This is a genomic window from Pseudomonas sp. MC6 (assembly GCF_054790575.1).
The window spans coordinates 400,154-457,068 of the sequence record NZ_CP186504.1 but is presented as its reverse complement, the minus strand read 5'-3'; the positions used below and the strand labels follow the sequence as shown (position 1 = coordinate 457,068).

The following is a 56,915-nucleotide window of genomic DNA, read 5'->3' as shown; positions in this document are numbered from 1 at the left end:
GCGACAATCGCCACTTGCCCGCAATCACCCGCCAGGAGGCAGCCATGCCCTACCGTCCCAACCCGCGCCGTCCTTTGCCTGTTCAGCTTAGTGCGCTGCATCTGATCGGCAGCATTGCCTTGGGCATGTGGCTGGGCTTCGTCGCCATTGCGCTGACCTGCTGGCTACTGTCGCATTTCGTGTTCAAAGAACAACTGGCACCGGTTGCTCAAGCTGTGCAGCAACTGGCCAATCCGCCGGCGGCTGTTCAAGTCCAGCCGGATATTCCACCGCAGAGCCCGTTGTTCCAGCAGTACGAAGAAAACCTGCGCAAGAACGAGCAGCAGGCACGGCTGGATCAGGCGCGTGGCAGCACGCGTAATCTGTCGAATCCAAAGTGTCAGTTCTGGCTGCAACAGGATCAGACGGCTCCGAGCGAGAAAAGCCGCGCCAACGTTTTGCAATTCTGCGATTGATCATGAACAAACACACGGTTCACCAACTGATTCTCGACAAACTGCGCATCGACCTCGACATCGCCGAACGCGCTGCGCAAACCGCTTACGAAACCGCGACCCACGAAGAAAACATCGCCGAAAACAAGTACGACACGCTGGGCCTTGAGGCGTCGTATCTGGCGGCCGGACAGGCGAAACGTGTCGAGGAAATTCGTCAGTCACTGGCGTTGTGTCAGAACCTGACGCTGCGTGCCTACGATGAAAATCGTGGAATCGAGGTCGGCGCCCTGCTCGGTCTGGAGGACGAAAAGGGTCGCGAACAATGGCTGTTTCTGGCACCGGATGCGGCAGGGCTGAAAGTCGATGTGGTCGGACAGCCGATTACCGTGATCACCCCGCGCTCGCCGCTGGGCAAAGGTCTGCTGGGCAGGTGCGAAGGCGATGAGGTGGAGATTCTGGTGGCGGGCACCCGGCAACAATTTGCTGTCACCGAGGTGCTTTAAGGTAGTTGATCAGTGAACCGGCAGTTCGACGCCGTCGAACAGTTCTTCCAGTTCCTGCTTGTTGTGGCACTGAATGGCTTTGGCCATGACTTCGCGGGTCAGGTGCGGAGCGAACTTCTCGATGAAGTCGCACATGAAACCACGCAGGAAGGTGCCGCGACGGAAACCGATCTTGGTGATGCTCGATTCGAACAGCTCGCTGGCATCCAGCACCACCAGGTCGTTGTCGAGTTTGGTGTCGACCGCCATTTTAGCGACGATGCCCACACCCAGCCCCAGGCGTACGTAGGTTTTAATCACGTCGGCGTCGGCAGCGGTGAACACCACTTTCGGTGTCAGACCGCGATGACTGAAGGCTTCGTCGAGTTTCGAGCGACCGGTAAAACCAAATACGTAAGTCACGATCGGGTATTCGGCCAGTGCTTCCAGGGTCAGCTTCGGCAGCTTGGTCAGCGGGTGGCCCTGCGGCACGACTACGCAACGGTTCCAGCGATAGCACGGCATCATCACCAGGTCGCCGAACAGCTCCAGCGCTTCGGTGGCAATGGCGAAATCGACGGTGCCGTCTGCAGCCATTTCGGCGATCTGCATCGGCGAACCCTGATGCATGTGCAGCGCCACGTCCGGGTATTGCTTGATGAAATTGCTGATCACCGGTGGCAGCGCATAACGTGCCTGGGTATGGGTGGTAGCGATCGACAGGGTGCCTTTCTTCTCGTTGGAAAATTCCTGAGCGATCTGTTTGATGCTTTCGACCTTGCGCAGAATCTCACCGGCGGTGGTGATGATGCGCTCGCCGGCCGGGGTCACGCGAGTCAGGTGCTTGCCGCTGCGGGCAAACACTTCGACGCCGAGTTCGTCTTCCAGCAGGCGGATTTGTTTACTGATGCCCGGTTGCGAGGTGTAAAGGCTTTGGGCTGTAGCGGAAACGTTGAGGTCGTGGTGCGCCACTTCCCAGATGTAGCGCAGTTGTTGAAGCTTCATATGAATCCCTCAAAGCAGGTAGACGCCACGGGCATCAGCGACGGTATATAACTATATTAATGGTTTGAAGAATAAATCTAGAACTTTTTTATCAAAGCGCCATTATTCCTGCGTCAGCGATCCTCCCGCCGCCGCTCCACCAACGGCACCAGATAAACCGGCACCTTGGCCAATTGCAGGACCCGCGCCGCCGTGCGCCCCAACGGCGTTTCCGCGCCCACGCCGTGGCTGTGACTGCCGACGATCAGCAAATCGACAGAGAGTTTCTGCACCTGGTCGAGAATCACCTGCGACGGATCGCCCTGCAGCACGCGCACCGCGCGAATGCGCTGCAGATCCTGCGCGCCTTCATCTCCCAGCTCTTCGCGAAAACTGTCGAGCACCCGCTGCTCGATACTGGCGATGACAGTTTTCAGACCCTGGCTGTGAAATTCGTTCAATGCCTGCTCGTCGAGATAGCTCTGCAACACCGATTCGGCAAACAGCCCCATCGGCTCCACCGCGTGCACCACGTACAGATCGGCATTGAACGTTCGCGCCAACGCCAGGGCATGCTGCATCACTAACGGTGCGTACAGACCGAGGTCAGTGGCATACAGCATCGAACGAATCATATGACCTCCTCGCGTGCCAACATGGCGGAGATTTGATTCAGCTTAGCAGTGCCTTGGCGACTACGACGGGCGACGCAACGTCTTGAACCAAAGGGCTTTAGACCGACGGTTCGTTGCTGATGCCGTGCGGCACGTGGCCGGTGGCAACGACTTCGCGGGCGAGTTCGCAGTGGCCCGCCTGGTCGTCGAAAAACACGTCGGCAGCAAACGCTTCGAGAAACGCCGATTTGGTCAGGCCACCGAGGAACAGTGACTCGTCGAGACGAATGTCCCACTCGCGCAAGGTGCGGATCACCCGTTCATGGGCCGGTGCCGAACGCGCGGTGACCAGCGCCGTACGGATCGGGCAATCATCGTCGGGGAACTCCCGCTGGAGCAAATTGAGCGCCGCGAGAAAACCTTTGAACGGACCACCACGCAACGGTTCGCGCGCCGACTCGCGCTCCTTGGCCTGGAACGCCTCGAGCCCGCCGGACTGATAAACGCGCTCCGACTCATCGGAAAAAATCACCGCGTCACCGTCAAAGGCGATGCGCAATTCGTCACTGGCCGCGCGACTGGCACCACCGGACAGAATCGTCGCCGCTGCAAATCCGGCATCCAGAGCCGCGCGCACGTCTTCGGCATGGGTCGAAAGAAACAGGTCGCAGCCAAAGGCTTTCAGATACGGATACGGACTGCGCCCGCCGACAAACGCCGCGCGGGAAATCGCCAGACCGTAATGGTGAATCGAGTTGAACACGCGCAGGCCGGTGTCGGCGCTGTTGCGCGAGACCAGAATCACCTCGACCCGTGCACGGCCAAGGCGACTGTTCAGGCTCAGGAGTTTCTCCACCAGCGGGAAGGCATCGCCGGGCGCAAGAATTTCGTCTTCGTGCTCGATCTGGTATTGCCGATAGGCTTCGACGCCGCTCGACAAGTAGACCTTGTGGCTCTCACTCAGGTCGAACAAGGCGCGTGACGAAATCGCCAGCACCAGTTTGTCATCGATGTTCTTCGCCATGCCTTCCCCCAAAGCGACCGGCCTGAACGTTGCGCCGGTCGATAAAACGTAAATTGCGATACAGCGCTTCGATGCGCGGCAGTTCACAGCCCGCCGCTTTCGCCACTGCCAGTGGACGAGCGTAGATCGCCTCCAGCTCCAGCGGTCGCTTATGTAAAAAGTCGTGGTGCATGCTCGGCCAGTAGTCGGGCATTTTCTCGGTCATCATAAACAGATAGTCGGCGTATCCCGGCGGCACGTCGTGGCCGCAGGCTTTGGCGCCCTGCACCACTTCGGCCATCAACGCCTGGATCAACGCACGGCTGTCGGCATCCGCCATCAGCGGCGTGGTGCTGGCGCCGAGCAACACCGAGAGTCCGTTGTAGGGAACATTCCAGATCAGTTTCTGCCAGCGCGCCTGCTGCAGATTGGGCATCGCCTGGGAATCGAGACCTGCGCTGCGGAACAGGCCGGCGCCCTCTTCGACAATGGCCATACGTGCAACGTCATCGATGGCCGGACCGCTGTGATAGCCAACATTGACTGCGCCCAAGGCTTGATGAGTGACTTGCCCTGGTCTCTCGCGGTGCACGCAGTTCAGGCACAAACCACCCAGCAGATGCAAAGAGTCGGGGAGCAGCTCACGCAGGCTGTCTTCGACGTCGAGGCCGTTTTGCAGCACCAGCACTTTCGCATCCGGTTTGGCCGCTTGAATGATAGAAGGCGCGAGGCCGGTGTTGCTGGTGGTTTTCGCCCCGACCAACAGCCAGTCGCATTTGGGCATATCCTCGGCGGCCGAATAGGCTTGCACCGGATTCAGTGTCAGCGGGCCATGCACCGCGCTGTTGATTTGCAAACCGCGTTCAGCCACCGCCGAAAACTCGCTGCGCAACAGAAAGTGCACATCGAAACCGGCACGCGCCAGCATTACGCCGTAGAAACCACCAATTGCGCCGGTGCCGATAATCCCTACGACCGGTTTATCAGAGCCCGGTTTATTCTCTGCCCCCATCATGGCAACTCCTCTGCAACTCGACCCAGTGCCTGCGCCAGCGCCGCGTTCAACGCATCGGCCGTCAGGCGCGTGTGCAATGCCCCAAAGAACTCGCCGTCGCGCACCACAAACAGCGCCGGCAAATGAAAGACCTGATAGCGCTCCACCAGCCCGCCGTTGTCGCCGGCATCGATCCAGCACAGGCGATCGATGTCCAACGTCAGATCCGGCAACACTTCGCGGGCATAGCGGCAACTGGCGCAGCCGACGCTGGTGAAAATCACCAGCGAAACGCCGCTCATCGCCAATAGCCGTTGGTCGGCGTCGAAATCGGTCAGTTCGGATTCGACCACTATACTGGGGGAAACAATGTCAAATGGCCGACACAGGGAGTCTGTGCTCATGGGACGTTTCATTCCTCATCCGGACGAGGTGCCGGTTGAATTAACCTTGCTCAAGCCTGAGTGTATTTCCAGGCAACAGCTGCACACTATCAGCCTCGGCGGCATCGCTTGCAATTACCACCGAGCCTGGCGCCATGGCACGGCCCTGCAAGTGCGCATGCCGTCACTCAATGCCGACATCTGCTATCCGGGCTATGTGGCGTGGTGTCTGCGACGCAAAAAAGGCTATCTGGTGGGCATCGCGTTTACCGATGAGCAGACGCTGTTCAGTGCGCGAATGGGTGAGCAGGTGTGTCAGATAGAGCGCTATTGCCGCATGCACGACACCCACGATGACCTGCAAGAAATTCAGGCAGTGGCCCTGCAATGGGTCGAGCAACACGCCGACGAGTTCTCCCACGACAGCGTGCGCAAGGCTTTTGCGCAGCCAGCGCTGGACTAAAGCACCTTTTGCCCATTGTCGAACAGGCGCTTTACGCGCTAAGGTTCCGCTCCCCGACGCGCTTAAATCTGCTGTGCTCCGCCGCGCGGGGATCGCTGGCGGCCGGCACCCGTGACCTGACGAGTAAACGATGGCTGATTTACCGATCAACGACCTAAACGTCGCCTCTAACGAGACCCTGATCACTCCCGATCAGCTCAAGCGTGATATCCCTCTGAGCGACGCTGCCCTGCGCACCGTCACCAAGGGCCGCGAAGTCATTCGCAACATTCTTGATGGCACTGACCACCGTCTGTTCGTAGTGATCGGCCCATGCTCGATCCACGATATCAAGGCTGCCCACGAATACGCCGATCGCCTCAAGGTGCTGGCGGAGGAAGTCTCCGACACCCTGTATCTGGTCATGCGCGTGTATTTCGAGAAGCCACGCACCACCGTCGGCTGGAAAGGCCTGATCAACGATCCGTATCTGGACGACTCGTTCAAGATTCAGGACGGTCTGCACATCGGTCGTCAGTTGCTGCTGGATCTGGCCGAAAAAGGCCTGCCGACCGCGACCGAAGCCCTCGACCCGATCTCCCCGCAATATCTGCAGGACCTGATCAGCTGGTCGGCCATCGGCGCGCGTACTACCGAATCGCAGACTCACCGCGAAATGGCTTCCGGCCTGTCCTCGGCCGTCGGCTTCAAGAACGGCACTGACGGTGGTCTGACTGTGGCAATCAACGCCTTGCAGTCGGTGTCCAGCCCGCACCGTTTCCTCGGTATCAACCAGGAAGGTGGCGTGTCGATCGTCACCACCAAAGGCAACGCCTACGGTCACGTGGTGCTGCGCGGTGGTAACGGCAAGCCGAACTACGATTCGGTCAGCGTTGCCCTGTGCGAACAGGCACTGGACAAGGCCAGGATCAAGCCGAACATCATGGTCGACTGCAGTCACGCCAACTCCAACAAGGATCCAGCGCTGCAACCGCTGGTGATGGAGAACGTCGCCAACCAGATCCTCGAAGGCAACCAGTCGATCATCGGCCTGATGGTCGAGAGTCATCTGAACTGGGGTTGCCAGGCCATTCCGAAAGACCTCGCCGACCTGCAATACGGCGTGTCGATCACCGATGCCTGCATCGACTGGTCTGCCACCGAGAACACCCTGCGCAGCATGCACGCCAAGCTCAAGGACGTTTTGCCGAAACGCCAGCGCGGCTGATCAGCGTCTTACAGGCATAAAAAAACGCCGGGCAATGCCCGGCGTTTTTGTGTGTGCGATTCAGATCTTGGCGGCGCGGCGCTGATGACGTTCCATGTAGCGCTCGACGTAGGAGCAGGACGGGATCACCGTGTAGCCCATTTCTTCGGCGTACTGCAACGCGCTTTCGGTCAGCGCTGCAGCAATGCCACGGCCACGCAGGGCATTGGGCACAAACGTGCGATAGATATCCAGGGTCTGTTTCCCCAGATCCATATACGTCAGGTAGGCACGATGACCGTCCACATTGGTCTCGAACTGATGACCAGCCTGGTCATGGTGGATGGACAACGCCTCGCTCATCACTACTCCTCGCGGGTCTCGAATTCTGACCCCTACCTTACCGATGTTTTTCCGGCGAAGGAACATCTACGCCACCCCGTGCCTGATGGACACCGAGAAGAGCCACACCGATCTCGCGCAACCTGGCACTGATAAATAGTAGGCACCATTGGCAAAAATGCTCAAGGTGCGCTCGTCATCAAGCGGGTTGACGGGGTTTGCTCCAAGGGACGCAGAGGTGATTGGGGAGAAGATCTTCCCGGGCCACTCACCTGAACATTGCCGGATGTTGAGACTTAAGACGTGCAGCCTTTTTTAAAGTCACCTCAACATGGACAAAGATAAGCGAAGCAGCACGCAAAATCGGAACAAAAGTGTGGACGAATTCATATAGACAGACTTTAGCCAAGACTGCAAAAACAGCACGTGGCTACGGGAACTTTTTCTCATTAACTCGCTCAGCTCGGGGCTTGCGGCTGGGTATTTTTTAAACAGCGCAGTTAAAAGTTGCTCGAAAAAGAATCAACGCCTACAATTTTTTTTGCTTCTTGCCTTACGTCAGTTTACTTACTACAAGTAATGGGTAGTATGTACGCCGGCTATTTCCTCAATCGTGAGGAGACAGTCACTTAATTTGAAAGTCCTTGAAGGGGAACACGATGAACAACGTTCTGAAATTCTCTGCTCTGGCTCTGGCCGCAGTTCTGGCTACCGGTTGCAGCAGCGCATCGAAAGAAACCGAAGCACGTCTGACCGCTACTGAAGACGCAGCTGCTCGCTCCCAGGCTCGTGCAGACGAAGCTTACCGTAAAGCTGATGAAGCTCTGGCTGCTGCTCAAAAAGCACAACAGACTGCTGACGAAGCTAACGAGCGTGCTCTGCGCATGCTGGACAAAGCTAGCCGCAAGTAATAATCCCTCGGGATTGTTATCGAGCCGACCCGATTTATCGGGTCGGCTTTTTTATTGCCCATCGTTTTGTTCAGGCAATAAAAAACCCGCCGACGCTTCACGCATCGACGGGTTCCGGAGTACGACTTACTGCTGCAGGTCGATCGGTGTATTGGCAACAATCGGTGCCGAAGTATTCGGTGTACCGATTTCCGTTGGCAGGCCATCTTCGGCTGCGACCACATCCCGCACCACATCCCAGTTCACGCGCAGGTTACTGGTGACATCTTCACGCTTGAGCATCGCGTTGATCACTGCGGTGTGCTTGTCGACCACCGAAGGGTTGCCCTTGTCGTCGATCGGCGTGTGCGCTTCCAGATAGACCTTGCCGCCACTGCTGCCGAACTTGTAGGCATCATTGAGGATGCGCACCGACGTGCCGACCGGGACCATGCCGGCCATTTCCAGCACGTTGTTGTTGAACATGCGGAAGCAGCCGTGGCTGGTGCGCATGCCGATACCGAATTTCTTGTTCGAACCGTGGATCAGATAACCCGGCGTGCCCAGAGTGAACTTGAACGGGCCCAGCGGATTGTCCGGACCGGCCGGCACTACGTTCGGTAGCGGGTCGCCATCAGCGGCGTGTTCCGCCTTGATCGATGCGGGAGGCGTCCAGGTCGGGTTTGGCGTTTTGGCGGTGATCGAAGTGTGCGCGATCGGCGAACCCCAACCCTCACGACCAATACCCAGCGGGAACGTGTACACCACGTTGCGGCCTTTCGGGAAATAGTAGAGGCGGTACTCGGCAAGGTTGATGACGATGCCTTCACGCGGGCCCGGCGGCAGAATGAAACGGGTCGGCAAGACGATTTCGGTGCCGGCGCCCGGCAACCAGGCATCGACGCCCGGGTTGGCCGCGACCATCTCCGAGTAACCCAGATCGTACTTCGTGCCGAGATCGGCGAAGGTGTCTTCGTACTTGGCTTTGATCACCTGCACCTGACCGATGATGTCTTCACCGGGTGGTGGCAGGGGAAACTCCAATGCAGCAACGGGACCGGCCACACACAGGGCGGCAAGTGACAGGCAGCGGGTGACGGCAGGAAAGCGCGGCAACATCCGGAAAATCCTTCGCATGATCAACAAGGGTATAAGAGCGCGATTGTACACCGCACTTTGAATATTCGGGGAGCCACGCCGATGGACCGTGCTGAATGCGAAAAGATCGCAGCCTTCGGCAGCTCCTACAGGATTACGCGAACCCATGTAGGAGCTGCCGTAGGCTGCGATCTTTTGCTCTTAAAGCTCGAAACGCAGCTCCGGCCAGATCGGCGAGGTGCCGCGTTTTTGCGACTCCAGAATAGCCCGGCACAGCGAACACAGGCGCTGATCCTGAAAAACCCGACGATCCACACTCGACCAGCGCGGCTGCGCCGGCAGCAGACTGCCGCACAGGGTGCGATCGGCCGAGCCACCGAGTTCGAGTTGCCGCGTCACCAGATGCACCCGCACTTCCTGGCAGGCGAACAGATCCAGCTGCTCGTCAGGCTCGATCAGTTGGTAGGCAAACAGGGACCAGGCAGAACGCGACATCGGGGGCTCCAAATAAGGGGGCGCCACATTAGCCGAAAGCCTGCCCTTAGAAAAGCCTCATAACAGCGGTTTTAGCGTCGGCCAGACATTTTCCAGCAACTTGCTCTGAGCCCCGACTGCCGGGTGCAGACCATCGGCCTGCATCAAGTCCGGATGACCGCCGACGCCGTCGAGGAAAAACGGTACCAGCGGGATCTTTTTGTCGTCGGCGAGTTTGCCGTAGACCTCGGCAAAAGCATCGGTGTAACGCTTGCCATAATTGGGCGGCAGTTGCATGCCGAGCAACAGCACCTTGGCCCCGCTCTGACGCGAACTGTCGATCATCGAGGCAAGATTTTGTTGCAATTGAGTTGGCGGCATTCCGCGCAAGCCATCGTTGCCGCCCAGTTCGAGGATCACCAGTTCCGGCTTATGCTCTGCAAGCAGCGCGGGCAGCCGCGCCTGGCCTCCGGCACTGGTGTCGCCGCTGATCGAGGCATTGACCACTTTATCGTCGAAACCCTCCTGTTTGAGCCGTTGCTCAAGCAACGAGACCCACCCCAAGCGGGTATCCAGTCCGAAACCAGCGCTGATACTATCGCCAACGATCAGGACAGTACCCGCCGCTGCGTTCTGGGCCATGCACATCAAGGCCAGGCCAGCACTCAAAAACCACACACGCATCGGATTCTCCATGGGCGCAAGCATTCTCACCGCGAAGAACCTCAGCAAAGTGGTTCCCAGCGCGGAAGGTGAACTGACTATCCTGCACGAACTCAGCCTGGAACTGAACAAGGGCGACAGCCTCGCCATCGTCGGCGCGTCCGGTTCGGGCAAATCCACCCTCCTCGGCCTGCTCGCCGGTCTCGACCTGCCGAGCAGTGGCGAAGTCATTCTCGCCGGCCAAGGCCTGAGCAATCTCGACGAAGACCAGCGCGCACGCATTCGTGCCGAACATGTCGGTTTCGTCTTCCAGTCCTTCCAACTGCTCGACAGTCTCAATGCGCTGGAAAACGTCATGCTGCCGCTGGAGCTCGACGGCCGCAAAGATGCGCGTGAGCGTGCGACCGAACTGCTCCAGCGCGTCGGCCTCGGCCAGCGCCTGACCCATTCGCCGCGCCAGCTCTCGGGTGGCGAACAGCAGCGCGTGGCGATTGCCCGAGCGTTTGCTGCCGAGCCTGACGTGCTGTTTGCCGATGAACCCACCGGCAACCTCGACAGCCATACCGGTGAGCGCATCAGCGATTTGCTCTTCGAATTGAACAAGGAGCGCGGCACCACCCTGGTGCTGGTCACCCACGACGAACGTCTGGCCCATCGTTGCCGGCGCCTGATCCGTCTTGAAGCCGGGCTGCTGATCGCCCCTCTGGAGCCTTGATGGCACGTTTGCCGCTGTTGCGTCTGTTCAGTCTCGCTATACGCCAGCTCCTGCGCGATGCCCGCGCCGGCGAATTGCGCGTGTTGTTCTTCGCGTTGGTCGTTGCAGTAGCGGCGAGTACCGCCATCGGCTATTTCGGCGCCCGCCTGAACGGCGCGATGATGCTGCGCGCGACTGAGTTTCTCGGCGCCGATCTGGTTCTCGAAGGCAGTTCCCCGGCCCGTGAAGAACAGATCAGGAGTGGTACCGAGCTGCGCCTGAATCACGCACAAGTGGTGGAGTTCTCCAGTGTCATCGCCACCGACAACGGCATTCAGCTGTCGAGCATCAAAGCCGTCGACCGCGCCTATCCGTTGCGCGGCGAACTGAAGAGTGCGCCAGCGCCTTTCGCCACCGAAGAAACCGGCGGCGAACCGCAACCGGGCGAAGCCTGGGTCGAGGCACGCCTGCTGACCGCACTGGATCTGAAGATCGGCGACAGCATTGATGTCGGCATGAAGACATTGAAAATGACCCGTGTGCTGACCTACGAACCGGATCGCGCCGGCAACTTCTACAGCCTGACGCCCCGGGTGCTGATCAACCTCGATGACCTCGCCGCCACCGGTGTCGTGCAACCCGGCAGCCGCGTGAGTTACCGCGAACTGTGGCGCGGTGAACCGCAGGCGCTGGAAACCTATCGGCAACTGATCAAACCCGGGCTCGCCGCCAACCAGCGGATACAGGATGCCCGCGATGGCAACCGGCAGATTGGCGGTGCGCTGGGCAAGGCCGAACGTTACCTGAACATGGCCAGTCTGGTAGCGGTGTTGTTGGCCGGCGTGGCGGTGGCCTTGTCGGCCAACCGTTTCGCCAGTCGCCGCTTCGATGCCAGCGCCTTGCTACGCTGCCTCGGCCTATCGCGCCGGGAAACCATGGTGCTGTTCAGTTTGCAATTGACCGTGCTCGGCCTGCTCGCCGCACTGAGTGGTGCATTGCTCGGCTGGCTGGCGCAACTGGGCCTGTTCGCGCTGCTGCATGATTTGCTGCCAAGTGATGTGCCACCGGGCGGTCTGTTTCCAGCCATCGCCGGGATCGGCACCGGGCTGGTCGCATTGGCCGGTTTCGCCTTGCCGCCGCTGGCCGCATTGGGTCGCGTGCCGCCGCTGCGTGTGCTGCGCCGGGACATGCTGCCGATTCCGTCGAGTACGTGGATGGTTTACGGCGCCGCACTGGGTGCGCTCGGCCTGATCATGTGGCGCCTGAGCCTTGATCTGCTGCTGACATTCGCCCTGCTCGGCGGTGGCGTAGTCGCCGCACTGGTACTGGGCGGCTTGCTGTTGTTGCTGTTGCAAAGCCTGCGGCGGATGCTCGCCCGCGCTTCGCTGCCATGGCGCCTGGGCCTGGGCCAGTTGCTGCGCCATCCGCTGGCAGCGGCCGGCCAGTCGTTGGCGTTCGGTCTGATTCTGCTGTCGATGGCCCTGATCGCGTTGCTGCGCGGTGAACTGCTCGACACCTGGCAAAACCAGCTACCGAAAAACGCGCCTAACTACTTCGCGTTGAACATTTTGCCGGCAGACAAACAAGCCTTCACCGATCACCTGATCAAGGTCTCCGCACAAGCTGCGCCACTGTATCCGGTGGTGCCGGGGCGATTGATCAGCATCAACGGAGAAGCGGTGCAGCAAATCGTCAGCAAGGATTCGGCCGGCGACCGTGCGGTTCAAAGAGATTTGAGTCTGACCTGGGCTGCTGACTTACCGGCGGGCAACAAGCTCACGGCGGGTGAATGGTGGAAGGAACAGCCAACCGACGGTGTTCCCGGTGTCTCGGTGGAAGGCAAAGTCGCCGAAAGCCTCAAGCTCAAACTCGGCGATCAGATGGTGTTCAACGTCGGCGGGGTCAATCGTGAAGCGAAGGTCACCAGCCTGCGCGAAATCAACTGGGACAACTTCCAGCCGAACTTCTTCATGATCTTCCAGCCCGGTACGTTGAAGGATCTGCCGGCGACTTACCTGACCAGCTTCTATCTGGCGCCAGGTCATGACCAGCAGATCGTCGAACTGTCACGCACGTTCCCGGCAGTGACCATTCTTCAGGTCGAAGCGCTGCTCGAACAACTGCGCAGCATCCTCGCCCAAGTCACCCTGGCGGTCGAATATGTGTTGTTGTTTGTGTTGGCGGCGGGCATGGCCGTACTGTTCTCCGGTTTGCAGTCGACGCTCGATGAACGTATCCGCCAAGGCGCGCTGTTGCGTGCCTTGGGTGCAGAGCGGCAGTTGCTGATCAAGGCACGGCGCATCGAGTTCGGTTTGCTCGGTGCGGTCAGCGGCCTGCTTGCAGCGATCGGTTCGGAAGTGGTGAGTCTGGTGTTGTATCGCTACGCGTTCGATCTGCCGTGGCACCCTCATCCGTGGTTGCTGGTGCTGCCGTTGATTGGCGCGGCGCTGATTGGTGGTGCCGGCGTGTTCGGTACGCGTCGGGCGCTCAACGCAAGTCCACTGACAGTGTTGCGTGAGGGTTGATAGACTCAGGCGGTCTTAATCACAAGAAGTTGCCATGAGCCGTTATCGCCCTCCCCGCACCGCCGGCACCGCGCTGATCACCCCTGAAGGTGAAGCGCGGATGCGTGCCGAATTTCATGAGCTGTGGCATGTGCGCCGCCCGCAGGTGACGCAATCGGTCAGCGAGGCAGCGGCTCAGGGTGATCGCTCGGAAAACGCCGAATACACCTACGGCAAGAAAATGCTGCGCGAGATCGACAGTCGCGTGCGCTTTCTGACCAAACGTCTGGAAGCGTTGAAAGTCGTCAGTGAAAAACCCAGTGATCCGAACAAGGTCTACTTCGGCGCGTGGGTGACCATCGAAGACGAAGACGGCAAGCAATCGCGCTACCGCATCGTCGGTCCGGATGAACTGGATCTGAAACTTGGCCTGATCAGCATCGACTCACCACTGGCCCGCGCCTTGATCGGCAAGGCGCTGGATGCGGAAGTCAGGGTGCAGACGCCAACCGGTGAGCAGTTCGTTTACATCGTCGCTATCGACTATCCGTAAAGCGTATTAGCGGCGAGTGATCAGGCCCTGCCGCGCAACGCGGACCAGTTGCTTGATCATCTCTGGCGCATCTTCGGCAGTCGGGGCCTGAATCACCGCAAGATCAAAACTGTCAGTGGCAAAACGTGCCAGCGACTCGCCGTCTTCGACAAACTGGATGAGGAACGCGGCAGGACCGCCGCTGCGACGTGGCCAGCCATCGAGATAACGCAACAGCGTCGGCTGATGTTTGCCGCCAAGGAGAATTTTCGGGTTGCGCTGGGTGATATGTGCCGTGATCGGCGCGGGACGTGCTGGAGGGCGTAGTGCATTCATCGTGTCGTGTCTCTGCCTCAAAAGTCTGCATGGCAGGTGAGAGGCAACACCGAACCAGCGCTTTAGCGGTATTTCGAAGCCCTGTTTCGGCTTCTGACGGCAACTGTTGAAGTCACCTGGCGCCCCGCAAGTAGCTGTTTAAATCGGCGCATGGGCAACATCCTAGAGAACGTGACCGATCAGTGTCAAGAATCAGCCGCAACAAAAAAGGCCCGCACGATGCGGGCCTATTTCCTTGAGCCAGAGCGCTCAACCGGCGATGGCGCGATCCACCGAGAGCTTGCCGGCGCCTTCGATCAGCACGGCGAGACTGCCACCGAGCAGGGCCAGAGCGAACTCGTAACCGTTGTTAGCCATAAACAGACCGTTGCTGATGTGTACGGTGAAGATCGCCACCAGCGACAGGAAGGTCAGACCCAATGCTGCCGGACGTACCAGCAGGCCGATGATCAAAGCCAGGCCAGCGAAGAACTCAGTACCGCCCGCCAGGGTCGCCATCAGGTAGCCCGGGTGCAGGCCAATGCTGTCCATGTACTGAGCCGTGCCCGCCAGACCATACCCACCGAACAGACCGAAGAGTTTTTGCGAGCCGTGAGCGGCGAAGATCACGCCGACCGCAATGCGCAGAATGGTCAGACCGTAGCCGGCGCGAGTGAACAGTACTTTGTTGATCAGAGAGCTCATGGGGCATTCCTTGTTTTTGCGAGAAGTTGTGTGTGTTGGTTGGCCGCTATATTAATCAATAAATTTCATGTTAAAAGCGCAAATATTCCGCCATAACAATCAACTTATTAGATCATTTCCGTGAGACGACTTTTTGCGCCCCGGGCTCCAACGACTCCCGCTCCCGGTCGAACGCCAAGTAATACTTGTTCACGCTATTAACATAGCTGACCGGCCCCATTCCTACCTGCTCCATGGCGATGCGCTCGACCTGAAAGAACCACTGATTAGGGTTCAGCCCGCGCCGCCGGGCCTCGGCGCGCATGCCCTGCACGCGCTCGGGGCCAATGTTGTAGGCCGCCAGCGTGAAGGCCATGCGCTCGCGCTCATTGAGTTTGGGGCTGTTGAAAAACTTGCGGCGAATCATCGCCAGGTACTTGGCTCCGGCCTGCACATTCGCATCGAGATTCTGAATATTGTTCACGCCGACGCGCTGTGCAGCGGACGGAGTGATCTGCATCAGCCCGGTCGGGCCACTGCCGCTGCGGGCGTTGGGTTGCAGGCGTGATTCCTTGAACGCCAGCGCGGCCAGATTCAGCCAGTCCATGTTCTGCGCGGCAGCGTGCTTTTGCAGAGTCGGGCGCAGTTTTTCGAGACGCTGGCGATCGGCCTTAGCCAACGGATTGTGGACTTGGTACAGCCGTCGATAGATGCGCAAAAACGCAGCATCTTCGTTCGAGGGTTTCTTGTAACCGCCGAGGAAGCGGTCAATGCTTGCACGCAACATTGCGGCGTCGCGGCGCACGAACCAGTACTCCTCGCCCGGCTCGCTGATGATCAGTTGCCGGTCAAAACGCAGCTTCGGCAGGATCTTGCCCCAACGCTCGGCTATGGGTTGCTCGACGATGGTCAGGTGAAAAATCCCGCCCTGAACCATTTCCAGCACATCTTCGACCGCCAGGGTCGGATCGACCCATTCGATCTTGATCGGCGCCAGTTTGTGCAACGCCAGTTTCTGATTGAGCTGACTGACCGCCTCCCCCGCCGCACTGCCGGTGGGCAGCGCCAGTGTTTTGCCGGAGAGCTGCTCGACCTTGGTGTAGCGCCGCTCGCCCTTGATACCGACCAACACCAGCGGCACGTTGCTGGCGACCGGTTCGCTACTGGCCACGGCATAGCCAGATTGCAAATCAAGCAATTCACCCGGTGCGACCAGATCACCTTCGCCGCGCTGCAAGGCGCCGAGCAATTGATCCTTGGCTTTGGGAATGATCTTGAGGGTGATTTCCTGGCCATCGCGAGCATGGCCATTGAGGTATTGCTCGAAGGCGCGCAGGCGATGGTATTCGACGCCGATGGCTTGGCCCTGGACTTCGCCGGAGCTGTTGCGGCTCTGGTTGACCAGCACGCGCAACACACGACTGCTGCGAATCTCCGACAAGTCCCGCACCTTGGCGGCTGGTACAGCTTGCAGTGGCCCGGGCAGGCGCGCAACCGCCGTCATCGGCAGCAGCAGCGATCCACACAACAAGAGCAAAACCGAGGGACGAACCATCCACTCTCCGGAAAGAATACGGGGCGACTTCATCGTTAAAGATCGAAATCACCGTCGAAAACAGAGCGCCATGAGCGCTGGCAACGTGCGAGAGACTGGCACAGTAATGGCACTTCTACCAAACCGGTCTGCGTCGCGGCATCAACAGACAGCCATAACTCGTTGTAGTTCTTGGCTTTTCTTATGAATCTACAGCTCTGGTATGCTTTCCGGCCTTCGGCCCGAGGTAGCAACCATGCAACTCATCGATATCGGCGTCAACCTGACCAACCCCAGTTTCGCCGACAAACATCAGGCCGTGCTTGATCGCGCCTATGCCGCCGGGGTCTGCCAATTGGTGCTGACCGGCACCAGCGTCGAGGGCAGCGAACAGGCTCTGGAGCTGTGCCAGCAACTGGATGAGAGCGGTCAACGGCTGTTCGCCACCGCCGGTATTCACCCGCATTCGGCCAGTGACTGGAACGCTGACAGCGCCCGTCGTTTGCGTAGCCTATTTCAAGAAAAAAATGTAGTCGCCGTGGGTGAATGCGGACTGGATTTCAACCGTGATTTCTCGCCGCGCCCACAGCAGGAAAAAGTCCTCGAAGAACACCTGGCCATGGCCGTCGAGCTGCAACTGCCGGTGTTCCTGCACGAGCGCGATGCCAGCCAGCGCCTGCTGGAAATCCTCAAAGGCTTCCGCGATCAACTGCCCGCCGCTGTGGTGCATTGCTTCACCGGCGAGCAAAAGGCGTTGTTCAGTTACCTCGATCTGGACTTGCACATCGGCATCACCGGCTGGATCTGTGATGAGCGCCGAGGCACGCATTTGCATCCACTGGTCAAAGAGATCAAACGCGGGCGCCTGATGCTGGAAAGCGATGCACCTTATTTGCTGCCGCGCACGCTACGTCCGAAACCGAAGAACGGCCGCAATGAGCCGGCGTATCTGACTGAAGTGCTGCGCGAAGTGGCGCTGCATCGCGGTGAAACCGAGGAAGATCTGGCGGCGCACACCACCGCGTGTGCCCGCGCGTTCTACAACCTTCCCGCATTGGCGTAAGCCGCAAAAGATCGCAGCCTTCGGCAGCTCCTACAGGGCATACGCCATCCCAATGTAGGAGCTGCCGAAGGCTGCGATCTTTTGATCTCTTGACCCACATCAATTCGAGTCCTCTGCATAGCAGCACAATGCTGGCACCTTGCCAAAACTGTTTCCGCTATCAGAGAAGACCTCCATGGGTGCCTGGCTTAGCAATATCTCGCTGAAATACAAATTCTGGGCGGTCAATGCGGTCGCCTTCGTCACCACCCTGTTGCTGGTGCTGTACGCCGTGCAGCTCGAACAACAGGCGCGCAGTCACGCGTCTCAGGCCTCGGCGCAAGCCCAGGCGCAATTGCTTAAGGCCTGGCCGGCCGGGCAGCCATTGCCCAAAGCCGATCAGGTGCTGACCTTCAAACGCGGCGAAGCGCCGCGCCTGAATGATCAACCCTTGCTGGAAATCACTGAAAGCAACGGCTGGAACGAGATCAATCAGCTGCCGCTGTTCGGCGACAATCCGTTGATGGGCGCCGAAGTGTTCAGCCGCGCCGACGGTCAACAGGTCGCGGTGATTGCCTATGGCCCGAGCCTGAGTCAGGTGTTCAGCGAGCGTTTCGCCAATTACGCGGTGGCGGTGTTCATCCTGATGTTCGCCATGCTCTGTGCCTCGCAACTGTTGATCCGCTTCCTGCTCAGCCAGCTCAACACGTTGAAAGACGTAATGCTTCACGTTGAGAAAAGCGGCGATCTCTCGGCCCGTGTGCCGCTGGCCGGGAAAGACGAAGTCGGGCAGATGGCCAACGCGTTCAACGCGATGCAGGCAGGTTACCAGCGCGTTGTGACGACCGTCGCCAACACCGCGCGGCAACTGGATGTCGGCGCGGCGCGACTGGCATCGAGCATGAACGAAGTGCGCCACGGCATGCTCGGCCAGCAGAGCGAAACCGATCAGGCGGCCACGGCGATCAATGAAATGACCGCCACCGTTTATCACATCGCCCAACACGCCGGCGCCACCCGCGACCTGTCGCAGACCGCCGATGGCCTCGCCGGCAGCGGTCAGCAAGTGGTCGCGCGGGTGCAGCACTCGATTGCCGGGCTGTCCAGCGGCGTGCAGCAGACTGCCGAGATGATTCAACGGCTGGCCGAGGACAGCCAAAAGATCAACGGCGTGGTCAGCGTGATTCACAGCATTGCCGAGCAGACCAATCTGCTCGCCCTGAACGCCGCCATCGAGGCCGCTCGCGCCGGTGAAATGGGCCGAGGGTTTGCCGTGGTCGCCGATGAGGTGCGCAATCTGGCGAAGCGGGTGCAGACCTCGACCGACGAGATAACTACGATGGTCTCGGCGTTGCAGGCTGGCACCCGCGACGCGGTGGACTTCATGCAGGAGAGTTCGTACAAGGCCGACGATTGCGTGCAGCAGGCGCAAGAGGCCGGGGCGGCGCTGGCGGAAATCACCGGCGCGGTGGCGCAGATGCGTGAGAGCAACACGCAGATTGCCGTGGCGGCGGAGCAGCAAAGCCAGGTCGCCGAAGAGATGAACCGGGCGGTGGTGAGTATTCGCGATGTGACCGAGAACACGGTGCAGCAAACGGTGGATTCGGCGACGACCAGTAATGAATTGGCGACGTTGGCCGGGGAACTGAGCAAGGCCATAGGTCAGTTGAAACTCTGAAGATCTAAAGATCGCAGCCTTCGGCAGCTCCTTGTATGTTGCCCTCACACCAGTCAATTGAGATCTAAGCTCGCTGGTGCGGACATACGAAGATGTGTTTCTGGGGGAGACCGATCGCTCCTAAAGGCAGGACTTGCTCCTGACCTTGTCTGTAGAGAGGTCCCCCCGCCTCATTGCCCACCACGAAGAGTATCGAGAAGCCGACAAGTCGGACTTCGCATTACAAGGTTGCAGTGGCATGAAGTTCGAGGTCAGGGGAACCAGGATGCATTTCTAACCCAGTTCACTCGGAGTTGAAAGCATGAGCATGCATGTCGGTTTGGATGTGGGGTCTCGCACGACCGCCATGGGCTGGCGCAACGACGGCCGTTTTGCAGGGGCCTGCAACATCGACCAAACACCCGCCGGGCGCAAAGCAGCGGTCAACAGGTTGCTCGAGCTCAAGCCTTTATCCGTAGTGATGGAGGCCACCGGCATCTATTACCTGGATTTGGCCATGGAGCTCACCGCGGCGGGTTTGCCCGTTTCGGTTATCAACCCGAAGAGCTTTCATAACTTTGCCAAGCTGATGCTGAAAAACAGCAAAACCGATGCGATCGATGCCCAGTTGCTAGCCGAATACGGCGAACGCATGAGCCCAAAATTGTGGACGCCGCCCACGACCATACAGTTGGAACTGCGGGCTATCGGAAGGCATATCAATCGTTTGACGTGTCATCGCACCCGAGCCAAGAACGAGCTGCATGCGCTGAAAGCTACTCAAACAACCGTGAAAATGCTGATTGAAGACGAAGAAGAAGCCATTGAAGCTTTTGACAAGCGAATCGAGCGTTTCAGGCTCGCAGGTCGGGCGCTGATCGACAACTGCCCGACGCTAAGCGCCCAGTTTGGGCACATGATCGCAGCGCCGGGCATGGGCGAAATTTCAGTATTTGCGGCACTGGCTGAATTGACGACCTTGCCAGTGACACTTAAGTCCGCGCAGGTCAGCCGACATGCAGGACTCGATGTGCGGCTTACGCAATCAGGTACCAGCATCGATAAACCTGGGCGGATAAGTAAGGGCGGAAACGCCTACCTACGTTCAGCGATGTACATGCCAGCGCTGACTGCCATACGTTGCGACAGCAACGTGAAAGCCTTTTACGAAGCGTTGATCGGGCGAGGGAAGAGAAAGATGCAGGCTATCGTCGCCGTCATGCGCAAATACCTGACCGGCTTGTGGGCCTGCATGCGAGCCGGCGAAGATTTCAATACGGCCAAGCTTTTTAGCGCAAAAGATCTCGCAAAAGCTTGACCGTGAACAGAGTATCTACAGGTGTACGCATTTCAATGTAGGAGCTGCCGAAGGCTGCGATCTTTTTTGTCCATCATCCCTATGATGCCAATAGCCAACCTTGATTCGCCGCCCTCCACGCCCGGGCCTATTCTTCAACCATGAGTTCAACATGGATCGAGGAGTAGAAAACATGGGCAAACGTCACCCCAACCTTCCCGCGTGGCAATGGCGCGCGTACCCGGGCAATCATCAGCACCCGACCAATCTGGTGTTGCACCTGATCGCTGTGCCGTTATTCATCGTCGCGTTTCTGCTGATTGTCTCCGGGGTGTTCAGCCTGAGCCTGGCCAGCGTCGCCATCGGCGTGATCGGAATCGTCGCGGCGCTGGGTTTGCAGCGTCACGGCCACAGCCTGGAGACGCAAGCCTCCGAGCCGTTCAGTGATCGTAAAGATGCGATGTCGCGGTTACTGGTCGAGCAGTTTCTGACTTTTCCGCGCTTCTTTCTCAGTGGCGGCTGGTGGCGCGCCTGGCGTGAGCGCCATCGCCGGCACTGAGTCAGGCGAAGATCGTTACCGTCTGACGACTCATCGCAATCAGCTCACCTTCCGCGCTCCACAGCTTGGCGGCGACATGGCCGTAGCCGTCGGCGGCGTACTCGATGTCGGCCAGGTATTGGCACCAGTCCAGCGTGCTCAAGTCGTGTAACGGCTGAACGAATTCGATGGTCCAGGTCAAGGTGCTGCCCGGTGCCGGCTTCTTCAGATACGGCAGCAGTGCGGGCGGCCATGCATCCACCAGGGCCAGCAGATGCGCCTCTTTGACCGGCTCTTCTTTGACATCGCCGCGTAACCGCACCCAGCCTCCCATCAAACGCGATTGATTACCGGTGAACGGCATGCCGCCGACGCTCCAGCGCATCGCCAGATGACGCATGAATTCCGGGGTCACGCCTTTGATGTAAGGCAGCTCCTGGCATTCGTCCCAGTGTTTCATTGCCGGCGCCGGATACGCTTCCACGGCGACTTCCGAGGGCCGTGAAGCACCGAAGCTGCCTTGAACGATTGTTACCACCTGACCATTCTGCATCGCCCGGCCCATGACCTGGCTGACGGCTTTGCCTTCGCGCAGCACCTCCACTTCGAAGCTCACCGGGACTTCAGGCTCGACCGGTCCGACAAAGGTGATCGCCAGCGAACGCACCGGGCGATCCGCCGGGACTTTCGCGCGCATGGCTTCGTATTGCAGCGCGGCAACCAGACCACCGAAACTGGCACGGCCCTGACCCCATTCGGCAGGAATCGTCAGTTCCGGTTGGCGGCGGACCGCATCGAGCAAATCGCTAAAGCGCATGGGGCAACCTCAGAAAACGAGAAAGGAATGCAGGGATCTTAACCAGACCTGCCGAGCGCCGCAGCGTCTATTCCGGTCAAATGGGCTGACAGAAAGGCCTTACACCCATATCAGCCACATTGAAGATCCCTTGTAGGAGTGAGCCTGCTCGCGATAGCGGTCTGACAGCCAACACAGTTGTTGAATGTCAGACCGCTATCGCGAGCAGGCTCACTCCTACAGGGGGTTGTGGTGATTCAGGATTATTTGAAACAGGCTGAACTGAGTTTTTCCAGCACGCGATCAGCCTTGCTTTCAGCGTTGATCATGGTGGCCTGCCAAGTGGCGACGCACGGTTGAAGGTCCGCCTCCAGCTCGGCTTTCGCCAGCCACTGCCAGCAATCGTGCCAGTCACCCAGCGCGCCCTGGGCGGACTTCAATCGCGCCAGCGCCGCTTCGGGCAAGCGATCCAGTTCGGGATAGGCTTCGATGCCGTAGCGCACGCGCTTGATCAGCAAGCGCAGGCGATGGCGGTCGTGGGCCGGATCGTGCAGCGCCTCGTCGAGTTTCTGCCATTGCTTGCCGAGGCGTTTTTCGATGCGTTTGTCCAAGCCTTTGAGCAAGCCCTGACGCTGGGAGGCGCGCAGGAATCGCGGGAACGCGTCGAGAATCATCAGCAGCGAGGCCACTTCGGCACTCGCCGCCAGCGCCGGATAAGCCTCGGCCATCTGCGCCATGCGCCGTTGCGCAGCTTCGGGTTGATCATGCGCGAGCAGATAAGCCGCCAGTACCTCGCGATCACGCCATGGCGTGGTCAATTGGCCGACTGCCGAAGCGGCGTCTTCCAGTTGCTCGACACCGGGCAAACCGCGCAATGGCCGCAACAGGCTGCGCAAGCGCCGCACCGTGGTGCGCAGATCATGCAGCGCCTCGGGGTCGGTACGTGCCGTCAATCGCGCCTGACAGGCCAGCAGCCGCACCTCCAGACTCAGGACATGAGCCACCAACCGATCAACCAACGCAGACATCACTTGCTCCTGATTCAAATGGCTCTGACGATCATTCTGCTGCCTAGCGAATGCAGCCTCCTTGCTTCACGTCAGCAGCTTAGCGGCCGGCGCGGGATTCGCGAATGTAGAAACGCGCCTTCTCGGCCTTCTTGCTGCAACCTTCAAAGCCCTCGAATTGTTGCTGGGTCTTGGCGGCGGTCAGCAGCGACAACGCTTTGGAATAACTGACGGTGCCGGCAAAACCTTCGGCCTTGGCCAGATCCAGTTCATGCCAGGTCGCGTCGAGCTGGCTGCCGCAGCTGTCGCGGTAAGCGGTTTTACCGGCGCAACCGGCCAATGCCAAAGCCATCAACGGCACACAGATCCAGGCTTTCATCACTCACACCTCAAAATAGGTCAACAGTCGTGCAGGTAAGACGGCTTGGCTGCGAAAAAGTGCCTCGCCGGCGGGTGAAACCGCGCAACTGAGAAGGATATAGCCGAAGGGTCATCCAGTATCGAAAAAACGACGTCACTGGCGCACTGAACGACTTCGGCGATTGAGCCGACCCGGCGATGGGTGCATTGTGCAACCTTGTCGGGAGGAAGTTTGATGAAAAAGCGTGTCGCACTGGTGCTGGGCTCCGGTGGCGCCCGGGGTTATGCCCATATCGGAGTCATTGAAGAGATCGAACGACGCGGTTACGACATCGCCTGCATTGCCGGGTGTTCGATGGGCGCGGTAGTCGGCGGGATCTACGCCGCCGGAAAACTCGACGTTTACAAAAACTGGATCGAAAGTCTCGACTATCTGGATGTGCTGCGGCTGGTGGACGTGAGTTTCCGCCTCGGCGCGATTCGCGGCGAGAAGGTCTTCGGGCAGATCCGCAAGATCGTCGGCGAAATCAACATCGAAGACTTGCGCATCCCCTACACCGCCGTTGCCGCCGACCTCACCAATCAGCAAGAGATCTGGTTTCAGGAAGGCTGCCTGCATCAGGCGATGCGCGCCTCGGCGGCGATTCCCAGCCTGTTCACGCCAGTGATGCAAGGCAATCGCATGCTGGTCGACGGCGGCATTCTCAACCCGTTGCCGATCGTGCCGGTGGTGTCGAGCCACTGTGATCTGATCATTGCGGTCAATCTCAACTCGACCAACCAGCGTCACTACAAACTGCCGGTGATCCAGCGCCCCGCCGCGTTCCGCTCACGCTTCGACAACCTGATCAGATCGCTGGGGTCGAAGATGCCGTTCCGCCGAACACAGGCCGAGCAATTGTTACGGCTCGAACAGGAAGCGCTGCGCGCCGAAGCGGCAGACATCAATCCTTGGCTTGAAGGCGCCGAGCCGGAAAGCCAGCAACCCGCAGCCGCGCCCGAGCGTGAAGGCGCGCCAAAATCGGCGACCGGTTCGTTCATCATCGATAACGTCGGGCCGGCGTCGTTGCTGGATTTGATCAACCAGAGTTTCGAGGTGATGCAGACCTCGCTGGCGCAGTACAAGATTGCCGGTTATCCGCCGGATATCCTGATCAACGTGCCGAAGCGGGTGTGCCGGTTTTTCGAGTTTTACAAGGCGCCAGAGCTGATCGCGTTGGGGCGGGAGATTGCGCGGGATACGCTGGATCGGTATGAGAGTGAGCAGCAGCAATAAAGATCAAAAGATCGCAGCCTTCGGCAGCTCCTACAGGGGAACGCATTCCTATGTAGGAGCTGCCGAAGGCTGCGATCTTTTAGCTATCCCGCAGATTCCAACAGCCGATACCCTACCCCTGCCTCTGTCACGATAAACCGCGGCCGCGTCGGATCATCCGCCAGCTTCTGGCGCAAATGCCCCACCACAATCCGCAGATAATGGCTGTCCTCGGTGTGGGTCGGCCCCCAGATATCCTTGAGCAATTGCTGCTGGGTAATCACTCGCCCCGGATGCCGCGCCAGTTGCGCCAGCACTGCGTATTCCTTACGAGTCAGCGCCACTTCGACGCCATCGAGCAACACGCGCCGATAGGCCAGATCGACCGTCAACGGGCCAAAGCTCAGCGCAGCTTGCTGGGCCTCCCCCGCCGGTGCCTGACGCAACAACGCACGCACCCGGGCGAGAAACTCCTGAATGCCGAACGGCTTGGTCACGTAGTCATTGGCGCCGCCGTCCAGCGCCTGGACTTTCTGCCCTTCGCTGGCGCGTACCGACAGCACCAGCACCGGCGTCGTTGCCCACTCGCGAAACTCGCGCAGCACTTGCTGGCCGTCCATGTCCGGCAAGCCGAGGTCGAGCACCAGCAAGTCCGGCTTGTTCAAGGCTGCCTGCGCCAGTCCCTCGGCACCCGTGCCAGCCTCGAGCACTTTGTAGCCTTGGGAAGCGAGGCTGATGCGCAGGAACTTGCGAATCTGCGGTTCGTCGTCGATGACCAAAATGGTCGCGGTCTGGCTCATGAATTCACATCAACACAAAAGAGTGGCAAGAGAGTAGCGCAGTCGCAATCAGGCTTCATCGTCCATCCCCGGTTGCGTCTGCAACGGCAAGTGCAAGGTAATGCAGGTGCCGCGCCCGTCGATGCCGTCGGCGACACTGATCCGCCCACCGTGCGCACCGACCATGCCCTGACAGATCGCCAGCCCGAGGCCGGTGCCTTGCCCCCCGCGATCACCCCGGGCAGCGGTGTAGAACATGTCGAAAATCTTCGCCCGTTCATCCTCGGGAATCCCCGGCCCCTCGTCGCTGACCGAGAAGAAAATCTCTTGGTCATTCGCTCCCGCGCTGAGTTGCAAACGACCGTGAACGGGTGAGAAACGAGCGGCGTTTTCCATCACATTGACCAATGCCTGTTCGATCAACGCGGCATGCACGAACAGTAGCGGCAACTCGGCCGGCACATCGGTGCTGACCTGCAGCGGCGCGAGCACTGCACGCAGGCGATTGAGCGAACTGCCGACGATGTCGGCGGGCGACACCCAGTCCCGTGCCAGTTTCAGCGCGCCATGGCCAAGCCGGGTCATGTCGAGCAGATTCTGGATGTAGCGATCGAGGCGTTCGGCTTCGTCGCGAGTGCCTTCGAGCAGTTCATGTCGATCCTCCAGCGGGATCGCTTCGCCGAGGGCCAACAGGCTGTCGATGCTGCCGCGCATGGCCGTCAGCGGCGTGCGCAAATCGTGGGACACGGAGGCCAGCAAGGCACTGCGCAGTTGTTCGGTTTCACCATGCAGGCGCGCGGCTTCCAGGTCATCAGCCAACTGCGCGCGCGCCAGCGCCTGGGCGAGCGGCTGGCTCAACGCGGTGAGCAAGCGCCGACGCTGGCCGCTCAGAGTCTGGCCTTCCTTGGCACACACGCCGAGCAACGCCAGCGGCCCGTCCTCGACCGACAGCGGCCACCACCACCAACGCCCGAACGGCAACGTGCCGGTGCCCATGCCCGCCGGTTGATCGTGTTGCCAGGCCCAATCGGCGGCGGCGCGTTCGGCCTCGGTGAATTGCAGCGGGCCGCCGGTTTCGACTTTCCAGCTGCCCTGACCGTCGCGATTAAGCAGGCACAGTTGCAGATCGCTCCAGCCATTGAGGTGTTGCGCGGCGGCGCTGACGACGGCCTGGCGGTCGGTCGCGGCAGTGAGTTTGCGCGACAGGTCGAGCAGTTCGGTGGTCTCTTCCTGGGTGTCGCGCAAGGCCTGCAACTGCCGACGCTGACGCGCCGCAAGATTGCCCGTCAGTGCCGCCATCAACAGGAAAAACAGCAACGTCAGCACGTCTTCTTCGCGCTGAATGCTGAAGGAAAAATTCGGCGGAATGAACAGAAAATCGTAGGTCAGAAACGACAGCGCCGCACAGGCCAGCGCCGGGCCGAGACTGCTGCGCACCGCCACCAGCAACACCGCCGCGAGAAACACCAGTGAGATGTTCGGCAGCGGCAATACGCTCGACACCGCCCACGCCAGCGCACTGGCCAACACCGTGGCGACCAGCGCCAGCGCATAGTCGAACCACACCAGTGTCAGCGCGTTGCGCGTGCGCGGTTGGTGCTGTTCATGGTCGCTGTCGAGGACGTTGATTTCCAGCCCGTGAGCTTGACGCAACAAACGCGCCGCGAGTCCGCCGCCGAACAAACGACGGCGCAGACGTGGCCGGGACTGCCCGACCAGCACCAGACTCGCGCGGCGTTCGGTGGCATGCTGGATCAGGGTTTTTGCCACTTCACCGGCACGTAGTAGAACCACCTCGCCGCCCAGGCGCTCGGCCAGTTGCTGAGCGCTTTGCAGGCGCAGACGCGATTGCTCGTCGCGTACGGTGCCGTTGTCGACGTGCACCAGACTCCACGGCAAATGCCGACGCTGAGCGACGCGACTGGCGTGGCGCACGAGGCGTTCGGCCTGCGCATCACCATCGACGCCGACCAGTAATCGGCCCCGTACCGCCGGGGCTGCCTGACCGAGTTGGCGATAGCCTTGGGCGAGATCATTATCGACCTGCGCGGCGGCGGTTTGCATCGCCAATTCACGCAACGCGGTGAGGTTGGTCTGGGTGAAAAACGCATCGATCGCCGCGCGCGCCTGCTCGGGTACGTAGACCTTGCCTTCGCGCAGCCGCTCAAGCAATTCGCGCGGCGGCAGGTCGATCAGCAGCAGTTCATAGGCTTCTTGCAGCACCCAGTCCGGCAGGGTTTCGCGCACTTGCACACCGGTGATGCCGCGCACTTGGTCATTCAGACTTTCGAGGTGCTGGACGTTGACTGTGGTGTAGACGTCGATGCCGGCGGCGAGCAGTTCCTGAATGTCTTGCCAGCGCTTGGCGTGACGGCTGCCGGGCGCGTTGCTGTGGGCCAGTTCATCGACCAGCACAAGCTTCGGTTTGGCTGCGAGCAAGCCGTCGAGGTCCATTTCTTCGAGCATTACGCCACGGTATTCGGAGCGCACCAGCGGTTGCTGCGGCAAGCCGCCGAGCAGTGCTTCGGTCTCAGCGCGACCGTGGGTTTCAACCACCCCGGCGAGGACTTTCACGCCTTGACGCAGTTGCGTGTGGGCGGCCTGGAGCATGGCGTAGGTTTTGCCGACACCGGGGGAGGCGCCGAGGAAAACCTTCAGGCGGCCACGGCCGTCACGGGGCAAGTCTGCTAACAGTGCGTCGGCGCGGCCGGAGTCGCTCATGCTTGATGCTCTCTCTTCATGATAGTTATGCAGTGTTCTTTCGGCCCTCTTCGCGAGCAGGCTCGCTCCCACATTTGGAACGCGTATCCCTGTGGGAGCGAGCCTGCTCGCGAATGGCCGCGCCGCCGATCTACAATTTTTCCAATGCCATGTTCAGCTCAAGCACATTCACCACCGGCGGCCCCACCAGCGGCTGTTCGATGTGCGCATCGAGCAGTTGCTGCACAGTCGATACCGGCAGATTTCGCGCCGCTGCGACACGCGCCAGTTGATAGGCAATCGCCGCCGGTGGCAAGTGTGGATCGAGGCCGCTGCCGGAGGTGGTCAGCAAGGCCAGTGGCACCGGGCCTTGCCCCGGAACCTGCAATTTGTTGGCATCGTCGATCACCCGCGTGGCGAGTGCCGGATTGCTCGGTGCCAGGTTGCTCGCGCTGCTGGAAACCGTCGCAAACGCGCCAGCGGAGGGACGTGGATGGAACCACGCATCGCCGACGAAATCCTGGGCGATCAACGACGAGCCACGGACTTTGCCGTCGGCGTCGTGCATCAGGCTGCCGTTGGCTTGAGCGGGGAATGCGACTTGCGCGACACCGGTCACCACCAGTGGATAGGCGACGCCGGTGACCAGGGTCATCAGCACCAGCAGGCTCAGGGCCGGACGTATCATTGTGGACATTTCAAAATCCTCGAATTCGTTGGGCAAACTTTGGTGGAGTGTCAGGGAGATCTTTTCCCCCTCACCCCAGCCCTCTCCCCCAAGGGGGCGAGGGGGAAAGGGAGCCGATATTTGTGCAGTTCAAACCTGAGTTCGACTCGGGATTTCAGGTCGGTACAGCTTCCGTAAACACCTCGCTCAGTCCCCTCTCCCTCTGGGAGAGTTAGGGTGAGGGGCTTTTTTCAGCCTCACACCAGATGCAGCGCCGTGAGCAGCATGTCGATCGCCTTGATCCCCACAAACGGCACCAGGATCCCGCCCAATCCATAGATCAACAGGTTGCGACGCAACAACGCCGCCGCACTCGCCGCCTGCACGCGAACCCCGCGCAGTGCCAGCGGAATCAGCACGACGATAATCAAGGCGTTGAAGACGATGGCCGAGAGAATCGCACTCTGCGGACTGGTCAACTGCATGATGTTGAGCACGCCCAGTTGCGGATAAATCGAGGCGAACAGCGCCGGCAGAATCGCGAAGTATTTGGCCACGTCGTTGGCGATGGAAAAGGTCGTCAGCGCGCCACGGGTCACCAGCAATTCCTTGCCGATCTGCACCACGTCGAGCAGCTTGGTCGGGTCGCTGTCGAGGTCGACCATGTTCGCCGCTTCGCGTGCTGCTTGCGTGCCGTCGTTCATCGCCATGCCGACGTCAGCCTGAGCCAGCGCCGGCGCGTCGTTGGCGCCATCGCCGCACATCGCGACCAGGCGACCGTCGTTTTGTTCGTGACGAATGCGTGCGAGTTTTTTCTCCGGTGTGGCTTCGGCAAGAACATCATCGACGCCCGCTTCAGCGGCGATGGCAGCGGCGGTCAGTGGGTTATCACCGGTGACCATCACGGTACGAATCCCCAGTTTGCGCAGTTCGGCGAAACGCTCGCGGATGCCTGGTTTGACCACGTCCTTGAGGTGGATCGCGCCGAGCAATTTGCCGTCGGCGCAGACCAGCAATGGCGTGCCGCCGCTCTGCGCGATCTTGTCGATTTCCCGCGACAGCGCCGGGGCCAGGTCCGAACGTTTTTGGCCGAGGAAACTCAGCAGCGAGTCCACCGCGCCTTTGCGGTAGACGCGACCCTGATAGTCGACACCGGACAAACGGGTTTCAGCGCTGAACGGCACAGCGGTCAGGGTTTCCAGCGCCGGCTCAGGTTGCGGATGCAGACCGCGCAGGTATTCAACGATGGACTTGCCTTCAGCGGTTTCATCGGCCAGCGAGGCAAACAACGCACCTTCAGCCAGCTCACGACCATTCACACCAGGCGCGGCATACACCGCGCTGCAACGACGGTTACCGAAGGTGATGGTGCCGGTCTTGTCCAGCAGCAGCACATGCACGTCGCCCGCTGCTTCCACCGCACGACCGGATTTGGCGATCACGTTCAGACGCACCAGACGATCCATCCCGGCGATACCGATCGCCGACAGCAAACCGCCAATGGTGGTCGGGATCAGCGTAACCAGCAGCGCCACGAGGAACACCAGCGGCAGGCTGCCGTTGGCGAAATGGGCGAACGGCTGCAGGGTCACGACCACGAGCAAGAAGATCAGGGTCAGGCCGATCAGCAGGATATCCAGCGCCACTTCGTTCGGGGTCTTCTGGCGTTTGGCGCCTTCGACCAGCGCGATCATGCGATCGAGAGTGGACTCACCGGGGTTGGCGGTGATCTGCACCAGCAACCAGTCAGACACCAGTCGTGTGTTGCCGGTAACGGCCGAACGATCGCCGCCGGACTCACGAATCACCGGCGCCGATTCACCGGTGATCGCCGCTTCGTTGACCGCCGCGATGCCTTCGATGACTTCGCCGTCACCGGGGATCATCTCCCCGGCTTCGACGCGCACCACATCGCCTTTGCGCAGGCTCGCCGCCGGCACCACTTGAAAGCTGCCGTTGGCCAGTTTGCGCCGGGCGCTGAGGCCTTCGCTGCCAGCCTTGAGGCTGTCGGCGCGGGCCTTGCCACGACCTTCGGCCAAGGCTTCGGCGAAGTTGGCGAACAGCACGGTGAACCACAGCCACAGGGCGATTTGCGCAGCGACGAAGGTCGGCACGTCGGCGTCGCGAATGAAGCACAGCACGGTGGTGAAAATCGCCGTCAGCTCAACCACCAGCATCACTGGCGAACGTTTCAGTTGCCGAGGGTCGAGCTTGACGAAAGCTTGCAGCAGCGCCGGCCGCCACAGGGCCGAGATCGCGGTTTTCGGTGCTTCTGCCGACTTGATCGGCTCTGCAGGTTTTGCAGGAACGTGCATATTCATGATGGATTCCTTAGAAGCCCATACTTAAATGTTCGGCAATCGGGCCAAGCGCCAGAGTCGGCAGAAAGGTCAGGCCGCCCACCAGCAAAATGGTCACGGTCAACAGGGTCACGAACAGCGGGCCGTGGGTCGGGAAGCTGTTCTGGCCGATCGGTGCGGTTTTCTTCATCGCCAGGCTGCCGGCCAGCGCCAGTACCGGGAGGATGTAACCAAAGCGGCCGATCAACATGCCCAGACCGAGCATCAGGTTGTGGAACGGCGTGTTCGCGCTCAGGCCACCGAACGCCGAGCCGTTGTTGGCACTGGCCGAGGTGTAGGCGTAAAGCAACTGGCTGAAACCGTGCGGGCCAGGGTTGCTGATGGTCGCCGCAGCACTGGGAACCGCGGCGGCAATCGCACCGAGCACCAACACACCAACCGGCATGACCAGCAAAGTCACCACCAGCAATTGCACCTCACGCGCCTGCAGTTTCTTGCCGAGGTATTCCGGCGTACGCCCGATCATCAGACCGGCGAGGAAAACCGCGATCAGCACGTTGAGCAACATGCCGTAGAGCCCCGCGCCGACGCCGCCGAAGATCACTTCGCCAACCATCATGTTGACCAGCGCGACCATGCCGCTAAGCGGGTTGAGGCTGTCGTGCATGCCATTGACCGAGCCGTTCGAGGCGGCCGTGGTGGTCACCGACCAGAGCACGGTGGCGGTAGTGCCGAAGCGTGCTTCCTTACCTTCCAGCGGCGCGGTCTGTTCAACGGCAGCGTTGTTCAGCGTCGGGTTTGGCTGATACTCAGCCCACAGCGAAGTCGCGCCGCCGATCAGGAACAGCGCCAGCATGCAGGCGATGATCGCGCGGCTCTGACGCAGGTCCTTGACGTAGTGGCCGAAAGTGAACACCAGCGCCACCGGGATCAGAATGATCGAAGCGACTTCAAACAAGTTGCTCCACGCGGTCGGGTTCTCGAACGGATGCGCCGAGTTGACGCCGAAGAAACCACCGCCGTTGGTGCCCAGTTGTTTGATCGCAATCTGACTGGCGGCCGGGCCGAGCGGGATCACTTGATCAACGCCTTGCATCGTCACCGCGTTCACATATTGCGCGAAGGTTTGTGGCACGCCCTGCCAGACCAGATACAGCGCCAGCAACAGGCACAGAGGCAACAGGCCGTAGAGGGTGGCGCGGGTCATGTCGACCCAGAAGTTGCCAAGGGTTTTCGTCGATTTGCGGCCGATGCCACGGCACAACGCAACCAGCACGGCGAGGCCAGTGGCGGCGCTGACGAAGTTCTGCACGGTGAGGCCGACCATCTGGCTCAGGTAGCTGAGCGTCGCTTCACCGCTGTAGGACTGCCAGTTGGTGTTGGTCATGAAGCTGACCGCGGTGTTGAACGCTTGGGTCCATTCCTGGCCCGGCAGGTTTTGCGGGTTCAGCGGCAAGTGATCCTGAAACAACAGGATCGCGAACAGCAGCAGAAAACCGGCGAGGTTGAACGCGAGCAGCGCCAGCGTGTATTTCTGCCAGCTCTGTTCAGCTTGCGGATCGACCCCGGCGATGCGATAGCAACCGCGCTCGACCGGGCCGAGAACCGGCGTCAGCCAAGTGCGCTGACCTTCCATCACCTTGTAGTAAAAGCGCCCGAGCAGCGGCGCCGGCAGCAAGACCAGCGCAAAAAACGCGAGGATCAGCCAATAGTCATAACTGTGCATAGCCGCTCCTAGTTCCGATCCGCGCGCAACAGCGCAACCAACAGATAAATGAACAGCCCCGCTGCCAATAGCAGTGACACCCCGTCCAGAACGCTCATGGAAGATCTCCGAGTTACGGCGTATTGCCGTGTGTGCAGGCATTGTCGGAAAGGAGGCTGTAAAGGAACGAGAGCGAGGGGTGCTGCGGGGCATAAAGAAAGCGTAAAGAGTGGGTTTATGCTGGCGTTACAGGTGGGTTTTGCGCTGTATGGGCGGGCCTCTTCGCGAGCAGGCTCGCTCCCACAATTTGAAATGCATTCCCCTGTGGGAGCGAGCCTGCTCGCGAAGACAGCATCACCGACAACATCGCACCCAACTGGCGCACAAAAAGCAGCTATCCCACTGCGAACATCCCCGATACGACAGCTTTCAACTCATTACGACTTGTTTCAGCGTACTGGCACGCCCGCTGCAAACGCCCTGCCCCGAGCTTTCCAAACCGTTCAGGGAGCAAACGCATGAACACACAACTCAAACCCACACTGGGCACCTTGCACCTGTGGGGCATCGCCGTAGGGCTAGTGATTTCCGGGGAGTATTTCGGCTGGAGTTACGGCTGGGGCGTGGCCGGAACACTGGGGTTCCTGGTGACCTCGTTCATGGTCGCGACCATGTACACCTGCTTCATTTTCAGCTTCACCGAACTCACCACCGCGATTCCCCATGCCGGCGGGCCGTTTGCCTACAGCCGTCGCGCCTTCGGTGAAAAAGGTGGATTGATTGCAGGCCTGGCGACGCTGATCGAATTCGTCTTCGCCCCACCGGCCATTGCCCTGGCAATTGGCGCCTACCTTAATGTGCAGTTTCCGGCACTCGATCCGAAACACGCGGCGGTCGGCGCCTACATCGTGTTCATGGGCCTGAACATTCTTGGCGTGAAACTGGCGGCCACGTTCGAGCTGATTGTTTGCGTGCTGGCCGTCGCCGAGTTGCTGGTGTTCATGGGGGTGGTCGCGCCCGCCTTCAGTTTCAGCAACTTCGCCCTCAATGGCTGGGCGGGGTCGGATGTGTTTGGTGCACCAGCGATTGCCGGGATGTTCGCGGCCATTCCGTTTGCCATCTGGTTCTTCCTCGCCATCGAGGGCGCGGCGATGGCTGCCGAAGAGGCCAAGGATCCGAAACGCACGATTCCCAAGGCCTACATCAGCGGTATTCTGACCCTGGTGTTGCTGGCGATGGGTGTGATGTTCTTTGCCGGCGGTGTCGGCGACTGGCGCACCCTGGCCAACATCAACGACCCGTTGCCGCAAGCGATGAAAACCGTGGTCGGCGACAACTCGGGCTGGCTGCACATGCTGGTGTGGATCGGCCTGTTCGGTCTGGTCGCCAGTTTCCACGGGATCATCCTCGGCTACTCGCGTCAGTTCTTCGCTCTGGCCCGCGCCGGTTATCTGCCTGCTTCGCTGGCGAAACTCTCGCGTTTCCAGACACCGCATCGCGCAATCATTGTCGGCGGCATCATCGGCATCGCGGCGATTTACAGCGATGGCCTGATCAACCTCGGTGGCATGACCCTCACCGCCGCGATGATCACCATGGCCGTATTCGGCGCCATCGTGATGTACATCATGAGCACGCTCAGTCTGTTCAAACTGCGTAAATCGGAACCGAATCTGGAACGCACTTTCCGCGCGCCGTGCTATCCATTGATTCCAATGATTGCATTGGTGCTGGCGGTGGTGTGTCTGGTGGCGATGGCGTGGTTCAACGCGCTGATCGGGTTGATCTTCCTCGGTTTCATGGCAGTCGGTTTCGGCTACTTCCTGCTCACCGGGCAACTGCGGGCCAACGCACCGGCCGATGCGATGCTGACGGGCAATTGAGGGATTTCGGGTGAACCGGGTGCAAGCGGCCTAGAATGGAACCACTGCGAAGTCACTTCGCTCAAATGTGGTATGCAGCGTCGCACGGCGAAATCCTCGCCCGTCGACCTGCCCTTAAGGAGAGCCGTTATGCCCTGGTATGCCTGGTTGATTCTGGTGGTTGCAATCGGCTCGATCGTCGGCGGATTAATGATGTTGCGCGACACCGCCAACAAGGTCGATCTGACCGATGAAGAACGCCGACGCGTTGCTCAGCGCAATGCTGAAGCCGACGCCAAGGACGCACAAGATCGCTGAACACAACCCCGCCTGATCGGCGGGGTTTGTGCTTTCTATAGCTTTTGGACCTATCTGCACGCTTTTAAGAAGTAGAAGTACAGTCACCATTTAATTTTCCTTGGTTAAGATGGGGACATTGTTGCGGAGAGTTCCAGATGCGTTACTCGCAGGACCATAAAGCCCAAACCCATCAGCGCATTATCAAGGAGGCTTCGGCACGCTTTCGCAAGGACGGAATCGGCGCTACGGGTCTGCAACCCCTGATGAAAGCGCTGGGTCTGACCCATGGCGGTTTCTACTCACATTTCAAGTCCAAGGACGAGTTGGTCGAGAAAGCCTTGCAAGAGGCCGGCAACCAGGTTGACGGGTTATGTGCAGAGATTTTTTCGCAGGATAATCCGCTTGATGCCTTTATCGAGACGTACCTGTCCGAATGGCATCAAACGTCGCCGCATGAAGGCTGCCCGTTACTGACGATCTCTTCCGAGCTGGGTCTGCGTGGCCAACCCAGCCCCACCAGCGACGTGGTCCTCAATGCTCGGTTGGAGCAGATCGAGAGCAGCCTCGAAGGCGAGAACAGCGCCGATCGCGCCATTGTCATCATGTCGACACTGGTCGGCGCGCTGCTACTGTCACGCAGTGTCGCGGATGCCGGGTTTGCGCAACGCATCCTCGATGTCACCCGCGACCACCTCAAGAATCGCGACTAAACCTGCCAGCGCTTGAACAGCACGCTGGCATTGACCCCGCCAAACCCGAAACCGTTGGACAGTGCATATTCGATCGCCATCGACCGCGCCTTGCCATGGACGATGTCCACCCCTGCGCTCGCCGGATCGGGGTTGTCGAAATTCAGCGTCGGCGGCACCACCTGATCACGAATTGCCAGCAGGGTGAAGATCGCTTCAAGCCCACCGGCAGCGCCGAGCAAATGCCCCGTGGCGGACTTGGTCGAGGTCACGGCGATTTTATTTTGCGTGCCGAACAACGCTTTGATCGCCGCCAGTTCACCGAGGTCGCCCACCGGGGTCGACGTCGCGTGGGCATTGAGGTGCTGCACCTGATCCGGCTCGATACCTGCCTGCGCCAGTGCCAGCGTCATCGCCCGCCGCGCTCCACTACCATCTTCAGGCCCGGCGGTCAGGTGATAGGCGTCGGCACTCGTGCCATATCCGACCAGTTCCGCCATCGGTGTCGCGCCACGAGCCAAGGCATGCTCGAGGGATTCAATCACCAACAGGCCCGCGCCCTCGCCCATCACGAAGCCGTCGCGCCCGCTGTCGAACGGCCGCGAGGCGCGCTGCGGGGTGTCGTTGTAACCGCTCGACAGTGCCCGCGCTGCCGCGAAACCGGCCAGACTGACGCGGTCGATGCAAGCTTCCGCACCGCCACAGACGGCAATATCCGCTTCGCCGGCGCGGATCAATCGCGCCGCATCGCCGATCGCCTGAACGCCCGCAGCGCACGCCGTCACGGGTGCGCCCAAAGGTCCCTTGAGGCTGTGTTGAATGGACACGTGCCCTGCCGCGAGATTGACCAGAAAGGAGGGAATGGTGAACGGTGACAAACGTCGAGGACCGCGACTGTCGGTGGTGCGCACGGCGTCGGCAATCGCACCGAAACCGCCGACACCGGAGCCGATGATCGTTGCGGTACGCTCCTGGCTTTTGCTCTCTGAGGGATGCCAGCCAGCCTGCTCCAGGGCCTGCCGCGCAGCCTCCATGGCGAACAGAATGAAACGGTCCATTTTCTTCTGTTCTTTGGGTGGCGTGGCGCGATCCGGATCGAAACCGGCTTCGGCGTCCTCTTCCAGCGTCGGCACCGCGCCGCCGACTCGCGTGGGCAAATCAGCAACCACTGCTTCAGGCAAGTTACGCAAACCAGAACGCCCGGCCAGCAAACGCTGCCATACGACTTCGAGATCGCTGCCCAAGGGTGAAACCAGGCCCATGCCCGTGACGACTATTCGACGCGAATCCATACTGTGCTGACCTCTGATCAATTCAATTGCCGGACTTGTAGCGTTGGGCTGCCGAGCTGCGGGAAAGGTTCGGCGCCATGACATGGCGAGCAGCAACAAAGGCGTGCCATTCGCTTGCGTCTGGCAGCGAAGGAATGGTGATCAACTCGCCCTGATCCAGGCCGGCCAGCGCCGCGTCGACCATCTCGCCCGCCTCCATGACCATTTCTGCCGGAATGCCACTGGCATCGATACCGGAACGCTCCCAGATTTCGGTGCGGGTCACACCCGGCAGCACGGCCTGGATCTGCACGCCGGTGCCGTCGAGCTCAGTGTTCAACGACTGGGTCAGGCTCAGTACATAAGCTTTGCTGGCGCTATAGGTAGCGTTGAAGCGTTCCGGAAACAGCGCCACCACCGAGGCGATATTGATGATCGTGCCACGACCGGCCTTGGCGAAACTGGCAGCAGCCGCCGATGCCAGGCGGGTGACGGCGGTGATGTTCAACTGGATCAACCGCTCCAACTGGTCCATATCGGCGTTGGCCAGTAATCCGTCCGCCGCTACACCGGCGTTATTGACCAGCAGGCTGATGCTCGAATCGCTGCGCAGGCGTTGTTCGAGTTTGAGCACGTCATCCTTCTGCGTCAGATCTGCCTTGAGAACTTCAACCTGAACGCCATGGGCATCACGCAACTGGGTCGCAGCACTTTCCAGACGGTCCTTGTCACGGGCAACCAGTAGCAGATCAAAGCCACGCGCCGCGAGGCGCTGAGCGTAAATCGCACCAATACCGGACGATGCGCCAGTAACCAGAGCAGTACCTTGGGATTGTGCGGAATTCATGAGAGTGCTCCTGGAATGCTTCATGAAAGTAGTTGCCGATGAGACGTGTTGGCTCGACGCATCGGCAAATTATTATAGCCATAATCAAAACGCAATATGATAGACGTAATTTTATATTATCCGACGAGCACCCTCTCCACTGCTATCCGCTTGCCATGCACTGGACAAAACAAAAAGGCCGGTCAATGACCGGCCTCTTGGCATAGAACACTCAGCTTAGTTGACTTCCAGCTTGTCGCGGTTGCGATCCAGGATCGCCTTGCCAATCCCCTTCACTTCCAGCAATTCATCCACCGATGCAAAAGGCCCGTTTGTTTCACGATACGTAACAATTGCTTTGGCCTTAGCCTCACCGACTCCAGCCAGTTCCTTTTGCAGCGTCGCCGCGTCGGCATCATTGAGATCGACTTTTGCACTTTGGGACGGTGCCGCAGTATCCATCACCAAAGGCGCCTTTGGCGCCTCCGCTGGCGCAACAGGCGCGGCAATAGCGGCGATCGAGGCGCTGGTGAGGAAAGCAAAGATCAGAGAATAGAAGTAACCGGTACGCATTAGTGACGCTCCATCATCGTTTGAGAAAGCAGCTTTTCCGAAGCTGCTCTCCAAACTTAGGTCATGCTGGAGCGATGTCAAAAATGCGTGCGTTACAGGATGTGAAACAATCAGGGTTCGAGACGACGCTGCTGGTAGATCCAGTCGACGATCTCGCCGTCAGGTGTGTAGCCCGAGACGGTTTCGCGCAGGAGCTGACGTACTCGGGAATAGTCATCTTTTTCTACCGCGTGCAGCAGTTCGCTCAACTTGCCCTTCAATACATCCCAAGGCAAGTGATCTTCATTGGCCGTCATGATCATGGGGTGTGGCGTGGCGGCCACGTTATCGCCAATCAGCAGTTCCTCGTACAGCTTTTCACCGGGGCGCAGACCGGTGAACTCAATGGAAATGTCACCCTGAGGATTACGATCTGATCGAATGCTCAGGCCAGACAGATGAATCATTTTTTCTGCGAGTTCAACGATTTTGACCGGCTCGCCCATGTCCAATACGAACACATCGCCACCCTGCCCCATTGATCCAGCCTGGATGACCAATTGTGCGGCCTCCGGGATAGTCATGAAATAGCGCGTAATTTTCGGGTGGGTGACCGTCAATGGGCCGCCGGATTTGATCTGACTGTGGAATAGCGGGATAACCGAGCCAGACGAGCCCAAAACGTTGCCAAAGCGCACCATAGTGAAGCGAGTCTTGTTGACCCGAGAAACATTGGCTTTGTCGCCAAACAACACCGGGGCAACTTCACGACTCAGCGCCTGGAGAGTCATCTCTGCCAGACGCTTGGTGCTACCCATCACGTTGGTCGGACGAACCGCCTTGTCAGTTGAAATCAGAACAAAGTTCGATACACCAGACTGCAAGGCAGCTTGAGCCGTATTGAGCGTTCCAATCGCGTTATTCAGAACACCTTCGGCGATATTATGCTCGACCATCGGTACATGCTTATAAGCGGCTGCATGGTAAACGGTGTCCACCTTCCAGGTGTTCATTACATCCAGCAACTTTTCCTGATGCCGGATTGAACCGAGAATCGGCAGAAGACGAACCGGAGCCGACTCCCGTGCCCCTCTCTGTTCCAGCTCCGAGAGAATGCTGTATAGATTGAATTCGCTGTGTTCGAAGAGTAACAGCGCAGTCGGCCCCAGCGAAAAAATCTGCCGGCACAACTCCGATCCAATAGAACCCCCAGCGCCAGTAACCATGACTGTCTTGCCCTTGATACAGCGCTCCAGCAGGTCCGGCTGAGCCGGGACAGCATCGCGTCCCAGCAAATCCGCGATATCAACTTCTTGAATGTCTTCGACCTTTACCCTGCCGCTCGCCAGATCAGCGAAATTGGGAACACTGCGTATATGAAGCGGATACCCTTCAAGAAAATTCAGGATTTCCCTGCGTCGCGCTCGAGTCGATGAGGGCAGTGCCAGGAGTATCTCCTGCGCGCCCGTGACATCAATCATCTGTTGAATATGCTTGGGTTTATACACCTGAAGACCAGAAATGGATCGATCAGCGATACTGGCATCGTCATCGATAAACGCCACCGGCCGCATAACCCGACCCATCCGCAGCGCAGCGACCAATTGGTTACCCGCGACGCCTGCGCCGTAGATGGCAACTCTGGTCATTCCATCATCGCGGTTGGTAAACGGTACATGCTGGGCTGCAGTGAACCAGTCCCCCATAAAATATTGCCGCATGCAAAGACGCAGGCCACCAATTATGACTAGGCTAAGCCACCAGTAATTGAAGATAATGGACCGCGGTACTACTGCTTCATGATTGCTATACCAATAAACAACCAGAGCGAGAATCAGTGAAGACAGACTAACGGCTTTAATAATTGCAATGAGCGCGTCATTGCCAAAATAACGCATTACAGCGCGGTACATGCCAAAGCGGATGAACAGGGGAATTGCGATGAGTGGCGCGCAAGCAAAAAGCCAGAAATGGATCTTCAACGGGTTGTACATGTCGTCTATGCCCAGACGAACGATGAATGCAAGCCACAACGCGACCCATACCAGAACGATGTCCGTGGCGACCTGAATCAAGCGCTTTCGCCGCCGAGGCAACCCCACCAGATAGGTTCTGATTCTATCCATAAATACTTCACTCACCTCAAGCTCTCCCTTAAACCCCAAATCACCGTGGTGAACTGCAAAGCATAACGCATTGACCTGAAAAAACTGAATGATCCAATCCTGCTTTTCCATTCGCCGGGAGAACGTACTCCAGCCCACATCGCCGATTCACTGGAAAATGAGTGGAATAGGGAGCGAGTGCCAAGCGAGATCATTCCTGCGCACGTAATTAACGACCTTCCGTTAGTAGAAAAAATCCCAGCAGGGGGAGATACAGCGACAATCACACCGTCGGCCTCCGGTCACAGTGATCAACACCCAGGCCAGCTACGGTGTACTGCGCCGTGTAAAACACTGATAAACCCGTTAAACTGACTCGCTTAGCCGTGATCTCATAGCCGAATTCGCCACCATGGAAAGAGCGTAAAAAACCTGTGCCCAATCCTCTCCCCTCCCACTCCGTGCCCATGAGCGAATCAGCGGCTGACTCCAAGTGCGTGGCAATTTTGCTTTGCACTTACAATGGCGGGAGCTTTCTCAAACAGCAACTGGACTCGATAGCCGCTCAGAGCCACCAGCGATGGGTTGTCTGCGCATCGGACGATGGCTCAACGGATGAAACGCTTGAAATCCTGCGACACTATCGTGAAGTTTGGGGTCACGATCGACTGCTGATCAGCCAAGGGCCGCAGCGCGGTTTTACGAACAATTTCCTGTCTGTTTTGGGCCAAGCGTCTGGGCATTTCGGATATTACGCCTTCTGTGATCAAGACGACTACTGGCATCCGACAAAGCTGCAACGAGCATTGGACTGGCTGGATCACCAGCCTGCCGCCGTGCCTGCGCTGTATTGCACACGCACTCGAATTGTTGATGAAAACGGGAATTGCGTTGGCCTTTCACCCTTGTTCAGCAAACGTCCAAGCTTCGAAAACGCATTGATGCAGAGTCTGGCCGGTGGTAACACCATGGTCATTAACCAGAGCGCCTGTTCCTTAATTGACGTGACTCCAGCCAATACACCGTTGGTATGTCATGACTGGTGGGCGTATCTGCTGATTACCGGTTGCGGCGGACATGTTTATTACGATCCAACCCCCAGCCTGGATTACCGTCAACACGCACACAATGTGATAGGCGCCAACACTTCAATGAAAAACCGCCTGTACCGTCTGAAGCGTATGTTTCAGGGGTCTTTGAAGGAATGGAACACGAAAAACATAGCGGCACTTACACTTCTCGCCGCGCATTTGACCCCGCGCAACCTGAAAAAACTGGAGCGCTTCGAAAGTGCTCGTAGAGTCTCGCTTGGCAAGAGAGTCGGATTGATGATCTCCGGGCGTTTTTATCGACAGACTTTAATGGGTAATTTGGGCCTGGCATTGGCTGTGCTTCTTAGACGAATCTGAGTAAGCCGCTGATGCGAGCAATTAAGGACGACAGTATCCAGTCATTCCGTTTCTAATCATTACCGATTGTGCAGCCGCCAGATTTACGGCCCCGTCATGTCGTTGAGTGCTGCGCATTACGTCCATCAAGGGGACGCCACTGATAGCACTGAAGCTGCCCATCCGCCTGACAACGAGGTCTTCGCAATCCCGAAATCGAGGTGGGCCGAGGGCTACCCCGCGCGACGGCGGCAGACCCGAAAAAAGCAACATTTGAGCGCCGACTCAGCCATCACCAGCAATAAGCGTTTTTACATCCGGAATCAGTGAAAACTCACTTGCAGATTGATTGATTGATAGCTCTAAATCACCATGTCCTGTTACCCTTATTAAGCTATACCCTAGGGATTTTTCCCAATAAAATCAGATTCAACCAAGATCAGTAGGTGGCGGCCGGTTCTTACTCGTCAGGGTAGCGCTCCCAAGCATTAGGTATATTGATGAACCCATTCAAAAATCGCATTTCTGTCACCCACCGAGCGGCCACATTCGCTGCCAGCCTTGACTCCAGATCTGATCCCGCGTCCCTGCTTCTTTCGTCAACGCGCAACCCCGGTCTGAAAAAGAAACTTTGCATCCACTCTGGCACCGACGCTTCGGGCAGAGCATATCCTGATGTCGAGGTCTTCGCTTAATGCGTACTTTTCCCGCAACGCCACTTGAGATGGTTGCAAGTCTGTGGCGCCATCGCGCACTTATTCACGCGTCAGCAAAACGTGAGGTATTGGGTCGCTATCGCGGCTCCATGCTCGGCTTGCTGTGGTCATTCTTCAACCCACTGTTCATGCTTGTGGTTTATACCTTCGTCTTTAGCGTGGTATTCAAAGCTCGCTGGGGCAGCGGAGGTGGCGACTCCAAAATAGAATTCGCTCTAGTGTTATTTGCCGGTTTGATTGTATTCAACTTGTTTGCCGAGTGCGTCAATCGGGCTCCAGGACTGATCCTGTCCAATGCAAACTATGTTAAAAAAGTAATATTCCCACTGGAAATATTACCTTTCGTAGGTCTGCTTGCTGCTTTCTACCATGCGGCTATCAGCCTGGTAGTGTGGCTGGTTGCCTACACCCTGCTCATCGGCACACCTCAACTGACAACTCTTTACGTACCCTTGATTCTGATACCGTTTGCGTTATTTATCATGGGACTCTGCTGGACACTCGCTTCGTTGGGTGTATTCCTGCGCGATGTCTCTCAGTTGATCTCCGTACTGACATCGGTACTGATGTTTCTGAGTCCGATTTTTTATCCGGCCAGTGCTCTACCCGAGGAATATCAGCATGTGCTGTACTTCAATCCTCTGGTACCGATTATCGAAATGATTCGAGATGTACTCTATTGGGGCAAGACTCCCGATCTTGCGAGTCTGGCAACTTACTGGATAGCGGCCGCCACGATAGCCTGGTTAGGATTTGCTTGGTTTCAGAAGACTAGAAAGGGGTTCGCAGATGTCCTCTGATATTGCAATCAAAATAGAGAATCTAAGCAAGTGTTACCAAATTTATAACACTCCGCGAGATCGCCTCAAGCAATTTATCCTGCCCAGCTTGCAGCGAGCCACAGGATTGCAGCCCCAACAGTACTACCGAGAGTTTTGGGCATTGAGAGATATATCTTTCGAAGTCAAAAAAGGGGAAACGGTAGGTGTAATCGGTCGGAACGGGGGCGGCAAGTCAACACTGCTGCAACTTATCTGTGGGACGCTCAACCCCACCAGTGGAACAATTCAGACCAATGGGCGTATCGCCGCGCTACTTGAACTTGGCTCAGGCTTCAATCCCGAGTTCACTGGTCGTGAGAACGTATATCTGAGCTGTGCCCTGCTAGGACTTACTAAAGAAGAAACCGACGCCCGGTTTGACGATGTTGCAAGTTTTGCAGATATCGGCAGTTTTATCGAGCAACCCGTCAAGACGTACTCCAGCGGCATGTTCGTGCGACTCGCTTTCGCCGTGAATATTGTCTCCCAACCAGACATCATGATCGTAGATGAAGCACTGGCCGTTGGTGATATGAGTTTCCAGGCAAAGTGCATGACTGCATTGCGCCGTATTCAGGACAACGGGGCGACAGTCCTTTTTGTCAGTCATGACATTGGCAGCATCAGGAGCCTTTGCTCTCAGGCCGCGTATCTTGAAAAAGGCATCCTGAAGGGATTTGGTAAAGCCAGCACACTTACAGAAGATTACATCCGGGTTACACGCGAGGAGCTTAATAGCGAGGTACTCAAGTACCTCCCGGAGATCAAGCCTCCCGCGCTCAATGCGCCAGAAAACTCATCTTCTTCACCAGCAGCACTGGGTTTTAAGGAGTCGCTTGAATTCGATCGCCGCGCCGCTGAATTCCGTTATGGTGTCGGAGGTGTAAAAATCGCATACGCCGAACTGGTAGATTCATCGGATCAGCCGGTAGTGACAGCAGAGTTCAATCAAAAAGTTACAATAAAAATTTATATTGAAGCTCAGGAGCAGACGGACTGCTCGGTTAATTACTACATACAAGATGACAAAAAAATATTGATTCTGGGTGCTGCATTCAGAACAATCGGCAAACCCCTGCTTCACTGCAAACCAGGTGAAAGATACGCGATTTCGTATAGCACTCTACTGCCGTTGCAGGAAGGCAATTATAGTATCCAGATACAGATCTCAAAACCTTTGGTACTGGATCAGAGCGCAGAATTCCTGGATGTGATCGATGACGCTATCGTTTTCAATGTCCAAAGACGGTCCACGGGGCGCATATGGACGAAGGCCTACGTAGAAAACACTATCGAGGTGCAACAATTATGAGCTTTTCTGCGACTAGGTTTCTGGAGACTCTAAAGCTCTTCAATACCAAAACATACTGCCCGGTGTGTGACTCCAAAGACGCCGGCTTCAATCCTCTTTCCGATTTCTACCGCACCCATGCAGAGCAGTATGGCTACGTGCATTTCGGCAAGGGAGAAATGACTGCGCTGGATACCTATTCGTGCACCCAATGTGGCGCCTCCGACCGAGAGCGCCTATATGCATTCTGGGTAGCGAAGTACTATTCGAAGCAACGCAAAAATCTAGCGAGCAAGGCCATTCACTTCGCTCCCGAAGCCGTGCTTTCAGCCAGACTGAAGGAATCCAGAGTCTTCTCAGACTACCAAACTGCAGACTTGATGATGGAACATGTCGACCACAAGGTTGACCTACTGCACCTGCCGTTTGCAGAAGAAACGTATGATTTCTTTATTTGTAGCCATGTCCTGGAACATGTCTACGATGATCGTGCTGCAATGCGCGAACTTCTCAGAGTCTTAACGAAAACTGGCTGCGGCATATTGATGGCTCCCATCATCGTCGGGCTACCCGCAACAGTTGAAGATCCGTCCATTACCGATGAAGGTGAGCGCTGGCGTTTATTTGGACAAGATGACCATGTACGCCTCTATTCGCACAATGACTTTGTCTCACGAATAAAAGAAAGCGGCTTCAAATTGCAGCAGTATGATCAATCTTACTTTGGAGCCTCGCTCTTTAAAAAGCTTGGCCTCAAACCTTCCAGCATACTTTATGTTGTATCAAAATCATGATCCCGGTTACCCGAACTTTTCTTCCAGATCTGGATGTCTATACCGGATACCTTCAAGGCATTTGGGAGTCCGCACAACTAACGAATAACGGCCCGTTAGTTAGGCAGTTGCGCGACGAGCTGTCCAATACGCTGGGCGCTGCCAATCTGCAACTCGTCACCAACGGCACACTAGCGCTGCAGTTGGCTATCAAGGCTCTTGCGTTACAAGGCGAAATCATCACCACGCCTTACAGCTATGTTGCCACGACGAATGCGATTCTCTGGGAAGGTTGCACACCTGTATTCGTTGACGTTGACGCCGAGTCGTTCTGCATTGATCCCGATTTGATCGAAAGCGCGATAACGGAAGACACAACGGCGATATTGGCAACCCACGTTTATGGTTACCCTTGCGATGTCGTACGCATTCAACAAATTGCCGACCGTCATAACCTGAAGGTTATCTATGACGCTGCGCACGCCTATGGCGTACGCCTGAACAACGACTCACTATTGAACCACGGTGACTGCAGTACTCTGAGCTTTCACGCCACCAAGCTTTTCCATACCGGGGAAGGTGGAGCTGTGGTTTTTCGCGACACAGACGTGGCGCATCGCGCGTTTCTTATGAGCAAGTTTGGTCATTTAGGCGAAGATGACTATATCGGTCTGGGCATCAATACGAAAATGTCCGAGCTGCACGCGGCTATGGGCCTGAGCATGCTAGGGCACGTCGATGCCATTATCGAGGCTCGCCGGCAATGCTCGGCCTGGTACGACGAGCGCCTTGCAGGCGTCAGACATCAACGACCCAAGGTAGTCGATGGGCTTGAATACAATTACGCCTACTATCCGGTAGTTTTCGATACCCATGAAGAGGCAATGGCAGTGCGAGATGCCCTGCAGAAGCAGGAAATTTTTCCACGCCGCTACTTCCATCCCTCTCTCAACACGCTACCTTTCCTGCAAGAGTCCATGCAACGGCCTTGTCCTGTATCCGAATCACTTGCACAACGCGTATTGTCGTTGCCCTTGTATACAACGTTGACCGAGCAGGAAATAGACACTATCTGCGCCTGTATCAAGCATACGCTCGAGCCTTGAGGTGGACCGTTTGAAACTTGCGATCATGCAGCCTTATCTATTCCCATACCTGGGCTATTTCCAGCTCATGCACGCGGTAGATTCGTTCGTAGTTTACGACGACGTCAACTTCATCAAGGGTGGCTGGATCAACCGGAACAACATCCTTTGCAATGGCAACAGGCAACTGATTACCTTGCCATTGCTCGCGACCAGCCCGAACAAGCTGATCAATCAAATTGAGATCAGCAGCCAGCACAAGATTTTGCAGAGCATCCAGCAAAACTACCGTAAGGCGCCACATTTCGAGAGCATTTACCCCTTGCTTGAGAGCATCCTCAGGTACGAATCGCGCAATCTCGCTGACTTCCTGGATTTCCAGCTACGCAGCATTTGTGCGCAACTGGATCTACGCCCGAAGTGGCACACCTCTTCGGCACTTGGGAAAAACTGTGAGCTACGAGGGCAAGACAAGGTTCTTGCCATTTGCGAAGAGCTTGGAGCTACAGAATATATCAACCTGCCGGGAGGCAAGGTACTCTATGGCCCCCAAGCTTTTGCCTCACACGGCTTGAAGCTTTCCTTCATCGAGCCGCGAGCGGTCAGTTACCAGCAGTTCGGCAACGGCTTTTTGCCAAATTTGTCCATCATTGACGTGATGATGTTCAATGACAAAGAGCAATGCGCAAAATTGCTCCAGGAGTATGACCTTGGTTGACAATAGAACGAGCAAGTTTCGCCGTAACGAGTTACTGGAAAACCTGCTCAGCGAATTGAACACAGACCTGCAGCCATCCGAGAAGGTACTGGTAAGGCAGCAAACGCCTGATCGCAATCCTTACCCTTTGATACTGGTAATGGGGCCTCTGCGTAGCGGCACCACTCTCTTCACTCAATGGCTCGCCAATACCGGTCTGGTTGCCTATCCAACCAATATCCTGTCGCGCTTCTATCAAGCGCCTATTATTGGTGCCAAAGTTCAGCTATTGCTGACTGACCCGCGTTTCGACTTCCGCGGTGAGCTCTCCGAGTTCGCTCAGCAAGCTGAATACCGTTCCGAGAACGGCAAGACCAAGGGCGCCCTCGCCCCCAATGAATTCTGGTATTTCTGGCGACGCTTCCTTGCAGATCCGGGTCGTGACATTTGGAGTGATGAAGAATTGCGGCAGAGCATGGACGTGCAGACCATGCTAAGCGAATTGTCGGGAATGACGGAAGTTTTCCAGAAACCCTTTGCAGCAAAGGGAATGCTTTTCAACTACAACATCCCTTTCCTCGATTCAGTACTGAAGAACGTACTGTTTGTGCATATCGTCAGAAATGAAGTTTCCAATGCGGAATCGGTGCTGGAAGCGCGCAAGCGGCAACTGGGAGATGAGCGCCAATGGTACTCGTTTGATATTCCGGAAAAAGAACAACTGATGCAACTGAGCCCTTTCGAGCAAGCGGTGGGCCAAGTTCGCGCAATCAATCAAGCCGTTGAGGCTGGGCTGTCAAATGTTGCAGACGCAAGAAAAATGGTTGTCCAGTACGAAGACTTCTGCAACGCACCTGAAAAGTATTTTGAAGAATTGACTTCGAAACTGAATATAACAGGCGCACAGTACACCGGCGACAAGAAATTTGAAGTAACAAGAAAGCGGTGAGTGAGAGATTCACAATAAAAATTCTGTTGTGTTTTTAAGGACTGGCGAATAGCGCCCAGACCCGCTCAAACGCACTGACAACGATGGTAAAAATTATGCTACAAGCGCCGAAAGTCTCAGTCATATTAACCTCCTTCAATCACTCAAAGTATTTGCGTGAAGCGATTGATAGCGTCCTGAATCAAACATTCAAAGACTTCGAGCTTATCATTTGGGATGATGCCTCGCAGGATGACTCGTGGGAGATCATCAACAGCTACACCGACGAGCGCATCCGGGCATTTCAGAACAGTGAGTCCAAACGAGGTGTCTACGGCATCAACAAGGCAATTTCGGAAGTTGCCAAGGGTGAGTATATTGCGATCCATCACTCCGATGATCTATGGACGTCGGACAAGCTGCAAAAGCAGGTGGACTTCCTAGATGCCCACCAAAGCATCGGCGCGGTGTTCACCAATGCACAGGCGGTTGATGAAATCGGCACCCCTCACTCTGACACCTCGCATTACTACTACTCTATATTTGATCAAGAAAATCGCTCTCGTCATCAATGGTTACGCTTGTTTTTTGAGATTGGCAATGTACTTTGCCATCCGAGCGTGCTCATTCGCCGCCAGTGCTACAGCGACTGCGGACTGTACCGGTTTGGTTTGGCGCAAATTGCCGATTTCGACATGTGGATCAGATTGTGCCTGAAACATGAAATTCACGTTTTGCGGGAAAAGCTCGTAAAATTCCGTGTTAGAGACAATGAAGCCAACTCCAGCGGAAGTCGCCCGGAAACACGTGCCCGTGTTCTATTTGAATTCAGCATGCTCCTGCCTAACTACCTTGAGATCAACGATAAAGACGATCTCATCAAAGTATTTCCTGAGGCTGAGATATTTTTTAGTGAGCACGATGATTCAGTGCGTTATGCATTGGCGCGGGCAATGCTCGAGACCAGGAAGTTCGATTTTGTAGTGCCCTTCGCGCTGAACCTGATATTCGAACTGCTGAACGATCCGATCAAGAAAAACCACATATCGTTCGATGCCAGTCAATTCGTAAAGCTGACCAGCGAACTGGACCCATTGAAAGTTGTTTATTTTGACAAGCTCAATCAAGCAGCAGTTGAAACTAACACGCAACTGGCCAAACGCGATGCACAACTGTCTGAGCGTGATGCACAACTGTCGGAACGTGATGCACAACTGTCGGAACGTGATGCACAAATCCACGATCACTCTGTTGAGATAACAACGCTTAACGCACAGGCAAACGAACTTAACGCTCAGATGGCTGAGCGCGACAGGCAGATCGTTGAGCGGGACGAGAAAGTCGCAGAGCTAAATACACAGCTAATAGAACGTGATACGCAGATCACCGAACGTGACACACAAATAGCCGATCGCGAATCCACCATAAACTATCAAAACGTGCAGATAGCAGCTATCTATGCCTCTACAAGCTGGTCCGTTACCAAGCCGTTACGCGGGCTCAGCACTCTTTTGATAAGACGAAAAAAGCATGAAAGCGGGAATATTGAAATGAATCAAAATGCCAAGCTTAGTCTGCTATATAGACTAATCAAACTAAGCATTACAAATCCGGCATTTGTAATCAAAAATCTTAGTTGGGCAAATGTCCGTCGACTCATGGCGGCGGTACCACGACATAACGTGGATACCGTTATCAACGTAGCGAAAGAAAAGATTGAGCAAGACAAAGTGCTGTCTCGCGTCCAGCATGCAGATGAAACATCTCATCCTGGCCTGCTCAAAGCGCAAGCACTGGAAAAATGCTACCCGGGAATCACGGCACCTGTTGGCCTAGGGAACATCCCGTTGCTGGAAGAGAAGATTTCCGCGCCCCCTTATCAAATCGATCCGTTGGCCCCCGCACGAGTGAACGTGTTGCTGCCTCAACTGGATCCGTTGATCATGTTCGGCGGCTACATTGCCTGCTTACAGTTCATCTGCAAAATCCAGGCTGAAGGTTTCAAGGTCAGAATTCTGCTTACGGAATCCGATCGCTTCGACCGTGAGGGGGTAAACGCAAAGCTCGCCTCAAACCCGGCATTGCAGCGGGCCGTTGCTGACGCAGAGGTTGAAGACATCACTCAGGGGATACACCCGACAGTAATCTCGCCCAATGACGCATTCGTGGGCTATTCGTTCTGGACCTGTATCAAAGCGCATCATCTGGCAAAAGCCATCGACAAGGAATTCATTTTCTTTCTGCAGGAGTTTGAACCGATTTTCCACTCGCACGACTCTCTTTATGCGATTGGCAGCTATGTGTACCGCTTGCCGCACAAGGTCATCTTCAACACTGATCTGCTGGCCGACTACTTCCGAAGCAAACAACTAGGGGTGTTCTCTCGCCACCAAGGTGAAGAACTGGAAAATCGTTATGTCGCTTTCCAGCACGCGCTGACACCGACCACGCCACCATCGATCGAGCAATTGGCCAAACGCGAAACCAAGCGCCTGTTGTTCTACGGACGCCCAGAAGGGCACGCTCGTCGCAACATCTTCGAGATTGGCATCCTCGGTCTCAAGGCTGCCATTGCTAATGGCGCGTTTGATAGCGATTGGGAGTTTCACGGTGTTGGTACGCTGGGTCCGGACTACGAAGTTGATCTGGGTCACGGCCGCGTGATGAAGCTGAGCGGCACGCTGCCACAAAGCGATTATGGTAAAGCGCTGGGTGAGTTTGATATTGGCTTGAGTCTGATGCTGGCACCGCATCCGAGTATTCTGCCGTTCGAAATGGCCTCTGCTGGCCAGGTGGTTGTGACCAACACCTATGAATCTCGTACAGCTGAAGTGTTGCGAGCGATATCCTCCAACATAGAACCGTGTGAAGCGGATCCATTCTCCGTTGCTGAGGCATTGGAAACCGCAGTGGCACGTGTTGGTGATAGCGAAGCTCGTATCAAAGGGACATCGTTCGACTGGGTTCGGGACTGGGAAGACTCTTTTAATCCGCAAGTCATCGAGAAGATCTCCAAGATCTTGCGGGCTTGAGCACCACGGTACCTGGTTCAGACTTTCATCTGACGTCAGTGGAGGCATTATTCACTACGATGAAAGAGATGATCCGGGTACCGCGATTGGCTTGTTTTTAAAGGTCCGGGGGTCCACAAAACCTTTTCCGGACCTTTCCTATCATTCCATTAGGCATACACCGACATGATTTTCAGCTCGTGGCAGTTCATTCTGCTTTTTCTGCCCATTTCATTTTTCGTCTATTTCTGGTTAAACGACCGACGTTTAATCGTGGCAGGAAAGGTCTGGCTGGTTGCCGTCAGCCTGTTTTTCTATGCTTACTGGGATGTTCATTACCTCCCACTCATATTGGGTTCGATTTTCCTCAACTTCGCGATAGGTACCGGCCTCGCCCAGGCACATAAAGCCTCCCTTGACGACATCAAGAAATCCCATCACGCGATTAACCGAAAGGTTGTTCTTACAACAGGGATCGTGGCTAACCTCGTGCTTTTGGGGTACTTCAAATACACCGATTTCCTTATCGACAACGTCAATGCCGTTTTCGGCACTCACTACGCTATTCAGCACATTCTGCTGCCGTTGGCGATCAGCTTCTTTACCTTTACCCAGATCGTTTACCTGGTGGACAGCTATCGGGGTGAAACCGCAGAGTACGACCTGCTCAATTACTCGCTATTCGTTACATTCTTTCCACACCTGATTGCCGGCCCGATCGTACATCACCGCCAGATCATGCCGCAGTTTGCTTCACGCTGGACCTTGGTGCGCAGGTACCCAAACATCCTCAAGGGTTTGTTTATATTTGCGATCGGGCTATTCAAAAAGGTCGTTATCGCAGACAGTTTTGCCGTCTGGGCCACTGCTGGATTCGATGGCGACCATAGCCTGGGATTCTTCGAAGCATGGGCAACCAGCCTGGCCTACACGTTCCAACTATATTTTGACTTCAGCGGCTATTGCGACATGGCCATTGGGGCATCGCTACTCTTCAACATCTGGTTGCCAATCAACTTCAACTCGCCTTACAAGGCCCTGAGCATTCAGGACTTCTGGCGGCGCTGGCACATTACGCTCAGTCACTTTCTGCGTGATTATCTTTATATCCCCTTCGGAGGTAATCGCTCTGGCGAGTTTCGTACCTACATCAATCTCTTTGCCACATTCCTGCTCGGCGGTCTCTGGCACGGTGCGACATGGATGTTTGTAATCTGGGGAGCGCTGCATGGCGCTGCTTTGGTCATTCATCGTCTATGGTCACAATTACGCCGCCCCATGTCGCCGATACTTGGCTGGTTTCTGACCTTTATGTTCGTAAACGTCACGTGGGTATTTTTCCGCGCCAAGACGATGGATGACGCCATGCGCGTACTGAGTGGAATGGTAGATGTGGGTTCGGCATTTGGAAATACCGCAGCTACGGTGCCGGTATCCGATTTGGCTTGGGGAGGCCGGCTGTCCGATGTTGCACTAAGCATCATGCCCGCAACGCTTGTTGGTCAACTGCCGATTTTCCTCGCAATTATTGTTGCATTTATAATCGTTGCGCAAAAAAACTCGCTGGAAATGGCAAACGGAATCATCGGTAAATGGAGACTGGCTTATGGTGCAGTCCTATTTTCGGTCGCCATGTGCTTCATGCTTGCAGCCACCAGCTCCGTCTTCCTTTACTTTAATTTTTGATGGCGCCAACATGAAACGTAGTGTAATCGTCTTCTTGCTGTCAATATTGCTGGTACTATTCTGTATCCCAGCAATAAACATCATTTCCGCACCCGACAAAAGTGCAATAAAACTCACGCAAAAGTCCTTCCTTTACAATATGGACTTTGTGGCCAGCTGGACTTCAAAGTTACTTTACCCATTGGGCATCAGCATAGATTCAAAGCAGGTTATTATTGGCAAAAATGATTGGCTTTTCCTTGGTGACCAATATCGCAAAACCATTTCGAATGGCAGACGCCCTGCAACAGATGCGGACGTTGCTATTGGCAAGCAAATCGCAACTTCCACAAAGAACTGGAACACCTTCCTTGAAGATAAAGGCGTAAAGTTATTCCGCATCATGATCGGGCCGGATAAGGGGAGCATTTACCCAGAACAATTACCTTCCTGGGCCAAGCCAGTACCGTTCAACCCGACAGACGCCCTTCTCGCTGAAGTCGAGCCGCAGCGTTTCATTGACCTAAGACCAGCCTTGCTGGCTGGAAAGAAAAATCACGCTGAAGACCTTTACTTTAAAACAGATACACACTGGAACGCATTCGGTGCTGGAATAGCATTTAAGGCTTTTGCCCACGAGGTTGGCAAAGCGGCCCCCGAATTGAAATGGCCATCGGAAGAAGCCTACGGAATCGCTCGAATCAAACAAATAAATGGTGGAGATCTGGCGAAGTTTCTAAGACTCTCTACTAGCCTTCCCGATAAAGAGCCGCTCCTCAATGCAGGCAACCTTCCAATAAAAACAACAAGGATTGATTACACGACTCATCAAATTCTGTTCGAGGGCGGAAACCCGGAAGTTAACGCGCCTAAAAAGCCGATTATTGTAAAATCCGAAGGAGCACTTAATAACAAAAGGGTTTTATGGCTCCGCGACTCATTCGGAACCAGTTTGGCGCCGTTGATGGCAGCCACATTTAGTGACGTTCTTCAACTTCACTGGAGTGTCGCTACAGAGCCCGGTGGAGATTTCGCCCAACTGGTCGAGGAATGGAAACCGGATTATGTTTTTTTCACGGTAGTGGAGCGTGAAGCGCAAACGCTTTGGGAAAGCGACCTGCCTGTCATTAGCGTTATCCCCAAAAACGAAAACTTCCAGATTGGCAGCATTGGTAAGCCCAGCAAGATAAATCAGCTGACAACCGGCCCTTCAGCCAATGAATTTGAAATGAAAGGAGACGACGCCTACGTCGACTTCTCATTTTCAAGTAAGGATGCACGTATTAGCGCCCAGTACCTCAACATCGATCTGACGTGTACTGACGGCTCTCCGACCGTTCCGGTGCAGTTGTTCTGGATGGAAAATGGGCAAGCCTACTACGATGAGGCGCATAGCACTCGTATTCTGCTACGAACCGGACAGTCGTTGATTAATCTGAAAACCATTCCAAAATGGCCGCAAGGAGATGACATCAAGCGTGTTCGTGTGGATGTTGAGGCGCTTAAAAATTGCACTCGCTTCACGCTCGGCAATCCAAGTTTCGGTGTGCAGGAATGACCCTCTGAGAACAGAGGAGGTGCATGGCAGCACGGTGAAGCGGTTGCCGGCCCTCCCCTGCTTGAATCATTGAGTTGAAGGCGCACGCTCATAGCTGCCTCCGCCAATGTTGAAAAAAGCCAATGGCCTACAATGCTGTTGGCTTTTTTTTAACCTGGGAAACTCGAAAACGGAGCCTACACAATGTAAAAGCCCCCAACAGTGCAAGGGTTGGGGGCTTTAGACGTGTAAAGAGGGAATTTATTAAGAAGCCTCGGTTCCATTGGTCAAAAAGCTTTTGGCGATTTTACTTGCCAGAGCCCGGGCATGCTGACGAAGCTCTGGAACTGCCGTGGCTTCCCACAAACGAGCCTTTAGCATGGGACCGACATAACTTAACCACTCCAGACTTTCCCCGGACCGATCAATCACCGCGTAGTTGCTAGCGACCTTAATGCCGAGGTGCAAATCGTCAGCGCAGATCACGGACTCATTCAACAAGTAAGAAATGAAAGGATCGGTAATTTTACCGATGTCCGTGCACGGCCCTGTGCAGTTAATGACCTGATCGAACCGACGCTCGACAATCTGATTAGTGCCTCTTAGCTTGATATGTACCGAGACGCTCTCTCCTTCGAGGTCAATCGCGACAATTCGTCCGGCGATCAAGCTTGCAGTGGACGCCGCAAGCGCTTCCTGAAAGATGCCGAAAGTCTGCGGGGCGACTCGGTGGCGGTAGACATCCCAATGCGGTTGCAAGTGGCGTAAAAAGCGTTTTCGCTCGTTAGTCGGCAGGCGTTCCCACAAAGTGGAAGTGATCGGCCTCAGCGCGGCGACAACTTCGCGCCAGTGTTCGGGGGAGCGGGCAACTTCCCGCCGAATCAGCCGAGTGTATTCGGAAACAGCGGGAGCAGCGCCAAGCAAATCATCACAAATCGTTGTCGCGAATCCTTGCGCAGGTAACCGCTCTCTATGTGCGGTCGGCAGTAACCCACGACGCGAAACCATGGTGATTTTGGCTGCCGGATGCGTCCTGCGTAGAGAGATCAACGTATCGACTGCGGTCAAACCACTTCCGATCAGCAGAACCCGGGGCGCCTCGTGGTTCACATCAGCAGCGACTGCAGACCAGGGATCTCCGACATAGGCTGCGCAGCCGTCAAGTTTTTGCAAACCCTGAGGCTTGGCGGGTGAAAAATTCCCAAAGGCCAAGACGACATGATCCGCAGCAATCCGCTCCCCCGTCTGAAGTTCTAAAACGGCTCCGGTGCCCGAGGGTTCTATCGATAGCACCTCACCTGTCAAACGCGAACACTGGACGTCAGACTCTTTTTCGGCTTGAGCGAGTAAATCACTCAGATATGCCCCGTACATTTTTCGCGAAACAAAACTTCCGGAATGCGCCTCTGGATCAAACTTTCGAAAAAACTCGAGGAACGAATCGGGATCATCAACCAGTGCAGACATATTGCCTGCGGGAACATTCAGCAAGTGATCAGGGCTGCTGGTTCCATAGGCCAACCCACGCGCCATTTTGCCTGAACGATTGATAATGGTGAGTTGGGATCCCTTGGGCGCATGCTTGAGAAACTCAATAGCCGTTACTGCGCCGCTGAAACCCGCACCGATGATGACTAATCGCTTCACTTGGCATTCCATTGTTTCAAGTAAGCCATGATGGTATCCACCCCCTCATCTATTGAATGAGTCAGGGTATCGATTTTAACCTGTGGGGAATCCGGCACTTCGTAGGGCGAGTCGATGCCAGTGAAGTTCTTGATCAGCCCCTGTCGGGCTTTACTGTAGAGGCCCTTGGGATCTCGTCGCTCGCATTCGCTCAGCGGCGTATCAAGATAGACTTCGATGAAAGACTCGTCACCAATCACACTGCGGGCAAGTGCACGATCACGATGGAATGGAGAGATGAAGGACGTGATGACAATGAGCCCGGCATCCAGGAACAGGTTGGCTACTTCCGCCACTCGCCTGATATTTTCCGTTCGATCCTGATCACCGAATCCAAGGTCTTTGCACAGACCCATTCGTACGTTATCGCCATCAAGCAAATAAGTATGGAAGCCATTCGCTATGAGTTTTTGTTCAAGCGCATCGGCCAGCGAAGACTTACCCGAACCACTAAGACCGGTCAGCCAGATCACCACGGGGCGCTGATTTTTTTGCTCGCCACGCACCCGACTGGTCGTCGAAATAGGCTGGCAAGTGAGATTATTTTGCATAATTTCTCGTCATATTGAAGTCTGACCATTTTCGAGTGCAGCACCTGACCCGCTAAGGGATGCCCGGGTCGCCTGCTTCGAGATTGTAAAACGCTCCGCTTGATGCAGATACCTTGCGATTCAGGTCTTGCCTGCACCCAAGCGGTAGGCAATATAGATCAGCGGAGCAAATGCAATAAGCAGAGCGCTTATTACGCTCAACATGCCCAACGCGACGAGCATCGATACAGGTAGCAGGAACAGCACGTTTATCATCACAATTGTGAGCGTAACTTTCATGTGACCTAACCGTCGAGCAGCATGCTGATATGCGTGCGAACTGTGTGCCTGATAAACCTTGTCACCTTTAAGCAGGCGCCGCACCAGTGTCCATGTCGCGTCCACAATAAAAACACCCAACAGGATAATCCAGCTGAACAGTAGCTCAGGCTTGCTCCACGCTGCTTGAAGAGACAATACAGCGAGGACGATACCGAGAAAGCCACTCCCCGCATCGCCCATGAAAATTTTCGCCGGGGGGAAATTCCACCATAAAAAACCTGCAACCGCTGCCGCCAGCATCAGTGGCGCCCAGATCAGTTCAACGCTCCCAAGGACGTAATAAACCAGACACATCCCCAAGCAAGCGCTGATCGCTTCGGCACTTGCCAGACCATCTATGCCGTCCATGAAGTTATAGAGGTTGAGCATCCAGACCATGTAAATCAGCGCGAGAAAGCACCCGACCCATCCGGGTTCAATGCTTATGCCCCAGAGTGGGATCGCAGGCAGTCCATTCAGCC

General features: G+C 56.8%; 53 protein-coding genes and 1 pseudogene (1 of these 54 cut by a window edge). 26 read left to right on the top strand and 28 right to left on the bottom strand.

The genetic code is table 11. The features are described from left to right. Positions 1-44 precede the first annotated feature (44 nt). Positions 45-455 carry a hypothetical protein gene (locus ACOYXE_RS02195; protein WP_160058915.1) on the top strand — a complete coding sequence of 137 codons (411 nt, stop codon included), beginning with the start codon at positions 45-47 and terminating at the stop codon, positions 453-455. Between the two features lie 2 nt (positions 456-457). Then, the gene (locus tag ACOYXE_RS02190; protein ID WP_160058916.1) at positions 458-940 is read left to right on the top strand and encodes a GreA/GreB family elongation factor; all 483 of its coding nucleotides are present in this window, start codon (positions 458-460) and stop codon (positions 938-940) included. A gap of 9 nt (positions 941-949) precedes the next feature. Here the strand turns inward: ACOYXE_RS02190 and cysB are convergent, their stop codons facing one another. From cysB to ACOYXE_RS02165, 5 genes are all read right to left on the bottom strand, one after another. Continuing rightward, complete coding sequence (gene cysB / locus ACOYXE_RS02185; protein ID WP_007908591.1) at positions 950-1,924, bottom strand: HTH-type transcriptional regulator CysB; 975 nt, start codon at positions 1,922-1,924, stop codon at positions 950-952. A 113-nt stretch (positions 1,925-2,037) separates the two neighbouring features. After that, complete coding sequence (locus tag ACOYXE_RS02180) at positions 2,038-2,538, bottom strand: universal stress protein (RefSeq protein WP_460927517.1); 501 nt, start codon at positions 2,536-2,538, stop codon at positions 2,038-2,040. A gap of 97 nt (positions 2,539-2,635) precedes the next feature. Next, positions 2,636-3,541 (bottom strand): 5'-nucleotidase, encoded by a 906-nt coding sequence (locus ACOYXE_RS02175; protein ID WP_122844743.1) that lies wholly within the window; start codon positions 3,539-3,541, stop codon positions 2,636-2,638. Continuing rightward, complete coding sequence (locus ACOYXE_RS02170) at positions 3,522-4,535, bottom strand: putative 2-dehydropantoate 2-reductase (RefSeq protein ID WP_460927514.1); 1,014 nt, start codon at positions 4,533-4,535, stop codon at positions 3,522-3,524. The genes ACOYXE_RS02175 and ACOYXE_RS02170 overlap by 20 nt, the downstream gene beginning before the upstream one ends. Next, on the bottom strand, positions 4,532-4,918 hold the full coding sequence (locus ACOYXE_RS02165) for a thioredoxin family protein (RefSeq protein WP_460927512.1): 387 nt from the start codon (positions 4,916-4,918) through the stop codon (positions 4,532-4,534). The genes ACOYXE_RS02170 and ACOYXE_RS02165 overlap by 4 nt, the downstream gene beginning before the upstream one ends. Here ACOYXE_RS02165 and ACOYXE_RS02160 point away from each other — a divergent pair. After that, the gene (locus ACOYXE_RS02160; RefSeq protein ID WP_016985504.1) at positions 4,917-5,360 is read left to right on the top strand and encodes a PilZ domain-containing protein; all 444 of its coding nucleotides are present in this window, start codon (positions 4,917-4,919) and stop codon (positions 5,358-5,360) included. The two genes, ACOYXE_RS02165 and ACOYXE_RS02160, sit on opposite strands and share 2 nt — an antisense overlap. A 130-nt stretch (positions 5,361-5,490) precedes the next feature. Next, on the top strand, positions 5,491-6,567 hold the full coding sequence (locus ACOYXE_RS02155) for a 3-deoxy-7-phosphoheptulonate synthase (protein WP_160058920.1): 1,077 nt from the start codon (positions 5,491-5,493) through the stop codon (positions 6,565-6,567). A gap of 60 nt (positions 6,568-6,627) precedes the next feature. On the opposite strand, the gene ACOYXE_RS02150 is transcribed toward ACOYXE_RS02155, so the two are convergent. Continuing rightward, the gene (locus tag ACOYXE_RS02150) at positions 6,628-6,909 is read right to left on the bottom strand and encodes a GNAT family N-acetyltransferase (RefSeq protein ID WP_003226804.1); all 282 of its coding nucleotides are present in this window, start codon (positions 6,907-6,909) and stop codon (positions 6,628-6,630) included. Between the two features lie 638 nt (positions 6,910-7,547). Between ACOYXE_RS02150 and oprI the strand changes: the two genes are divergently transcribed. Continuing rightward, positions 7,548-7,799, top strand: a complete 252-nt coding sequence (oprI, locus tag ACOYXE_RS02145; RefSeq protein WP_003199355.1) for an outer membrane lipoprotei OprI — start codon at positions 7,548-7,550, stop codon at positions 7,797-7,799. A 126-nt stretch (positions 7,800-7,925) separates the two neighbouring features. On the opposite strand, the gene ACOYXE_RS02140 is transcribed toward oprI, so the two are convergent. The 3 genes from ACOYXE_RS02140 to ACOYXE_RS02130 form a co-directional block, all read right to left on the bottom strand. Next, positions 7,926-8,897, bottom strand: a complete 972-nt coding sequence (locus ACOYXE_RS02140) for a L,D-transpeptidase family protein (protein ID WP_127929247.1) — start codon at positions 8,895-8,897, stop codon at positions 7,926-7,928. 180 nt (positions 8,898-9,077) lie between these two features. Then, positions 9,078-9,371 carry a hypothetical protein gene (locus ACOYXE_RS02135; protein WP_007908575.1) on the bottom strand — a complete coding sequence of 98 codons (294 nt, stop codon included), beginning with the start codon at positions 9,369-9,371 and terminating at the stop codon, positions 9,078-9,080. A gap of 57 nt (positions 9,372-9,428) precedes the next feature. Then, positions 9,429-10,034: an arylesterase gene (locus tag ACOYXE_RS02130; protein ID WP_160058921.1), complete on the bottom strand. Its 606-nt coding sequence runs from the start codon at positions 10,032-10,034 to the stop codon at positions 9,429-9,431. Between the two features lie 10 nt (positions 10,035-10,044). On the opposite strand from ACOYXE_RS02130, the gene ACOYXE_RS02125 reads away from it, so the two are divergent. Genes ACOYXE_RS02125 through greB form a run of 3 tightly spaced genes read left to right on the top strand, consistent with a single transcriptional unit; the run spans position 10,045 to position 13,764 of the window. Beyond that, on the top strand, positions 10,045-10,728 hold the full coding sequence (locus tag ACOYXE_RS02125) for an ABC transporter ATP-binding protein (RefSeq protein ID WP_160058922.1): 684 nt from the start codon (positions 10,045-10,047) through the stop codon (positions 10,726-10,728). Further along, positions 10,728-13,232, top strand: coding sequence for an ABC transporter permease (locus ACOYXE_RS02120; RefSeq protein WP_160058923.1), 2,505 nt, complete (start codon positions 10,728-10,730; stop codon positions 13,230-13,232). The genes ACOYXE_RS02125 and ACOYXE_RS02120 overlap by 1 nt, the downstream gene beginning before the upstream one ends. A 34-nt stretch (positions 13,233-13,266) precedes the next feature. Then, positions 13,267-13,764: a transcription elongation factor GreB gene (gene greB, locus ACOYXE_RS02115; protein ID WP_003226818.1), complete on the top strand. Its 498-nt coding sequence runs from the start codon at positions 13,267-13,269 to the stop codon at positions 13,762-13,764. 6 nt (positions 13,765-13,770) lie between these two features. Here the strand turns inward: greB and ACOYXE_RS02110 are convergent, their stop codons facing one another. The 3 genes from ACOYXE_RS02110 to ACOYXE_RS02100 all read right to left on the bottom strand — a co-directional run bounded on the left by ACOYXE_RS02110 (position 13,771) and on the right by ACOYXE_RS02100 (position 16,297). Then, entirely contained in the window at positions 13,771-14,079 is a 309-nt protein-coding gene (locus tag ACOYXE_RS02110) for a hypothetical protein (protein WP_077573983.1), read from the bottom strand. A 249-nt stretch (positions 14,080-14,328) separates the two neighbouring features. Further along, complete coding sequence (locus tag ACOYXE_RS02105) at positions 14,329-14,763, bottom strand: DoxX family protein (protein ID WP_007908568.1); 435 nt, start codon at positions 14,761-14,763, stop codon at positions 14,329-14,331. A gap of 112 nt (positions 14,764-14,875) precedes the next feature. Beyond that, positions 14,876-16,297, bottom strand: coding sequence for an MltF family protein (locus tag ACOYXE_RS02100; RefSeq protein WP_160058924.1), 1,422 nt, complete (start codon positions 16,295-16,297; stop codon positions 14,876-14,878). A gap of 235 nt (positions 16,298-16,532) precedes the next feature. On the opposite strand from ACOYXE_RS02100, the gene ACOYXE_RS02095 reads away from it, so the two are divergent. From ACOYXE_RS02095 to ACOYXE_RS02080, 4 genes are all read left to right on the top strand, one after another. Next, positions 16,533-17,339 (top strand): TatD family hydrolase, encoded by an 807-nt coding sequence (locus ACOYXE_RS02095; RefSeq protein WP_160058925.1) that lies wholly within the window; start codon positions 16,533-16,535, stop codon positions 17,337-17,339. Positions 17,340-17,514: 175 nt separating this feature from the next. Continuing rightward, positions 17,515-18,996, top strand: a complete 1,482-nt coding sequence (locus ACOYXE_RS02090; protein WP_160058926.1) for a methyl-accepting chemotaxis protein — start codon at positions 17,515-17,517, stop codon at positions 18,994-18,996. Positions 18,997-19,297: 301 nt separating this feature from the next. After that, positions 19,298-20,293 (top strand): IS110 family RNA-guided transposase, encoded by a 996-nt coding sequence (locus tag ACOYXE_RS02085; protein ID WP_160055410.1) that lies wholly within the window; start codon positions 19,298-19,300, stop codon positions 20,291-20,293. Between the two features lie 172 nt (positions 20,294-20,465). Continuing rightward, positions 20,466-20,831 (top strand): DUF962 domain-containing protein, encoded by a 366-nt coding sequence (locus ACOYXE_RS02080; RefSeq protein WP_160058927.1) that lies wholly within the window; start codon positions 20,466-20,468, stop codon positions 20,829-20,831. 1 nt (position 20,832) lies between these two features. Here ACOYXE_RS02080 and ACOYXE_RS02075 read toward each other — a convergent pair whose 3' ends face one another. The 3 genes from ACOYXE_RS02075 to ACOYXE_RS02065 form a co-directional block, all read right to left on the bottom strand. Beyond that, positions 20,833-21,627: an acyl-CoA thioesterase gene (locus ACOYXE_RS02075; protein ID WP_160058928.1), complete on the bottom strand. Its 795-nt coding sequence runs from the start codon at positions 21,625-21,627 to the stop codon at positions 20,833-20,835. 242 nt (positions 21,628-21,869) lie between these two features. Beyond that, positions 21,870-22,634: a CHAD domain-containing protein gene (locus ACOYXE_RS02070; RefSeq protein ID WP_460927504.1), complete on the bottom strand. Its 765-nt coding sequence runs from the start codon at positions 22,632-22,634 to the stop codon at positions 21,870-21,872. Between the two features lie 79 nt (positions 22,635-22,713). Beyond that, positions 22,714-22,992 carry a hypothetical protein gene (locus ACOYXE_RS02065; RefSeq protein ID WP_460927502.1) on the bottom strand — a complete coding sequence of 93 codons (279 nt, stop codon included), beginning with the start codon at positions 22,990-22,992 and terminating at the stop codon, positions 22,714-22,716. A gap of 216 nt (positions 22,993-23,208) precedes the next feature. On the opposite strand from ACOYXE_RS02065, the gene ACOYXE_RS02060 reads away from it, so the two are divergent. Further along, positions 23,209-24,249, top strand: coding sequence for a patatin-like phospholipase family protein (locus tag ACOYXE_RS02060; protein ID WP_122597144.1), 1,041 nt, complete (start codon positions 23,209-23,211; stop codon positions 24,247-24,249). Between the two features lie 83 nt (positions 24,250-24,332). Here ACOYXE_RS02060 and ACOYXE_RS02055 read toward each other — a convergent pair whose 3' ends face one another. The 6 genes from ACOYXE_RS02055 to kdpF form a co-directional block, all read right to left on the bottom strand. Then, the gene (locus tag ACOYXE_RS02055) at positions 24,333-25,028 is read right to left on the bottom strand and encodes a response regulator (protein WP_122597145.1); all 696 of its coding nucleotides are present in this window, start codon (positions 25,026-25,028) and stop codon (positions 24,333-24,335) included. Between the two features lie 48 nt (positions 25,029-25,076). Continuing rightward, positions 25,077-27,728: a DUF4118 domain-containing protein gene (locus tag ACOYXE_RS02050; protein ID WP_460927499.1), complete on the bottom strand. Its 2,652-nt coding sequence runs from the start codon at positions 27,726-27,728 to the stop codon at positions 25,077-25,079. A gap of 130 nt (positions 27,729-27,858) precedes the next feature. Further along, positions 27,859-28,404: a potassium-transporting ATPase subunit KdpC gene (gene kdpC / locus ACOYXE_RS02045; protein ID WP_405123126.1), complete on the bottom strand. Its 546-nt coding sequence runs from the start codon at positions 28,402-28,404 to the stop codon at positions 27,859-27,861. A 227-nt stretch (positions 28,405-28,631) separates the two neighbouring features. Continuing rightward, on the bottom strand, positions 28,632-30,695 hold the full coding sequence (gene kdpB / locus ACOYXE_RS02040) for a potassium-transporting ATPase subunit KdpB (protein WP_460927497.1): 2,064 nt from the start codon (positions 30,693-30,695) through the stop codon (positions 28,632-28,634). Between the two features lie 10 nt (positions 30,696-30,705). Further along, positions 30,706-32,400, bottom strand: coding sequence for a potassium-transporting ATPase subunit KdpA (kdpA, locus tag ACOYXE_RS02035; protein WP_460927495.1), 1,695 nt, complete (start codon positions 32,398-32,400; stop codon positions 30,706-30,708). A gap of 8 nt (positions 32,401-32,408) precedes the next feature. After that, on the bottom strand, positions 32,409-32,498 hold the full coding sequence (kdpF, locus tag ACOYXE_RS02030) for a K(+)-transporting ATPase subunit F (RefSeq protein ID WP_007963673.1): 90 nt from the start codon (positions 32,496-32,498) through the stop codon (positions 32,409-32,411). Positions 32,499-32,897: 399 nt separating this feature from the next. Between kdpF and eat the strand changes: the two genes are divergently transcribed. The 3 genes from eat (at position 32,898) to ACOYXE_RS02015 (ending at position 35,251) form a co-directional block, all read left to right on the top strand. Next, positions 32,898-34,262, top strand: a complete 1,365-nt coding sequence (gene eat, locus ACOYXE_RS02025; protein WP_460927492.1) for an ethanolamine permease — start codon at positions 32,898-32,900, stop codon at positions 34,260-34,262. Between the two features lie 129 nt (positions 34,263-34,391). Continuing rightward, on the top strand, positions 34,392-34,559 hold the full coding sequence (locus ACOYXE_RS02020) for a DUF2897 family protein (protein ID WP_007908505.1): 168 nt from the start codon (positions 34,392-34,394) through the stop codon (positions 34,557-34,559). 137 nt (positions 34,560-34,696) lie between these two features. Continuing rightward, a complete protein-coding gene (locus tag ACOYXE_RS02015) occupies positions 34,697-35,251 on the top strand; it encodes a TetR/AcrR family transcriptional regulator (protein ID WP_160058934.1) in 555 nt (184 codons plus the stop codon). On the opposite strand, the gene fabF is transcribed toward ACOYXE_RS02015, so the two are convergent. The 4 genes from fabF to ACOYXE_RS01995 all read right to left on the bottom strand — a co-directional run bounded on the left by fabF (position 35,248) and on the right by ACOYXE_RS01995 (position 40,005). Next, positions 35,248-36,522, bottom strand: coding sequence for a beta-ketoacyl-ACP synthase II (gene fabF, locus ACOYXE_RS02010; protein ID WP_460927490.1), 1,275 nt, complete (start codon positions 36,520-36,522; stop codon positions 35,248-35,250). The genes ACOYXE_RS02015 and fabF overlap by 4 nt on opposite strands. A 22-nt stretch (positions 36,523-36,544) precedes the next feature. Continuing rightward, positions 36,545-37,348, bottom strand: coding sequence for an SDR family NAD(P)-dependent oxidoreductase (locus ACOYXE_RS02005; protein WP_460927488.1), 804 nt, complete (start codon positions 37,346-37,348; stop codon positions 36,545-36,547). 216 nt (positions 37,349-37,564) lie between these two features. Continuing rightward, the gene (locus tag ACOYXE_RS02000) at positions 37,565-37,900 is read right to left on the bottom strand and encodes a ComEA family DNA-binding protein (protein ID WP_405123122.1); all 336 of its coding nucleotides are present in this window, start codon (positions 37,898-37,900) and stop codon (positions 37,565-37,567) included. Between the two features lie 110 nt (positions 37,901-38,010). Next, a complete protein-coding gene (locus ACOYXE_RS01995) occupies positions 38,011-40,005 on the bottom strand; it encodes a polysaccharide biosynthesis protein (protein ID WP_160060120.1) in 1,995 nt (664 codons plus the stop codon). Positions 40,006-40,481: 476 nt separating this feature from the next. On the opposite strand from ACOYXE_RS01995, the gene ACOYXE_RS01990 reads away from it, so the two are divergent. The 10 genes from ACOYXE_RS01990 to ACOYXE_RS01945 all read left to right on the top strand — a co-directional run bounded on the left by ACOYXE_RS01990 (position 40,482) and on the right by ACOYXE_RS01945 (position 53,917). Then, a complete protein-coding gene (locus ACOYXE_RS01990; protein ID WP_238785153.1) occupies positions 40,482-41,393 on the top strand; it encodes a glycosyltransferase family 2 protein in 912 nt (303 codons plus the stop codon). Positions 41,394-42,066: 673 nt separating this feature from the next. Continuing rightward, the gene (locus ACOYXE_RS01985; RefSeq protein ID WP_160058938.1) at positions 42,067-42,888 is read left to right on the top strand and encodes an ABC transporter permease; all 822 of its coding nucleotides are present in this window, start codon (positions 42,067-42,069) and stop codon (positions 42,886-42,888) included. Further along, positions 42,878-44,221, top strand: a complete 1,344-nt coding sequence (locus ACOYXE_RS01980) for an ABC transporter ATP-binding protein (protein ID WP_160058939.1) — start codon at positions 42,878-42,880, stop codon at positions 44,219-44,221. The genes ACOYXE_RS01985 and ACOYXE_RS01980 overlap by 11 nt, the downstream gene beginning before the upstream one ends. After that, positions 44,218-44,994: a class I SAM-dependent methyltransferase gene (locus ACOYXE_RS01975; RefSeq protein WP_160058940.1), complete on the top strand. Its 777-nt coding sequence runs from the start codon at positions 44,218-44,220 to the stop codon at positions 44,992-44,994. Before ACOYXE_RS01980 ends, ACOYXE_RS01975 begins: the two co-directional genes overlap by 4 nt. Further along, a complete protein-coding gene (locus tag ACOYXE_RS01970; RefSeq protein ID WP_160058941.1) occupies positions 44,991-46,079 on the top strand; it encodes a DegT/DnrJ/EryC1/StrS family aminotransferase in 1,089 nt (362 codons plus the stop codon). The genes ACOYXE_RS01975 and ACOYXE_RS01970 overlap by 4 nt, the downstream gene beginning before the upstream one ends. A 10-nt stretch (positions 46,080-46,089) precedes the next feature. Then, positions 46,090-46,776 (top strand): WbqC family protein, encoded by a 687-nt coding sequence (locus tag ACOYXE_RS01965; protein ID WP_460927484.1) that lies wholly within the window; start codon positions 46,090-46,092, stop codon positions 46,774-46,776. After that, positions 46,769-47,704, top strand: coding sequence for a sulfotransferase (locus ACOYXE_RS01960; RefSeq protein WP_202982143.1), 936 nt, complete (start codon positions 46,769-46,771; stop codon positions 47,702-47,704). The genes ACOYXE_RS01965 and ACOYXE_RS01960 overlap by 8 nt, the downstream gene beginning before the upstream one ends. 95 nt (positions 47,705-47,799) lie before the next feature. Next, positions 47,800-50,715, top strand: coding sequence for a rhamnosyltransferase WsaF family glycosyltransferase (locus ACOYXE_RS01955; RefSeq protein ID WP_160058942.1), 2,916 nt, complete (start codon positions 47,800-47,802; stop codon positions 50,713-50,715). A 165-nt stretch (positions 50,716-50,880) separates the two neighbouring features. After that, entirely contained in the window at positions 50,881-52,380 is a 1,500-nt protein-coding gene (locus ACOYXE_RS01950; RefSeq protein ID WP_160058943.1) for an MBOAT family O-acyltransferase, read from the top strand. Positions 52,381-52,390: 10 nt separating this feature from the next. Further along, positions 52,391-53,917: an alginate O-acetyltransferase AlgX-related protein gene (locus ACOYXE_RS01945; protein WP_405123117.1), complete on the top strand. Its 1,527-nt coding sequence runs from the start codon at positions 52,391-52,393 to the stop codon at positions 53,915-53,917. 243 nt (positions 53,918-54,160) lie between these two features. On the opposite strand, the gene ACOYXE_RS01940 is transcribed toward ACOYXE_RS01945, so the two are convergent. The 3 genes and pseudogenes from ACOYXE_RS01940 to ACOYXE_RS01930 all read right to left on the bottom strand — a co-directional run. Beyond that, complete coding sequence (locus tag ACOYXE_RS01940) at positions 54,161-55,543, bottom strand: FAD/NAD(P)-binding protein (protein WP_160058945.1); 1,383 nt, start codon at positions 55,541-55,543, stop codon at positions 54,161-54,163. Then, positions 55,540-56,133 carry an adenylyl-sulfate kinase gene (cysC, locus tag ACOYXE_RS01935; RefSeq protein ID WP_160058946.1) on the bottom strand — a complete coding sequence of 198 codons (594 nt, stop codon included), beginning with the start codon at positions 56,131-56,133 and terminating at the stop codon, positions 55,540-55,542. The genes ACOYXE_RS01940 and cysC overlap by 4 nt, the downstream gene beginning before the upstream one ends. A gap of 120 nt (positions 56,134-56,253) precedes the next feature. After that, positions 56,254-56,915: pseudogene (locus tag ACOYXE_RS01930) on the bottom strand (MraY family glycosyltransferase) (it continues 344 nt past the right edge of the window).

Excerpts from the sequence above, each read along its gene's own strand:
- ACOYXE_RS01985 (WP_160058938.1), top strand. The coding sequence starts at position 42,067 with ATGCGTACTTTTCCCGCAACGCCACTTGAGATGGTTGCAAGTCTGTGG.
- ACOYXE_RS02000 (WP_405123122.1), bottom strand. The coding sequence starts at position 37,900 with ATGCGTACCGGTTACTTCTATTCTCTGATCTTTGCTTTCCTCACCAGC.
- ACOYXE_RS02095 (WP_160058925.1), top strand. The coding sequence starts at position 16,533 with ATGCAACTCATCGATATCGGCGTCAACCTGACCAACCCCAGTTTCGCC.
- ACOYXE_RS02170 (WP_460927514.1), bottom strand. The coding sequence starts at position 4,535 with ATGATGGGGGCAGAGAATAAACCGGGCTCTGATAAACCGGTCGTAGGG.
- kdpC (WP_405123126.1), bottom strand. The coding sequence starts at position 28,404 with ATGTCCACAATGATACGTCCGGCCCTGAGCCTGCTGGTGCTGATGACC.
- ACOYXE_RS01975 (WP_160058940.1), top strand. The coding sequence starts at position 44,218 with ATGAGCTTTTCTGCGACTAGGTTTCTGGAGACTCTAAAGCTCTTCAAT.
- ACOYXE_RS02125 (WP_160058922.1), top strand. The coding sequence starts at position 10,045 with ATGGGCGCAAGCATTCTCACCGCGAAGAACCTCAGCAAAGTGGTTCCC.
- eat (WP_460927492.1), top strand. The coding sequence starts at position 32,898 with ATGAACACACAACTCAAACCCACACTGGGCACCTTGCACCTGTGGGGC.
- ACOYXE_RS02005 (WP_460927488.1), bottom strand. The coding sequence starts at position 37,348 with ATGAATTCCGCACAATCCCAAGGTACTGCTCTGGTTACTGGCGCATCG.
- ACOYXE_RS02020 (WP_007908505.1), top strand. The coding sequence starts at position 34,392 with ATGCCCTGGTATGCCTGGTTGATTCTGGTGGTTGCAATCGGCTCGATC.
- ACOYXE_RS01945 (WP_405123117.1), top strand. The coding sequence starts at position 52,391 with ATGAAACGTAGTGTAATCGTCTTCTTGCTGTCAATATTGCTGGTACTA.
- ACOYXE_RS02180 (WP_460927517.1), bottom strand. The coding sequence starts at position 2,538 with ATGATTCGTTCGATGCTGTATGCCACTGACCTCGGTCTGTACGCACCG.
- kdpF (WP_007963673.1), bottom strand. The coding sequence starts at position 32,498 with ATGAGCGTTCTGGACGGGGTGTCACTGCTATTGGCAGCGGGGCTGTTC.
- ACOYXE_RS02120 (WP_160058923.1), top strand. The coding sequence starts at position 10,728 with ATGGCACGTTTGCCGCTGTTGCGTCTGTTCAGTCTCGCTATACGCCAG.
- ACOYXE_RS01955 (WP_160058942.1), top strand. The coding sequence starts at position 47,800 with ATGCTACAAGCGCCGAAAGTCTCAGTCATATTAACCTCCTTCAATCAC.
- cysC (WP_160058946.1), bottom strand. The coding sequence starts at position 56,133 with ATGCAAAATAATCTCACTTGCCAGCCTATTTCGACGACCAGTCGGGTG.
- ACOYXE_RS02130 (WP_160058921.1), bottom strand. The coding sequence starts at position 10,034 with ATGCGTGTGTGGTTTTTGAGTGCTGGCCTGGCCTTGATGTGCATGGCC.
- ACOYXE_RS01950 (WP_160058943.1), top strand. The coding sequence starts at position 50,881 with ATGATTTTCAGCTCGTGGCAGTTCATTCTGCTTTTTCTGCCCATTTCA.
- ACOYXE_RS01980 (WP_160058939.1), top strand. The coding sequence starts at position 42,878 with ATGTCCTCTGATATTGCAATCAAAATAGAGAATCTAAGCAAGTGTTAC.
- ACOYXE_RS02085 (WP_160055410.1), top strand. The coding sequence starts at position 19,298 with ATGAGCATGCATGTCGGTTTGGATGTGGGGTCTCGCACGACCGCCATG.
- ACOYXE_RS02075 (WP_160058928.1), bottom strand. The coding sequence starts at position 21,627 with ATGCGCTTTAGCGATTTGCTCGATGCGGTCCGCCGCCAACCGGAACTG.
- ACOYXE_RS02110 (WP_077573983.1), bottom strand. The coding sequence starts at position 14,079 with ATGAATGCACTACGCCCTCCAGCACGTCCCGCGCCGATCACGGCACAT.
- ACOYXE_RS02195 (WP_160058915.1), top strand. The coding sequence starts at position 45 with ATGCCCTACCGTCCCAACCCGCGCCGTCCTTTGCCTGTTCAGCTTAGT.
- ACOYXE_RS02140 (WP_127929247.1), bottom strand. The coding sequence starts at position 8,897 with ATGTTGCCGCGCTTTCCTGCCGTCACCCGCTGCCTGTCACTTGCCGCC.
- ACOYXE_RS01995 (WP_160060120.1), bottom strand. The coding sequence starts at position 40,005 with ATGGATAGAATCAGAACCTATCTGGTGGGGTTGCCTCGGCGGCGAAAG.
- ACOYXE_RS02060 (WP_122597144.1), top strand. The coding sequence starts at position 23,209 with ATGAAAAAGCGTGTCGCACTGGTGCTGGGCTCCGGTGGCGCCCGGGGT.
- ACOYXE_RS02165 (WP_460927512.1), bottom strand. The coding sequence starts at position 4,918 with ATGAGCACAGACTCCCTGTGTCGGCCATTTGACATTGTTTCCCCCAGT.
- greB (WP_003226818.1), top strand. The coding sequence starts at position 13,267 with ATGAGCCGTTATCGCCCTCCCCGCACCGCCGGCACCGCGCTGATCACC.
- ACOYXE_RS01970 (WP_160058941.1), top strand. The coding sequence starts at position 44,991 with ATGATCCCGGTTACCCGAACTTTTCTTCCAGATCTGGATGTCTATACC.
- oprI (WP_003199355.1), top strand. The coding sequence starts at position 7,548 with ATGAACAACGTTCTGAAATTCTCTGCTCTGGCTCTGGCCGCAGTTCTG.
- ACOYXE_RS02050 (WP_460927499.1), bottom strand. The coding sequence starts at position 27,728 with ATGAGCGACTCCGGCCGCGCCGACGCACTGTTAGCAGACTTGCCCCGT.
- ACOYXE_RS02175 (WP_122844743.1), bottom strand. The coding sequence starts at position 3,541 with ATGGCGAAGAACATCGATGACAAACTGGTGCTGGCGATTTCGTCACGC.
- ACOYXE_RS02135 (WP_007908575.1), bottom strand. The coding sequence starts at position 9,371 with ATGTCGCGTTCTGCCTGGTCCCTGTTTGCCTACCAACTGATCGAGCCT.
- ACOYXE_RS02155 (WP_160058920.1), top strand. The coding sequence starts at position 5,491 with ATGGCTGATTTACCGATCAACGACCTAAACGTCGCCTCTAACGAGACC.
- cysB (WP_007908591.1), bottom strand. The coding sequence starts at position 1,924 with ATGAAGCTTCAACAACTGCGCTACATCTGGGAAGTGGCGCACCACGAC.
- kdpA (WP_460927495.1), bottom strand. The coding sequence starts at position 32,400 with ATGCACAGTTATGACTATTGGCTGATCCTCGCGTTTTTTGCGCTGGTC.
- ACOYXE_RS02065 (WP_460927502.1), bottom strand. The coding sequence starts at position 22,992 with ATGAAAGCCTGGATCTGTGTGCCGTTGATGGCTTTGGCATTGGCCGGT.
- ACOYXE_RS02100 (WP_160058924.1), bottom strand. The coding sequence starts at position 16,297 with ATGGTTCGTCCCTCGGTTTTGCTCTTGTTGTGTGGATCGCTGCTGCTG.
- kdpB (WP_460927497.1), bottom strand. The coding sequence starts at position 30,695 with ATGAATATGCACGTTCCTGCAAAACCTGCAGAGCCGATCAAGTCGGCA.
- ACOYXE_RS02070 (WP_460927504.1), bottom strand. The coding sequence starts at position 22,634 with ATGTCTGCGTTGGTTGATCGGTTGGTGGCTCATGTCCTGAGTCTGGAG.
- fabF (WP_460927490.1), bottom strand. The coding sequence starts at position 36,522 with ATGGATTCGCGTCGAATAGTCGTCACGGGCATGGGCCTGGTTTCACCC.
- ACOYXE_RS02080 (WP_160058927.1), top strand. The coding sequence starts at position 20,466 with ATGGGCAAACGTCACCCCAACCTTCCCGCGTGGCAATGGCGCGCGTAC.
- ACOYXE_RS02160 (WP_016985504.1), top strand. The coding sequence starts at position 4,917 with ATGGGACGTTTCATTCCTCATCCGGACGAGGTGCCGGTTGAATTAACC.
- ACOYXE_RS02015 (WP_160058934.1), top strand. The coding sequence starts at position 34,697 with ATGCGTTACTCGCAGGACCATAAAGCCCAAACCCATCAGCGCATTATC.
- ACOYXE_RS02190 (WP_160058916.1), top strand. The coding sequence starts at position 458 with ATGAACAAACACACGGTTCACCAACTGATTCTCGACAAACTGCGCATC.
- ACOYXE_RS02150 (WP_003226804.1), bottom strand. The coding sequence starts at position 6,909 with ATGAGCGAGGCGTTGTCCATCCACCATGACCAGGCTGGTCATCAGTTC.
- ACOYXE_RS02105 (WP_007908568.1), bottom strand. The coding sequence starts at position 14,763 with ATGAGCTCTCTGATCAACAAAGTACTGTTCACTCGCGCCGGCTACGGT.
- ACOYXE_RS02055 (WP_122597145.1), bottom strand. The coding sequence starts at position 25,028 with ATGAGCCAGACCGCGACCATTTTGGTCATCGACGACGAACCGCAGATT.
- ACOYXE_RS02090 (WP_160058926.1), top strand. The coding sequence starts at position 17,515 with ATGGGTGCCTGGCTTAGCAATATCTCGCTGAAATACAAATTCTGGGCG.